Here is a 57,671-nt window from a genome sequence, read left to right on the forward strand (position 1 = left end):
GCGAGGCTGGTTTCGGCTTTAGCCGAAATCAAGCGAAAATGCCTGCGCGAAGCGCATTTAAATGGCATTTTCTCCGATTTCATGTTAAGAGCTTACAGCTCTTTAAGTTCTTCCCGTTCAAAACTTAAGCTTGGCTTTTGTTCTGTCCGTTATTCTTTACTGCGAATAAATTCGCTACGACTTTTGTCGTTTCTGAAAATCTAATTCTTAGAATCTTCAGGGTCTGTGTATTAATCGATCTTTGATTTTCAAGGTTCTGAGCTGTTTCAGAGGAGCTTTTGTTTTGCTCTCGCTGACAGCTTGTACACTATAGCAGTAATAATTTTTGTTGTCAAACAATTTTGAGTATTTATTTTAATACAAAATGCAGTGTCACTTTCTTCCGAATTCCTGCACCCAATAATATGTTCCGTTGTTTTTATATACGCCTATTCCTATTTCAGTGAAATCACCAAGTATATTTCTTCTGTGCCCTGATGAATTAATCCATGTGACAAATGCTTCGCCAGAAGACGTCTGCCCGAAAGCTATATTTTCAGCCGCGACTATATAAGAATATCCATTCTCTTTCATAAGAGTAAAACATCTTGAACCATCCGGCCTTATATGAGAATAATTTCTGCTTAACTCCTCAGCCCTTTTCATCGCCACCCCGGACAGAGTGCCATTCAGTAAAAGAGCGTTTTTACCATTCTCCGCTCTGTAAGCATTGACCATGGCATAAACTTCACCGGAAATCTCTTCATAGCTCTTCCGGTCAGTCTCTGATTCTCCAGACATACCAAAGCCTGCAGCGGTGCCTGCCATGTGGTAGTTGTTTCCATAGCACAGGGGCAATGTCTTCCCAAATCCATTTATTAATGTTTCTGTACTCATATTTGAAGCCCCGCCGGTAAAGCAGTTTATCAAAGCTCCGTCACTTCCGAACAGATACGGTACTCCGCCAATATATTTCCAACCTGTCACCATAAGGTTTGTTGCAGGATCAATATAATAAGTCTTATTTGAGTCACTTATCCATCCGGTTTTTACGGAATATCCATCCTCGATATAGGTCCAGTTGTTTTGTCCCAGCTGAAGCCAGGTACCGGCATATGCAGATACAGACATCACTAAACATGCTGAAATCACTGCCGCACAGGTCAAAATGCTTTTCTTCATCGTTTACCTTTCAGGGTCATATACACTTTCATTCTGCTCAAGTTCTGTCATGACCCGACATACAATTCAAACTCATTCGTATTAATTTCCCGAAGTTTTACTCGGTTTTTAATTTTAAAGTATACTATTATGAAAACATTTTACAAGTTAAAAAGGCGGCGCTGTTACGCAGCACCGCCCATTCTTTTCACTCTTAATATATATGTAAATATTCTTTTATATTATCTATACCATTTGTCTTGAAGAATTATTTCTTCTTCTCATTCTGCTTCTTGTCAGCTTCCTGAACTGCAGGAGCAGCCTTTGGCTCTTCCTTCTTTCCGTTCTTTGCCGCAGCAGCTGCCGCCTTTGCATCCTTACGGGCAACATACTGTAAAAGGTTGATGCACTGGTTTGAATAACCCCATTCATTATCATACCAGGCAATAAGCTTTACAAAATTATCATCGAGCATGATTCCGGCCTTAACATCGAAGATACAAGTCTGGAAATTTCCTCTCAGGTCTGAAGAAACGATTTCATCAGTATTGTACTCGATGATATCCTTCATCTCATGACGGGATGCATGTTCGATTGCTTCACAGATCTCCTCATAGCTTGTCTTTGTCTTAAGCTCTGCTGTAAGATCAACTACTGATACATCATTTGTAGGTACACGGAAGCTGAGACCTGTCATCTTGCCCTTGAGCTCAGGTATAACCATGCCTACTGCCTTTGCTGCACCTGTGGAAGAAGGAATAATGTTGTTGAATACAGAACGTCCTGTTCTCCAGTCACGACCGCCGTTAGAGTCTACAGGCTTCTGCTTTGATGTGGATGCATGAATAGTGGACATAAGCGCACGCTCGATTCCGAACTTTTCATTGAGAACCTTTGCAAGAGGCGCAAGACAGTTTGTTGTACATGAAGCATTGGAAATGATTCTCATTGACGGATCATAGCTCTCATTGTTTACACCAAATACGAATGTAGGGAAATCCGGATCCTTACCGGGTGCAGTAAGGATAACCTTCTTTGCACCGCCCTTGAAATGCTTCTCGCAATCCTCAAGACGAAGGAACTTACCTGTTGATTCAATGATGTACTCAGCTCCAGTTGATGCCCAGTCAATGTTTGCAGGATCATCCTCTGAGAACACATGGATCTTCTTGCCATTGATAACGAGTTCCTTATCTGTACAGCGGACTCTTCCTCTGAATCTGCCAAATACAGAATCATACTCCATCTGATAAGCCATACGTGCAAGATCCGCATTTCGTAAGTTGATGGCACATACCTCGATGTCATTGTCACGCTCTTCAAGAATCCGAAGGATAACTCTTGCGATACGACCGAAACCATTGATACCAACTTTTACTAACATAATTACTCCTCTCTGAATGGAAACATCAGCCCGTTTTTTTCTTTTTGTGATGAGCTGACGTCACATGTCAAATTCAACAAAAATCCGACATGACCTTTCGCAAAATCAACTACGTGCATTGTAGCACTATCAATTTTGCATGAAAACAAATGATATTTTTCGGACATTTATGATTATTTTTTATCATTATTTATAAATTTTTAACAATCGGATGATGCACATTCACTAAGGCTTGAAATTCCGTCGTTTTTCGCGTTTATTGTATACAATTCAAAATAGCATTACGCACGCTAGCCAATGTTTTTCACTGTATTTTGTATTCAAAAAAGTGCAGCTGCCAAAGAGTTTTACCTCTCCGGCAACTGCACTTTTGTTTGAAAATTTATGCTTTATCAGATATTGATCTGAATGTTTCCATACGGAGTTAAATCATTGATCTCCGACTGTACAATCGAAAACACCAGCAGATCCATTCCGAAAATAGAAAGAAGAAGGAACAGAATTCCTCTGTTCTGGTTCTGTCTTCCGCACTTTGAGAAGGTTTCATCCAGCTTTGTACCTGTACGATATAACCAATAGAACTTATAGATACCGCAGGTCACTATTGAAAGCAGAAGAACCATCCCCGCCGATGTATCCTCTCTATGATCTGTCACCTCATTGACATCTCTCGCAATACAGTAATGCCAGTACAGCATATATATTCCGCATGTTACGATAGATAATAAAATAGAAATAACTATATCACGTTTATTTACCTGCATAATTCTCTTTTCCCCTTTTCCATCTCATACTATGACCTGCGTGTCAAAATCGGCATCGAATCGTTCCGCCGGAAGGGCTGCCGCTTTTTGTCAGTTCCTCCTGACCTGCCAGAAAGCCCACGATTCTCGCAAAATCCGCCGAAAGCTTACATCATGAAACTCTTCCTATGTCAATTTCTACACAGACCAGATCCTCAATATCTTCTTCTATACCTCCCATGATCTGGTAGATATAGATTTCACCCTCGGGATTGTAGCCCATGGATCTTATCTCGTCAATGATGCCTTTAATGTCTCTGTATCTCAGCTTGCTCCCCTTCTCATGTTTACGTATGGTTCTATAATACTTATGCTCCGGAATCCGTTCGGTTTCATCTTCAAATTCCTCCATAGGTGTCGTGAACAGCAGTGCATGTTCCTCCGGCCACACATCATTCTCCAGGTTCTCTCTCCTGACTCTGAATACAGACCTGGCAATGCCTCCATTCTCCGCAAGGGAACTATAGACATCTCCGGGACTCTCATCTTTTATTTCATAACAATATGAGCTATGTCGCACGCCGATTTCGTATGGAATCTCATCTCTTACCATACTGAGCAGTTTTGCGGAATCCACGGCGCTGTTTATCTTCGCCCTGATCCACATCTCTTCATTTCTAAGCCTTTGGATGGAATCTTCCAGCTCGCATGTAGCATCTCTTATATCCTGTCCTTTCATCAGACGTAAAATAGTCTTAAGAGACATCCCCATGGTACTGTACTCATGTATCATAACTATCAGATTCAGATCATGGTCATTGTACTCGCGATAATTATTGCCCCTGTTCCTTTGAGGATCAATCATTCCCTTTTTTTCGTAGAACCGTATCATATCCTTTGAAACGCCTGTCATACGGCTGGCCTGATTGATATTCATAATTTCATCCCCTTTTTGATCCTGTCTTTTATTAAAAATCCCCCTATTAGTCTATATTTTATATTGACTTTGGAATTGTTCCAACCTTTATTATTAAATTATGTAAAACCCTCAAACAAATATCTGTATTCTAACGAAAAGACCCATGACTCCCCCTAAAGTCATGGGCCTTTTACGATACTCTGATTTTATATTTCCGGGATTCAATCACATGCAAGACGATATTCAGCCATTGCACAGCTCTCAGTACTATCCTGACAATTCAAACACCCCTCAGCGAATTGTTCAGCCGCCTTATCACAGCTGCCGAGTACACCGTCATACACTCTAATGCCTAATTGTGCAAGTGTCACAAGGGCATCTTCTGTGATGTCTCCGCAAAGCACTGCGTTCACACCGATTCTGCGCAGAACTCCGGCAAGAGCACAATGCCCCTGACCATCTGTACTGACAACCGATGAATCTATGATAACATTCTTCTCTATATTATAGAGCTTAAAGAATCCGGTCTTCTCGAAATGCTGAAATACCTCTTTGTTATCAGGATCATAAGTAATTGCAATAATCATAGTTTCATCACCTTCTTCTATTCAATTTTCTATACTTGTCTCCAAAACCGAAGACTATTTTCGTCCCATGACAACATACGATCGTTTTAAGATCATAGCCCACCGCATGAGCCGAATCATGCTGTCATTATAATTTTTATTTATATAGATTACAAGCCATGCACTTAATTTGCTGACAATAATTTAACTATCCTCTTTTTTGCAATAAAAAGGGCGTACAGAAAATGATGTTTCATCTTCTGCACGCCTATGCCAACGTTTCTTACTTGTGAACTTTGTGCCCATAAGCTTACTTACTATATTATTCCCACCACCATCATGATACCCTATCAATAACAAAAATGCAACAAAAATATTAAATTTTTTTCCTTTTTTGTAATGATTTAGAAAGATTTAATTTTTGTTTTTATCTGCGCAAATTTAATGATTTAAAGTGTCAAATTCATTATTCCGGAAATTTTTTTCAGCAAAAGGGTGGAGGTACAGACCCTTACGACTGCCTCTCAATCTGCTTTGACCCACTTCCAGAACTTTGGAAATCCAGCAAAAAGGACTCCGAAGCTGCCTTCGGAGCCCTATTGCTTTTGGTATGGGATTTTCTTATGCTTTTAACTTTAATATTTTATCATTGAAAACTATGGCTACAGCGCCGATGGAATCTTCGAATTCGCCCAATGTGGATTTATTGATCATATCAATGTCTTCCATATGATAGCGTTCCACGAAAATCCTCTTGAAGTTTTCTCTGATATAAGGCAGTTCAAACAGGCTGCCATAATAAATAATCTTATCCGGAGGCAGAACCATAGAAGCATTGTACAGGGCAAGAGCAAGCTTATCCATAACCTCATAAAGTATCTTTTCAAGACCGGAATCACGAATCCCTCCCCAAAGGGATATCGTTTTTGTCGTTATCTTTTCCCGATCTCCGCCAAGTGCCTCCCAGAGTTCCGGGGTTTCACTCTCCGAAAAACTCTCCCTGAGTTTTTCCGTAATGGTCTTTAATGAGACCATGGATTCAAGTGTACCGCCCTTTTCATCCAGTATGATATGTCCGAGCTCGGGTATCCTTCCGTCCTGATTTCCATATACCTTGTTATTTATGGCTATGGCGGATCCAAGTCCCGGGCCCCATTTGACAAACACAAAGTTTCCTTTTTCCCTGCCTGCGCCGTAGATCAGCTCGGCAATGGCAAAGGCATTGACATTGTTCTCAACAATCACCGGAATGCGGAGACCTCTTTCCAGCTTTCTTCGGACAGGTACAGGTGCATTCCACAGGCTCGGGATATCATCCTCCATCAGTCTGTCCATTGAAACATTACCGGGCACCGATACTCCCGCTCCCAGGATGTCATCCGGCGTAATTGCCAGACTTTCCATCAGCTCATAGGCTGCGTCGATGATCTTCTCAAGAAATATCTCCGGCGGTAATTCAGTATCCGTTGCCAATGTCTTCTTCAGTAAGCATTTGCCTCTCATGTTATTTACGGAAACCACCGTCACATTTCTTTCGATACAGATTCCCAATATCTTCGTGAAATCGTCGTCAAGCCCTATGCGGATCTTTTTACGTCCCACATGAGCCTCTTCCTCCATCTCACCGTTTTCTTTCAGAATGCCTATCTCCAAAAGTTCATTGCTTATCTGTGTTACGGCAGCGGCAGTAAGTCCAAGTGCAGTCGCAATATCCTTCCTCGCCATATCACCCTTATCATTTAACAAACGGATGATCTTACTTCTGTTTTCTGATTTAACATCGTTGCTGTTTATACCTGAGTATTTCATGCCGTCTCCTATACGCTGCAAGAAAAATATAAAAAGGAACTCTGTACATACTTTAATGAAAATGTCCGTATCCTAAGCATTCTTTAACACCATTGTTTGTAATTGTAACATGGGATTTCAAGGCCAACCATGCACAAAACGTTTGAAATCCCGTGTTTTTTTTAGAAAAGCACTGACAATAGCCACATTTCCCAATCGGGATCAGAACCTGTGCACTTCGATACCCAGCATATTTCCAAGCATTTCCAGTTCATCGGCACAGCTTCCGTAAGTCACAACATAGTGCGGTTCCCAGCCATCCTTGACTGCCTTCTCAACGATAGCCTTGGAGTTATTCTCTGTCTTTACTACGATAGATGTTCCAAGGAACTGTTTTGGCTTGTCAAGTACTGCTCCTTCTGCTATGAAGAATCTGAACTTTCCGTTCTCGTCTCTTCCCACACGGAAAATGGTGGCATGCTCTGTGCTCTCGCAGCCGAATTCCATGGTCGGTCCAAGTTTTCTGTTAGGATGTACTCCAACTTCAGCTCCGGTGTCCTTTCTTGCAAGGTCACAGGCTGCCATTCCGCAATGCCAGAAGGTTATGGTATTCTCACCCTCATCAAGAGATACAGGATCCCCGAAGAAACAGGATCTGCCGGTGAGCTTTGAGCCTATATACATTGACAGAGCACCATAGGTATCGGATTCACAGCTTGCGCTTACTCCGAGAGAATTAAGGAGTGACAGTACCGCACATACAGGTGTTCCGAAATCCGTAAAGAAATCCGGCCAGCAGCGTGATGAAATGGCACCGATGTGATTTTCTGTGACATAATCCTTATAGGCCTTATAGAGCTTCGCAAAATCCTTTACGTTCTTCTCAGGAGTTTTATCAAGTCCGACTATCTTTTTCTTCGCATCCTCAAGGTAAGGCGCACACTCTTCATCGGTATATGACTTAGCCTTGTTGATAAGCTCTCTTGATTCGATGGAATCAAGGGTTGCTCCGAAAACAGACGTGATATCTGCATCCAGCGCCCTTCCGAAACCGAAGCCCTGCGGTGTATGTCCGATGGACACAAGCTTCAAGCCCTTTAAATCTGCTTTTATCCTTGCTGCCTTGATAGCGGCCGCAGCCTTTTCGATGATTTCCTTTTCCTCAGGGCCTCCGAACATATACTCGAACTTTGAATCCTTACGGAAGGCCTTTATGCTGTTTGCGGCAGAGAAAGCACCTGTAAGGGAGTTAAGTCTGAGTCTTCCTCCGTCGATAACAGGTTCTCTCAGAGTCCAAAGCAGGATAGGACATGAAAATCTGCGAAGCACTTCTGTAGCATATGCAGCGTTGGCAAAAGTAATGTTCTGTAAAACTATAAGATCCGGGTTGATCTCATCCAGAAACTCATCCAAAAGATCGATAGAGAGAAGCATCTCCTTTGGCACCACAACATCTTCTGTGATATCTCTAAGCATCTTTATTGATTTTTCGAACTGAATCTCAGCACTCTCTAAATGAAATGTTCCTACTCCGATAGGCACATATGCCACCTGAAAACCCATTGTTATTTCCTCTTTTCCAATTACTTTTAGTGTTCGATATCCGTTGTATAAGGTTCCTACATGCTTGGCACATATTTCGTCCGCTTTCTTGATGTATCGAAACTTCAGATATCTTTTTTGTCTGATTTAAGTCTGTTTTTTTCGGAATGATTACCGTGACTCAAGATTCATTTTCCGTCCGGTCATCATTCACTCCCCTTCAACAAGCCTCTACCGAAAGATCCTCATGCATCTTTTCGATTTCTTCAGCCTGTGCATCATTAAGGGCCTCAACCTTCTTGTTGATTCTAATCATTGAAGTAACCAGAACAACAGTGATAAGAAGGATGATGAGAGATATAGGTCTCTTGAAGAAGATAAGATAATCTCTGTCATAGGACATCATGGCTGTAACAAAGTTTGTCTCCATGATCTTCGCAAGGATAAGTCCGAGAAGAAGCGGTATGGCATCTATCTCCATGATCTTAAGAAGATAGCTGAATACCAGAAGTACGGCACAGAAGATCATTTCCTTGAAGTTTCCTGTTCCCGCAAATGCTCCTGCGAAGCAGAAAAGCATGATGGCAGGTGCAAGATAGGTGTACTTGACCTGAACCACCTTTGCAACCGCTCTTGTCATGACTTTACCCAGGGGCCAAAGGAAACAGTTAGCAACAAAACATCCGACGATAATTGTGTAAGCCTGTACAGCCTGCTTTGTGAACATGTTTGGTCCGGGCTGCATGCCGTGGAGGATGAAAGCTCCGAGAAGGAGGGCTGTAACACCGTCTCCCGGGATACCCATGGTCATAAGAGGGATCATTGCAGAACCAACCACAGCATTGTTTGAAGACTCTGCTGCTGCAATTCCTTCGAGAGAACCTTTACCGAACTTCTCGGGGTGCTTTGATAACTGCTTTGCCTGGTTATAGCAAAGGAACTGTGCAACACCGCCGCCTACGCCGGGCATGGCACCGATAAAGGAAGCGATAATTGTAGAAAGTGCTGTTGCAGGAAGTATTGACTTCGCCTCTGAAAGGCTTAATCCCTTCTTATCGATCTTGTTGGCGTCTTCCATCTTTCCGCCGTTTACCTTGAACTCCGCAAGCTTTCCAACAACCTGCTTAAGAGCAACAAGGGCGATCATGGCAGGAAGCATATCGATACCGAACTGAAGTATGGATACTCCGAAAGTGAATCTGGAAACACCTGTTACGGCATCAACACCGATGCAGGCGATAAGTATTCCGAAAAGACCTGAAAGGATTCCCTTTGGAAGTGAATTTCCTGATACACCTGCAAGAAGTGAGATTCCAAGGATTGCCATTGAGAAATACTCAACTGAAGTGAACTTTGAAACAAATGCGGCAATCGGTGCAGCAAGAACAAGCAGTAAAAGTGCTCCTATGATACCACCGAAGGATGATGCAAAAAGTGATGTATCAAGTGCCTGGAGAACTCTTCCCTTCTTAGCCAAAGGATAACCGTCAAAGGTTGTGGCGATAGCTGAGTTTGTACCGGGAGTATTGAGTGTGATGGCACTTATGGAACCGCCGTACATTCCTCCTACGTAAACCGCAAGGAGTGAAATGATAGCTGTACTCGGATCCTTGATTCCGTATGTAAGAGGAAGGAAAAGGATGATTCCCAGGGTAACACTGAGTCCCGGGATACAGCCGATAACCATTCCCATGAGCATTCCGCCGAATATGAATGCCAGATTTCCTAATGTAAATACCGCAGCAAAAGCGGATGAAATATAATCAAAATAACCCATAATCATACCTCTTTAGATTATTCCCTTGAGTATTCCGGCAGGAAGATCCACATGGAACACATTCTGGAAAAGGAAGTAAACTATGACCACCATAGCCAGTGTATAAATGTAGATAAGCGGCTTTCTTTCACCTTCATACCATTGAATGGCGCAAAAGATAAGCATTCCTGCAGGAATAAAACCAAGTGTTTTTGTGAGTGCTACAAACACTACCAGCGCTGCGATAAGAAGCAGCTCTTTTCTTTCATTTTCCCAGACGAATTCATAAATATGCTCTTTATGGAAAACGAGACTTTGTACCAGAAGTATGATGGAACAGATAAGTATGCCAACCAGACATATACCGGGTATGATTCTTGGGCTTGGCGCTCCCGAATCCCACATGGGAAGTCGCACCTGTGTAGGCATTACCAGAAGCATGATGACCGAAAACAGTCCCATTACGATACCCGCCAGAAGGTTGGTTCTGATTTTAATTGTTTTTTTCATAAGAAAATCTCCAAAATAGACCAAAACAGCCCGGCACTGCACAAAGGCAATGCCGGGCAGCTCTTAAGTTTTTAACTTATTAATAATTCAATGAACAACTATTTATACCTGATAACCAGAATCAGTTCTGACCGCTGAGAAGCTTGAATGCCTCAAGTGCTGCCTTACAAGCATCCTCATAATGCTGAACATCATCCTGTCCGTAGATCTCTGTATCGTTAAGCATGATGCTTGCGATGAAATCCTTGTACTCATCTGTTGCCCAAACGTCCTTGGCAACCTGAATAACTGCATCCTGCCACTCCTGTGAAGCGCCCTTACGTGTTGCAAGAGAACCGCCGGCAGGAAGGATTGACTTTGTATAATCCTTAGAAGAATCAAGGTCAGCTGCCATATCGGCACCTGCAAGTGAAGGAACTGTTATATCACCCTGAGGTCCCTTGAAGCCTGTGAATGCCTTATCTGAGAATGCAAGTACAGGGATAAGATTTCCTGCTTCAACATCTTCCTGTGCAGCCTGTGTTGTACCTACGAAACAGTCAACTTCACCATCTGTAAGGCCCTTCTTCTGAGCAGCACCACCGTCATAAGGTACTACCATCACCTTTCCGCCCTCCTGAGCAAGAAGTGAACCTAAAGCAAGATGTGGGTCTGAAAGAGGGTTTCCTCCGGACATCTTAAGTCCGCCTGTTTTTGACTTCTCAAGAAGTCCTGCAAGTGTCTGGTCAGGTGTTGTATAGAGGATCCATGTTCTGTCGTCTACTGTTGCAAGCGGAAGGATCTCACTTCTGTCAAACTCAACAACCTCTGTATTGAACTGCTTTCCGAGATCATGACGATAAGCTACACCGTATCCGTAAACAAGAAGATCTGTTGTGCTTGGATCTTCCTGTGTAAATGCTGTTGCTGCTGCAAATCCGTCACCGCCTGTCTGCTGCTCAACGATGAAGTTGTACTCAGGATGAGTCTTTGTTGCTACTTCTGCGAACTTTCTTGCGATGATATCTGCTGTTCCGCCTACGCCGTAAGGGCAGATAACCTTAACTGTCTCACCGCTTCCTGTAGCCTTATTTTCCTCTGCCTTTGTTTCTGCAGCTGACTCTGTTTTAGCTGCTTCTGTCTTTGCTGCCTCTGTTGCAGGTGCAGCTGTGTTTGAGCTTCCGCATCCGGTAAGTGATGCTGCTGCCATTGCTGTTGCAAGAAATCCTGCCAATAATTGTTTTCTCATAGTAACTTCCTCCTGTTTACTATACCTTTAATAATTTTTATTTTACGCGGTCCTTTCAGGACCCATAATTCTGTTTCAGTCTGACAATGTCGTCTGCCCTCTGTTTGTGCTCCTATATCTCTATAATTCCATCAGATCTATTCACACTTAGCCAATCCCCTCATAAAAGCAGCTTTACGCCCATGACGAGAAGCAATACATAACTCATTATCATGAATGTTCTCTGGCTCATCCTCTTGTAAAGAATGGAACCTATCTTAAGTCCCGAGAACAGGAACGGCGCTGCCACAAGAGCACTTATGATCAGTGATATATTCCAGTAGCCCGATCTTATGTCATCCACAAGTACCATACCGTTCAGAAATATCCAGACCGTTGAAATGGTGGTTCTGAATCTGTTCTTGTCCGGCAGCTTTTTAGTCATATAACTAATGAGAAGCGGTCCTCCGCTGACAAATATGCCATGTACTATTCCTGCTATAGGAAGAAGCAGATACAAAAGCCTGTCTTTGAAACTTTCTCTTCCGGAACTCTCCGAAGCAACATCATCTTCCTTTACATCCCCTGTGAAGGCAGCCTCATTTGTTTTGTCCCCTTCTTTATTCCGTACTCTCCCGGCGATCAGCTCCTTATAAAGGCCGTGAACCGAGACGCATATAACAAAGGCTCCAAGGACGAAATAAAGCATTTTCTCCTTTCCAAGGAGCTGATCCTTGATGAGAATACCAAGAAGTATTCCGCATCCCATGATCACTACTATCTTCCTAAGCTCTTTCCAGTCCACATATTTTCTGTTTCCCAGAAACACATATATGCCGCTTGCCATACCAAGTACATTCAGTATAGGTTTTGCCGACGTATATCCAACCAGCATCAGCCCGAAGGGCATGGCCAGTACCGTTCCCGCAAAGCCTGTGACCCCGTGCATGATATGTGTCACGAATATGGCCAGAAAGAATAAAATGAAATTTGTACTTAACATTAGTTTTTATTTTCCGTATTTAACACGTATACCCTCGAAGAGTTCTCTGTATTTTGATGTCCTACGGTAAAATACAGGAGTATCACCGAGCTCCGCTTCTACGACATTGACACCATGTCCGTAGCTTTGTCCTGTCCAGAGGTGGATCCACTCATCATCCGGAAGATATACTTCTCTTTCTGTCTGCCCTGCTGTATAAACCGGTGCCACCAGAACATCTCTTCCGAGAAGATACTGGAACTGCTCCGTATAACATCGTGGCTCATCATAATGAAGGAACAGCGGTCTCTGAACCGGCATTCCCTTTTCATGATTTTCCCTGACTGCGTCCTTTATGTACGGTGCCATCATGGTGTAAATGTCTACAAGTCTCGCCATCCTGAGGATTCCGTCTTCATCATCGTAGAACTGGTAGCAGTCATCGGGACGGTTTCCTTCATGAGTCCTCATAACCGGTGTGAATGCCGCCATCTCAGCCCATCTCATGAATACTTCCTTGGTTCTGATATTACCGAAAAGTGAAGTATATCCGCCGATGTCGCTGTGGCTGATTCCGCATCCCATCATACCGGTTCCCAGAGCCGCCGAGATAACTGTGCAAAGTCCGTCATGTCTTGAAAAATCCACCGACTGATCCCCTGCCCAGAGAAGTGTGCAGTACTTCTGACTGCCGTTAGCACCTGCTCTCATGAAGTAAACTATCTTTCCGAGATTGCCCGTCTCGGAAACCGCTTCGTAATTGCATTTTGCCCAGAGAAGCGGCCAATGATTATGCTCAACCATAGCCTCTTTTCCGCTGTGAAGCACAATATCGTCAGTTGGAAGGTATTCACCGAAATCCGCCATCCATCCGTCGATTCCTATGTCAATGCTGTACTTCTTGATGATTCCCTTGAACCACTCGAAGGCTTCCGGGTTTGTAAGATCCACCGCACCGCAGTAGAACTCACCGAAATCCACAAGATATGTGGTACCATCGTGGCGCTTTGCGAAATATCCCTTTTCTTCGCCTTCCCTGAAAAGCTCTCCGTCATTCACAAGATAGGGGTTCACATAACCGAGGAACTTGATTCCCTTTTTGTGAAGCTCTGCTATCTTCTCAGGAAGATCCGGATACATCTCTTTGTGATAATGCCAGTCCCACTGAAGTCTCTTGCCGAAGCTTGTGATTCTCTTGCCGCACCAGTCCTGACACCAGATTCCCGAAAGCTTTACGCCTTTCTCACGTATCTTTTCCGCAAGTCCGAAGGACCTTTCATTTCCGCCCTGAACTCCGAAGATAAGTCCGTTATATACCCAGTCGGGAAGTTCAGGCTGCCTTCCGAAGTATGCTGTTTCCTTTAAAAGAAGTTCTTCAAAATCCTTTGCTGCCTCTATGCGTATAGAAGCGGGAACCTCCCAGATCTGAAGCTCATGGAACTCATCATATCTGAAATCAAAATCAGCATAGGCTGTTGAATCAACATGGAGATAATATCTTTTTGATGAAACGAAGGTAGGCTCAGGATAGTTCGTATTGTAGTAGTCCCCTCCGGCCTTGTTCTCAACGTCCGATCTCCAGGTTACATATGTGGTTTTATCTCTGCCGACTCCCGGCTCTGATGTCCAAAGGGGGAAATGTCTCCCTCTCAGGTCAAAATAGGACATCTGCTCACCACAGCCATAGATATGCTCATCCTTGTCGGCTGCGACTCTGAACCAAAACCTGTTTATGGTCGGATCATGATTCTCTAATTTTATTTCCGCACACTCACCCTTTACGGCAACTGCAGCACTTATCTTTCCTTCAAAATCAAGAACAGTGATACCGTCTTTTTCTTCCGCTGAAGTAAGTTTCAAAGGAACCTTATCCTCCACATAATCCTCGATCTTGAAATTTCCTCTGTACATATCCACAGATTCTTTTCCATGACCCACATAAATCAAAGGTCTCTCCGAATCTGCGGAAAGGATGGTTCTGTCACCCTCTGTAAGTTTTAGTGTCTGACCAATAATCTGTAATTCCATACTGCCCTCTTTTGTTTTCTATATTGAAGCGTTTATCTGTCACGAAGGCTGCGCCGCCGCTTCACAGTGACGGCTGCACCCCGTGATCATGGCAAAAGTTTCAATAATGGAGTTCCTTATTTGGTCCGATGACTCCTGTAACCGCTCCCTGTTTTACCAGTGGTTCTCTCTCAGGATGACAGATGACCCATTTGTTTCTCTGAAGAAGCAGCTCGCTTTCTTTATCTACAGGAGTGAGCTTTTCAAGAGGTGTATTGGTTCCCTTTGGCAGAATCACAACTCCCTTGAATCCTTCATCCGTCACTCTGCAGGGTGAAAGGTGAAGAGTTGTCTCATACATCTCTATCACTGTGCCCTTCGGTACGAAGAATACCTGCACATCATTTATGTCATAGGTATTATCCTTTATGTCCCAGACATGTCCGAGACAAAGCATAAAGTCTGTAACGGCAATGTTTATCTCGCTGCCTTTGTGATACTCGAAACCGTTGTATGTTGTGTTTCTTCCGTTGCAGTATCCGATTTCTATAGGCATCCCTCCGTACAGAAGATTCTCAACCTTCTCTTTTACAGCCAGGTTCTCCATTTCGGGAACCGAGGCTACATAGACATTGCCCTGCTCCGGAATAGGAGTTTCTTTTTCCATATAGGCGATAACTTCCGAAAAATCATATCCTGTGACTACACGTCCGTAGGTCTTGAAGGCTTCCGGGTCAAGAACTGACTTTACAGAAACATCATTAACTTCATTTAAATGCTTTAAAAGCTCCATAATTATTCATAGATAAACGGCCATCTCCCCTGTCGTTATTTTCCCCGTGGATCAACCACCGCCATCTTTCATTCCCCTTTTACAGTTACTCTCTTTATGCCTTTTCAGATCTTACAACCTTGATGGTCGCCGAGAAGTCTTCCTTGGCAAATCCCATCTCCATTGCCTTGTCGTAAACTCTAACTACGTTCATCTCACCCGGCATAGGAAGTCCCTTTTCCTCAGCAAGCTTCTTGCAGATGTTCACATCCTTATACATGTTCTCGATGGAGAATGCTGTTGTGAAATCATTCTTCTCAATAACGTCCTTCTTGCTGTCCAGATAGAAGTTCTGTCCGCCGCCGTAGGAAATAGCTGTTGCGAAAGTCTGAATGTCTATGCCGCAGACTGCTGCAAGGTTTGAAACTTCATTTACACCGTTCTGAATCTGTCCGACAAGTGCATTGTGAAGGATCTTCATGGTGATTCCGGTTCCGTTCTCACCCATACGGATGATGTTCTCACCCATGTAGGAAAGGATAGGACGAACTGTATCGTAAAGTTCTTCGTCACAACCAACGTAGATTCCAAGCTTTCCTGCAATTGCTGCAGGCTTTGACTTAACTACGGGAGCATCTGCGAACTGAGCGCCTGTTTCCTTAACCATCTTTGCGATCTCAACTGAAACGCTTGGGTCGATGGTACTCATATCGATGCAGATCTTGCCTTTTCCAAGTTTAGGAAGGATTTCGGTATAAACCGCTCTTGAATGCTCTGACTTGGGAACCATGGAAATGATCACATCCGATTTCTCAGCGAGGTCAACATTGTTCTCAGCAGGAACTGCTCCCAGCTTTGCAAGTTCTTCAACCTTTGCTTTTGCAAGATCGAAACAGTAAACTGTGTCGTCGTGCTTTTTTACTATATTTGCACACATTGACTCGCCCATGATTCCGAGTCCGATAAAACCAATCTTCATTGCTTCCTCCAAAAATGATTACTCTGTCTTTGTGTTGTCCCATGCATCACAGAAGGTTCCGATTCCCTGAGTTGTGTATGCGTGGTGCTGAGCACTCTTGTAAATTGCAAGACCTGCTGTGATGATGTCTGCACCTGCTACTGCGCAGTCAACCATCTGCTTTGGCGAACGAAGTGCTGCACAGATGATCTGTGTCTTTCCGTAGAAGCCGTAGTTCTTATAGATGTCAACGATGTCCTTGATGTACTGTCTGCAGTCTTCGCCGTTGTCCTCTTTCCAGCCGATGAAAGGTGATACAAAAAGTGAACCGTTCTTAGCTGCGAAAATAGCCTGTGCAGGAGCAAATACAAGTGTAAGGTTTGTTCTGATGCCTTCCTTTTCAAGCTGTCTTGCTGCTGCTACACCAGCCTCTGTTGCAGGAATCTTGATAGCAAAGTTTGGAGAAACCTTTGCATACTTTCTTGCCTCAGCCACCATATCCTCTGTCTTGTCAAGATGTGGATTGATCTCGATGGATACAGGGAACTTATCGATACCCTCAAGGCCGTTTTCCTTAATCCAGTTTGCGATATCTGTAATGGCTGTTACAAAAGGCTTTCCGCTGAGCATGATGTGCTTAGGGTTTGTTGTTACACCGTCAATTCCGAATGTCTTGTACGCATAGTCAATCTCATCTAATTTTGCACTGTCTAAAAAGAACTTCATTACTTCCTCCTCTTTGACGAGAATCCTGTCCCCATTAAACCCATTTTCAATGGTCTGATTCCGTCTCGCCTGCTTCTTTATTTGATTTGCATTAATTAGTTAATTCAATTAATTAATTAGTATTATAGTTAGTATTGCACAAATGTAAAGAGCATAATCGCCCATAAATGCATCACTTTATGATTTTTGTGAATTCTATATCAAACGCCAACTTAATTTTATCCAAATTGACAGCTTTTTAAGATTGTATTTTTGTAGCAAATATGCATTGCGATCATCAGCTAAAATCTCACAAAAATACCACCCTTAACTTCCATGACCATAAAGAGCTCATGAAATATCAAGGGTGGTTTTGCTTTCAGACTTCTCACATTAAAAATGGCAGCGCACCATTAATGTTTGAATGTCAGGTATCTTATATTCTCTTTTAAACTATGATATCACGTAAGGACGTTTTTTGCGGCCTGGGCGTGAGGAATATGGGAGGAACGCGTGAGCGCAAGGCGGATTCACTTGTCCAGTTTCCAGAAATCGAGATTCATCACTGCGCTTCCTTTTGCTGAAAAGCTTATTTTTCCTGCATCTTCAGGAGCATATACTGTTGACGAACATGTACTTCCCCCATCATTGACAAAAATTTCAGCGGAAAATCTGTCAAGAAGTATACGAAGCTTAAGCCTGCCGCCATTATATCTCACAGGGAACTCTCTTTTGTTATTTATATCATTCGGGAATCCTGAATAGGTTCTGTCGAAGATGGCTATACCATCCTCCGGTCTGTAAATAAAGTCTGTATGGAAATCAGCATTTGAATGGAATGATATCTTAAATTCCCTAAAACTCTGTCCGTTAGGCACAAGCTCAAGTTCCATATCGCAAACCTTCCCGGAAACCCCCGGAAGAGTTGTCTCATTAAACAGATCCACATCCCTGTAGGAGACATGCTCCTTTCTGTAATTCTCTATCTCTCTCACCGGTCTCTGATAAAGTCTGCCGTCTTTACAGCTCAGCTCTCTCGGAAGAATCATCTGACCGAACCACTTCTGTCCCTCGGGCACCGCCTTACTGGACTCCCAAGACTGCATCCATGCTGTCATGATCCTTCGGCCATCCTCGGATTTTAGAGTCTGCATGGCATAGAAATCAAGGCCGTAATCTATGGCAGATACACTTTCGCGTACAAAGCTGTGATTTTTCCTGTCATAGCTTCCCACAATCACGATATTACCGTTTCCATTGTGAAATTCCAGCGTTCTGGCCTGCATGAACTGAGGAGAGGTAAATATAAAGTGTTTACCGTCAAGTTCAAAAAAGTCAGGACACTCCCACATCTTTCCGTATTCATTTCTGGAGCGGTCAAGTACAGTTACAAACTTCCACTCTTTTCCGTCCTTGCTTTCAAAAAGAAGTATGGCTCCACTGCCATCCTCTGTTCTGTTGCCGGCCACTATGTAGTAACAGTCATCCTCTTCATCAAACCATATCTTAGGATCTCTGAAATCCACGGGACTCCAGCCCTCCGGAATACTTTTATGATCTATTACGGGATTCTGCCGGAATTTTTCATAATCAGCCCCATCTCCGAAAGCAAGACACTGGGTCTGTCGTATGATTTCTTTTCCTTCCTTATGTTCGGATTTCACTCCGGTATAGACCAAAAGCTGCTTTCCGTCCTTTGTTTCAACCGCACCGCCTGAAAAGCATCCGAAATTATCATAGGATTCATCCGGAGCTATAGCCGCAGGTAGATAATCCCACTTCACATAGTCCTTTGATACCGCATGGCCCCAATGCATGGGACCCCACTCTGTTTTGTATGGATAATACTGATAAAACTGATGGATCGTTCCCTTATAAATCGAGAATCCGTTGGGATCGTTCATCCATCCTGCCCGGGGCGAGAGATGATATACGGGTCTTTCATCCTCACCTATATATCTCTCTGTCTCTTTCTCCTGCTCTCTGGCCTTTTTCAGTAATTCACTAATCATACTTTTCCCTTCACTTCCGTCGACATTCCCCTCTTTAATTTTACAGGCAGTGTAATGACTTTTTTCTCCGGACCCTTTCCTTCTATTCTCATCTCAAGCTGTTTGAAGCACTCTCTTGCAAGTTCCTTGATGGGCTGCTCTATAACGGTTATGGTTGGATATGCCATCTCTATGATATCTGTTCCGTCATAGGAAACTATCTTCAGATCCTCAGGTATACGCTTTCCTGACTTCAGGGCTTCCTTTTCGATATTGAGTGCTATAAGGTCTGTACCAAACACTCCGTCTATATCACCATGCCTTGCAAAAAAATCCTTACACAGATTTTTGTTATACTCGTAGCCCAGGCTGTTCCACCTGGTGTAGACATTGACCACCTCAACGCCCCTGTCTCTCAGTACCTTTTCAAAAGTATCATGCCTTATGACAAAAGGTGCCGAGGTATTTTCTTCATTTCTGAATTGAGCCACTTTTCTGCAGCCTGCTGCCAACAGCTCTTCAGCAGCCATCCTTCCTCCGGCTTCATGATCCGATCTCACGCACGGAATCATATCTCCCAGATCTCTGTCAAGTGCTACAACCGGACGTTCAACCGCTGCATACTGCTCAATGTCCAATGTATGCGAGGCCACCACTATCCCATCCACCAGCTTTTCTTTGAGCATCTTCAGGTACTGATACTCATAATTCTCTTTAAACCAGGTGTTGCAGAGCATCATCCTGTATTTATGCTCTGCAAATATCTCCTCCAGTTCATTTACAAAGGCGGAAAAAAACGGATGATCTATCTCAGGGATAATAACCGCAATTATACCGTTTTTATTGCGGTACAGATTTCTGGCTACAGCATTGGGCGTATAGTCAAGCTCCCGAATAGCATTTTCTATGCGTTCTCTCGTCTCTTCCTTTACGTAGCCCGTATCATTAATGACACGCGATACGGTGGCAACTCCAACCCCTGCCAGCTTTGCCACTTCCTGTATGGTTGCCATAGCTCCTTACTCCTTTCCTTCCGTCTTTCCTTAAATCAAAAAACATACACATATTTTTGCATATTCCCTGCGCTTCATCAACCTGCATCTCATCATCCCTTTATTCCGGAGGAAGCTATTCCTTCCACATAGTATTTCTGCATGAATATGAACATGAGGATCATAGGTACCGCAGAGATCACAAGGGCTGCCATGATGGCACTGTAATGAACAGGCTGTGTTCCGAAAAACACCTGAACGGCCAGCTGGATAGTTCTCTTTTCCTCTCCGGTCATAACAAGAAACGGCCACATAAAATCATTCCAGTGTGCCACAAAATCAAGTATGAACACTGTTGCATAAACTGTTTTTGAAATAGGCACCACTATACTGAAAAAGGTTCTGATATGTCCGCTTCCGTCGATATATGCAGCTTCGATCAACTCATCCGGAATATCGGAAAAGAACTGTCTGAACATATATATCGAAAAGCACTTCGGGATGAAAGGGATAACCAAAGCCTGAAGTGTATTGACCCAGCCAAGCTGTGACATCTCTATGTAGAGCGGCAGCATAATGGCCTCCATGGGAAGCACCATAAGTGCTATAACCAGATTAAGTATGAGTCCCTTACCCTTAAAATCAAATTTTGCAAGTGCATACCCGCAAAGTGAATTCAGAAACAGATCTCCCACAAGAATCAAAGCGATATAGCAGAATGTATTTTTCAGAACATTCAGGATATTAAGTCGTGTAAATACCTCTATATAATTGTTGAAGGATGCGTGTGTAGGTATAAATGTCCTGATGGAATTCATATTGGCAAATATCTCCGCCTCAGGTTTCAGTGAAGCACATAACATCCAAAGCAGAGGTGAAACAAAGATTATTCCGATGATAAAATTCCCAAGATAAAATAGAATTTTTCCTATCAATTTTTGTCTTTCAATCGAACTGGTTCTGCTGCTCATGAAATACCCCTTTCAGTCTCTCAGTCTTTCGGCATGGTCAGACGTTTCATAACAAGTGACATCGTTACAACGATGATGAAAAACACAGCTGCCGCAGAGCAGGCATATCCAAAATTACCTTCCTGAAAACCTTCGGTATAGATATAGTAGACCAGTGTTTTTGTAGAGTTCTGCGGTCCGCCCTTAGTCATGACATAAGGCTGCGTGAAGAGCTTCATAGCCTGTATCATAGTTATCATCACAACATATTTTATGGTGGATTTCAGCCCCGGCAATGTTATGTAAACAAGTTTCTGAAATGCTGTCGCACCGTCAACCGAAGCCGCCTCATACTGAGATGCCGGGATAGCCTGAAGTCCTGCGATGAAGATCATCATCTGATACCCTGCCCCCTGCCATGCAGACATGAAAATGATTGAATTCATAGCAGTCTTTTTGTTGCTCAGGAAATTGATGCTCTCCATCCCCAGACTTTTAAGCATTGAATTTATGAGTCCTGTGGAGGGATTTGAATTATAAAGGATTGTCCACAGAATGGATATGACAACCATAGAAGTGAGCTGTGGAGCAAAGTACATGGTTCTGAAAAAAGCCACTCCCCGTGTTCTCGCAGCAACCAGAAGTGCAAGGCCCAGAGCCAGAGCAGTCTGTACAGGAACTACAACTACCGTAAAGTAAATTGTATTTTTAAACGCCTGCCAAAAATCTTTGTCCTGAAAAAGCTTTATGTAGTTTTCAAAATTTATGAAAGTCATGTCCTGCGGCCGCATTATCTGATACCGGAAGACCGAAAAATACACGGTGTATATCATCGGTACAAGAAGAAATGCTATGAGCAGAAAAACCGATGGTGTTACAAGCACTGCGGCTGAAGTACCTTCATTTCTGTTTTTTACATTATTTACCTTTATCATGTTATAGTTCCTCTTATGCAGTCAGCGCATAAGCGCCGACTGCCGTTCTTTACATATATGATGCTTGAACATCATTTTGCATAGTAAGTATTGTAGTCCTCGGCAAAATCCGCTGCCACGCTGTCAAGCTGCTCCTTGATGTAAGCTTCATCAACCTTATGATCTGAAGCTGCTGCGGAGAATATGTTAGACATAGCCTCTGCATACTTTGTAGAGAAGGACGCATAGGACGGAGTACGTGGACGAGGTACTGCAGTATGATTGAGCTGCTCAACCATCAGTGAAAGCGGGTAATCCTTGTAAGCAGCCATTGACTCGGTATCATAAGAAGAGTTTCTGGTGGCAGGCTTTGCAATCGCTGCTGCATATGTAGCAACATTGTCTGTATTCATAAGCCACTGTAAGAACTTTCCTGCAGCGTCAACATTTTTGCAATCCTTTGAAATAGCTGCTGACCAGTCGCCGCAGGGTGAAACTGCCTTCTTTGTATCATCAGAAACCGGATAGTAGGTTACTCCCCAGTCAAAGTCGGCATTCTCTGTTAATGTTGCCACATCCCATGAACCGCCCAGCATGGTCGCACATGCCTTGTTAAGGAACTCATCTGTTATGGGCTCTATGTTCGCATATCCGTCTGCAATAAGCTGTGCAAGGAAGGCACTGGTCTTTACTGCTTCATCACTGTTTACATAGCCCTCTGCCGTATCTCCTGTTTCATTTATATAGTCCTTACCCTGTGAGATATACATTGGTTCCAGTGCATAAGGAATTCCTTCACCATGATCCATGATGATATGTGTTCCCACATGATCCTCCGTTGTACACTTTTCAGCTATATTACGAAGCTCTGACCAAGTAATAGGGTTATCAACAGTTCTTTTATCGATGTCATCCACATCGATGCCTGCTTCTCTGAGCATGTCTTTGTTGTAGTAGAAGGCAACAGATGATTCCGTCGCGGAAATGGCATATGTCTTTCCGTCATATGTGCACTGGGCAACTGTTGAAGGAACAAAATCCTTCAGATCCTCTGCCGTAAAGTATTTATCCAGAGGCACTATGATATCATTCGCTGCATAGTAGGAAACCTGAGGCCCGTCCACGAAGAAAATGTCCGGAAGAGAATTTGATGTGACAGCTGTTGCAACTTTATTGTCATAAGCGTATGAATCAGAACGATCTATAGCATCTCTTTTTACCTGTATATCAGGATTTGCCTTGTTCCACTCATCAATCTTTTCTGCCCACCACTTTTCCACAGATTCCTTGTCTGTAGGGCTCCAGATTGTCAGGCTCGCTGCTCCGTCTGCCGTCTTTGATTCCGCCTGGGTTGACTGATCCTGCACTGTTCCTGTAGTTGAGGCTCCGCCGCATGCTGTAAGTGATACGGCCATAACTGTTGAAAAAATGGTTAATAGGTTCTTTTTCATTGAATCTCCCTTTCTCTGCATTACATATACAGTAGTAACGTCATTTGTGGAACCCGTTCCATATGTTGCCTTTTATAATGCACAACCAGAAAAGTTGTGCATTATCCCCTTCAATTCATTAATGGAACCCGTTCCATATGTTGCTTTTAACTATAAACATCTTTTGAATTTCTGTCAAGCCTTTAATATGCAAAAGACTCTGAATGGATTAAAAAATAAAAAAGTGCAGATGTCAGAGGAAATTAATCTCTGATATCTGCACTTAATCATCATTTTCACGGAAGGTCCTGAAAAATGATCCTTCCTTTCTCCAAAGCTCAAAGACCTGTCACAGTGCCTCTTTATAAAGCATCACGCAGTCCTTGAGAGTGGTCTGTCTTGGATTTGCCATGATGTTAGCCTGTCCCTTCATGGCATCTTCTGCCATAACATCGATCTTATCTTCTGTTACCCCAACATCCGAAAGCTTCTCAGGTATACCGAGCTGCCTGTTAAGCTTTTTAAGTTCATCCACAAGCATCATGGGAACGAAGTTCTCAACAGGTCCCTTCTCTTCCCTGATGTATCTGTAAATCTTCTCATACTTTCCGTCGCGGTCTGCAATGGCGTTGAACTCAGCCACATAAGGCAGGAGGATGGCATTGGCAACACCGTGAGCCACATGGAAATGTCCGCTTACAGGGTGGCTCAATGCGTGAACGTCGCCGAGTCTTGCCCATGCAAATGATATTCCCGCGAAGTTGGAACCCAGCATCATGGCGCTGGCTGCCTCAGTGTCCTTGCGGTTGGCGGTGAATCTGCGGAGATTCTTTCCGATAAGCTCCATAGCCTTCTCTGCCATTGCATCTGAGAATGGTGTGGCATTGTTTGAAACGTATGCCTCCATGGCGTGAATAAGGGCATCGATACCGCAGGAAGCTGCCACAGAAGCAGGTGCGGTCATGATGAGCTCGGGATCAAGAATCGCAAACTTCGGAATCTGCTCATAACTGAAAACAGACATCTTGAAGTTTGTTATCTCGTCAGTAATTACCGCTGAAGCCGTAACTTCACTTCCTGTTCCCGCAGTTGTGGGAACAGCAATGATAGGTGTGATAGGGCCGGGAACCTTGCCTGTTCCCACATACTGCTGTATCTCACCGCCGTATGTTGCAAGAACACCAACGGCCTTGGCAACATCCATAGGGCTTCCGCCGCCGAGAGCAACGATGCAGCCTGCACCGGACTCCTTGTACTTTGCAGTTGCTTCTTTCACACAGGCAACTGTAGGATTCGGAATCACATCAAGAAAACTTTCGCAGCTGATGCCTGCTGCCTCTATAAGGTCAACTACCTTCTTAACTACACCTATGGACTCGAGTCCTCTGTCAGAAACAAGAAAAACTTTATCTGTCTTCATCTCTGACTTCACAAGCTCAGGAATCTCCCTGAGGCTTCCCACTCCGAACTTTATAGTCTGCGGTACTTTAAATTCAAAATCTTTCATCTCATTCTCCATTAATCAATTCCCAAAGCTCCGCGCTTTATCCAATGATACGCGAAAAATCAGGAACCATTCCATAATATTTATTTTTATAATCAGCTATAATCTCTCACCTGAAAGAATCATACATTTGTCATAAGCTTCCGGATGTATCCAGGTAAAAAAGCTTCTGAAAGTCCTATATTTCATAAACTATCCAAAGCTAAGCTCTGTCCTCTGTATCAGATCTTTCTGCAGCGCTTTTCCAAGTTCCACGAAATAAGCGCTGTACCCTGCAACTCTCACCAACATGTCCTTATATTCCTCAGGATGCTTCTGTGCCTCCCTCATGGTTTTGGAACTCATAATGTTAAATTGCACATGCATCGCTCCCAGCTTTACATACTGGTCTATAAATGCTATCAGGTTGTCTCTTCCCGTTATTCCCGCTACTGCGTCCTGGGGAAACTTCATGTTCATGAGAGTTCCGTTTCCTGCCTTGCTGTGGTCAACCTTTACAAGAGAGTTTGTCAATGCTGTCGGCCCCGACACATCATGTGAACCTCCATCCGTATGCACCGGTCCCATGTTGTCGGAAATCGCTTCACCCTTCTTCCGCCCGTCAAGTGTGGCGTTGGTGGCCATTCCCATGGCGACATTGGCATTAACGGAATATACACCGGGATTGAACTGTCCGCCTGTGCGGTAAGTCTTTCTGCCGCTGATATGTCCGGTGTAGCAGTCAAACATGAACTTAAACAGCTCATCTGCATAGTCATCATCATTACCGTAATGATGGACCTTCGAACCGTTCACAAGGGCGTACAGCATTTCATGCCCCTTCCAGTTGTCCTTGACTGCTTTAAGAAGCTCTTCACCTGTATACCTATGCTCATCAAACATAAGCTGCTTTATGACCGAAAGGGAATCTGCGCAGGTTCCGAGACCGCTGGCCTGGGGGCCTATGCCGTTGTACTTTGCGCCGCCCTCTGTGAGATCCTTTCCCGTATCCATACAGTTTTGGAAAAATGCTGACACATAGGGTATGGGCTTTCTGTGTTCATGAGCCCCTTCGATGATGTACAGGCTTGAGCACATCTGGTCACACCAGTAGTCAAACTGCTTATCTATGCTTTCAAGAACCTCCTCAAAACTCTTGTATGTAATGAGGCTTCCTGTATCCGGCCCGAACTGCTCATCTGAATCAAGGAACTTTCCTCCGTTAATTACCATTTCCAGCATCTTGGGTGTGTTAACGTAAGCGGCGTCATGCCAGCCGTACTCAGCTCCCGGAAGATCAGGTTCAACACAGCCCACGACACAGTAGTCCCTTGCTTCTTCAAGAGACATGCCCTTCGAAAGCATGGCTTTTATTGCGGGAGCATCATTGAAAAGCTTTGGGTGACCGAAGCCCGCACGTATACATTCAACTGTTTTTACCTTGAGTTCATAGGGAGTCTTCTCCGATACACGTACACAGATCCAGGGCACCATCATACGGGTTTGCTCCGAGGCTTCAAGAACCAGAAATGTAAGATCGTTTGTGGCATCATCCCCGTCTCTGCCGAGACCTCCGATGGTGAGACTTTCTCCACCGAAACCACGTCCGTTTCTTACGGCAGTTGAGCCCCAGTCTTTTAGCTTTGTGGGATTGTTCAGCTTCACAAACTGGTCTTCAAGTATCTCAAGAGCCTGCATCTTGGTGAGAACTCCGTCATCTATATCCGCCTTGTAATAAGGATAAAGCCACTGATCCATACGTCCGTAGGAGATGGAATGTCCGTTGCTTTCTATAGTTATGAGGGTTGTTGCAAAATTGAAAAGCTGAACCGCCTGCCAGAAGGATCTCGCAGGTCCTCCCGCAATCTGATGACAGTTAAATGCCATCCTTGTAAGCTCATCTTTTCTGACAGGGTCAGTTTCTGCCAGAGCTGTCTCCTCCGCAAGTCGGGCGTATCTCTCGATATATGCGATTGATGCCCGAAGTTCTATGAGCATGGCATCATAAAAATCTCTTTTATCCGAAAACTCAGGGTCCTTTTTGGATAAGGCTTCTCTGTGGGCTCTTGCTTCTTCAATGAGACCCATGAAGCCTACCTTCATGAGCTTTCCGTAATCTATGGCCAGATGCCCGGTTCCCGCATAATGATACAGATTAGTCTGGAAGATTTTCTTCCCGGCTTCAGAACCCTTGATCTGCTCTTCATCGAGTCTTCCTTCTACTTCATCCGCTACAGTTCTTCCCTGCCACCACTTTAAGAGTTCTATGGCTTCCTGTTTTTCCTCTTCGCTCCTCCAGTAAAACTGGTCATGCTCTCTGTCCTCGAAAGGATGGTTAACAGCTTCATCAAGTATCCAGTTAACAGAAAACTCAGGGTATATGGGTGCTGCCTTCGCGGGAGCAGCATTATCACCCAGGATAAGCTCACGGTCATATATATGAAGGGTGACATTTTCGAGAATATTTTTAAATGCGTAAGCACACTGAAGCTTTGCCGGTGCCTTTGGATGCGCTTTGTAGGATTCTGTAACCAGCCTGAGGCGCTCGATATCTATCCAGTAATTCTTCTCAAGAAAATTCTTTCTAAGGAAATTTATCCTCGGAAACGGTGACCAGTCCTTGTGATTGACCTCGTATCCAAGGTGGCACTGATGATCATAAGGCTCAGTGCCTGAGCAGGTAGTGTGAAATTCTGCCATGTGTTTATCCTCCGTTAGTTTTAAACACATTAAATTTTAGTCCGGACAGATAAGATTTAACATTACCCGCATTGCCTATTCCATGTAGGGAATGTTCCCTATATTTTTATCATTCCTTTGTATCATAAGTATATGTAAAACAAATATAACCGAGAGTTCACATAAGACGTAAACTCTCGGTTACTAAATGTCTGCATACCTGTGATTTTAGCCGATTGGATCTGCATCTGTGGGCCGGAAATAAACGACGTAAAAACAGGTTTACCGATAAGGAAATATTTATCTCTTATATATCCCGAATCGGACTAATTTCAAGCTCCGGTTCCAACGATACAGTTAATGCCTCTTTCATTAAAGTATTCTGCTATCTTTTCCACGCGCTTCTGAAAAGAGTGTCTGCTGAACCTCAGAGTCTTCATAGGATATTCACGCCCCAGGGACTCGTACTTCTCCACTCCCAGCCTCATAAAACTAAGAAGCTGCAAAACCTTTATATCGTTGTTCAAGTCCTGAAGAATAAAGTCTGCGGTTTTCTCGATATTCATATCATCGTCATTCACATGAGGTATCACAGGAATACGCAATATGAGTTCCTTATGAAGATTTGCAATCTTTCGGATATTTTCATGTATAAGATGATTGTCAGCCCCTGTGTACGCTCTGTGGATCTCTTCATTCATGATTTTAAGATCTGTAATGATAAGATCAGTGTAAGGCAGTACCTTTTCCACCTCACTCCATGCTGCGCAAAAGGTGGTTTCAAGACAGGTTTGAATCTTTTCTTCCCTGCATCGTTTAAAGAGTTCCGCAACGAAATCCGCCTGCAGAAGAGGTTCTCCTCCCGAAACCGTTACTCCTCCTCCTGACTCCTCGTAGTACCCGCTGTCCCTGCAGATTATCTCCATACATTCATCCACGGACATCTTCTGTCCCCATCTCTTGATGGCATCGGAAGGGCAGTTATCTCCGCAGACCAGGCAGCCTTCGCAAATGTTTCTGTCTACTCTTATAGGCTTGTTCCTCAGGAACTGAATAACATTATCCTTTGGACAGACAGCCTTGCATGCTCCGCATTGTTTAAGTCCTATGCATTTACTTTTATAAAGTCCAGGCTCTATACCTTTCCTCTGACTTTCCGGATTACTGCACCACATGCATTTCAAGGGACACCCCTTCAAAAAAAGTTCTGTCCGCATTCCCGGGCCGTCATGTATGGTAAATCTCTGTATGTTAAAGACAATTCCATTCGTACTCAACTCGTCACCTATCCCTGTGGTATATTAAAAAATATTATATGCAGTCTGATTAATACAACATAACCAACTATTCCTATATTTATAAGGAATTCTCCCTATATTGTCATACTAACATAGATTGTAATACAAATCTTTTTCTTGAATTTAAGTATCAAAAAAAGAACACCGAAGTGTTCTTCCCGGTATGCCGTATTACTGAATCTGCCACAAGTCAGGCATGTCATATCAGGACTTTTTCATCACCTGCATCAACTGATATCTGCTGTTCACATGGCACTTTTCGTAGATATTTTCAACGTGCTTCTTTACGGTGTGGTAACTGATGACCATGGTGGACGCAATCTCCTTATAGGTATACCCCTTAGCCATGAGACGGGCCACCTTCTGTTCTGTTTTTGTGAGTGCGTCGAGACTCTCCGTCCCGACATACAACACCCCATCCGTTTTGGGAAGAGCCTCATGCTCTTCCTTATGTATAGTGATCCAGTGATAGAGATCCACTATTCCGTTTGAGTATCTCTGCCTGTAATCATGTATAGTGTAAATGTAATTCTTAATGGTCCTGTTATGAACCTCACTGTTGTCCAAATCGGAAACTCCCAGCAGGAATGGAAGCCAGTTACAGGGGGTGTCAGAGTCAATGCTTCCGAGATTCACCCCCATCAGTTCTTCAAGTCTCTTTAGCGCTTCACTGCTGTGGTCAAGAATATGCATAAAGTCATCGGTTATCAGATATGCCTTCTCTCCCGATGCGATAATCTCTCCCTGTATCTTCGAGATTATTTTAATCTGCTCATATTTTTTGAAATTCTTGTAGGCAGTTGCTATATATGAATATATATCACGGAGATGCTCCACATCTTTATCGGAAAAATCTCCCTCTGCTTTATCCCTGAGAAAAACAAGCTGAATGTAGGCATTGATACCAAAAGCCATAGTGAGGCTGTAATGTGCAGAAAAATTCTTTTTCAGGAAAGCCGCATGAGAAGAATTCCCGTAATCCTTAACTATATCAGTTCCACGATACAGCCTTGGTTCGATGTCGAAATAGGTCAGATGGTCATTGACAGCTTCTTCATATATTTTTTGTCTCACTATGTCTTCGGACTCAAAATACATATATGGATGGTCTGTCTCATCAGTAATGCTTTGATTATCTCCAGGAGTCAAGAAGGATCCGGATAAGTCTTTAGTCTTATGTGAACCATCATTTATGTTTGAAATATTCCCTTCAACTTTATCTGTCCAGGACAGAAACCTTCCTACCGTGTCAAAATACATAATGATAACTTTTGACAAACCGAAATTTCTCTCTAAAGACTCCAGCATAAACGGATTGAAAAATTCCTGCGCAGAAATCTGGTGGTTCTCCATCTCCAGAAAAAAGTTCCGTATTCCCTTCTCTGTTGCTTTGCCCATGATATAAATACTCCTTTTGAGCCCTTCTACTTCCTTGAATTTTAGCAAAAGGTCAGGAAATACTCAAACGAAGATGAAGCATCAGTTTCTTGTTTATTCCGGATTAAGGGAAACTACGATTCCGATAAAGTAACCTGCCGTGAAACACAGCGCATGGATGATTGTAAGCGGAGCAGTTTTAGCATTAAAATCAAATAAACAAATAACAACGAATACTATCAGGATATATAAAAGCCTTTTCCATTCACCTTTTATAACGCGCATCAGCTCATTAACATCTTCACGCTTCCCTATATATTCTGTCAGCTGGATTACAATCATACTGAAGAAGGCCACCACATAAGGTGTAAACACTTCTTTACCTGAACGGCCATTTATGGTCATTAAATAACCGTCTATCAAGGCAAGAATAAAAGTTGCGATATACAGCCACATTCTTTCGCTTTTTGAAACGATAGATTTTTTTCCTGTCTTACAGTACATATTCTCCAGATATGCAAATAACCTTATGATAATCAGGCATAGGATATTCATACCTGCAGCCAAAAGCATCGCAGACTTTCCTGCCGAAGGAAGAGCCGCATCTTTACTACCGTTCAAGTTATCGGCAACAGCGCCGGGCTGACTGCTGAAAGCAAAGAATAAAACGAAGGACATAAAAATATAAAACAATAGTTTAAAATCCAGGGTTTCTTTCTTCTTTTGCCAATAAGTCAGACAAAAACTAAATGCCATTGAACAGGTAAAAACTATTAGATACATATATGATTCCTCCTTTTCAGAAACTCGTTTTCACAGAATTATGTCGGCCGAAAATTTTCTATTATTATAATATGATATAAGTGTCATGAAATATCTCTCCAACTTGTGCTCGCACAAAAGTGGGAGAGATATTTCATGACGCGCCCCACATGACTGGTGGCAGATTCCGTAGGAATCTGGCATATAGCACCAGCCCTTCGCGAAGCGAATACAAATGGGCTGACGTTCCCAGTGAGAGCGAAGCGGTCCGATATCAGCTTTTAACAGTTTCAGTCAATGCGTTCTGCTTTCATTTCCTTCTTTCTCTGATACATGGCGTCATCTGCACGACGGAATACGTCTTCAACGCCGGTATCTGTGTTCATGTCAAAATATGCTACACCTATTGCCGCAGAAGGTGCTTCCCAAGGCTTGGCATCCTGTCCTGCTGCACGTTCATTTAAGGCTTTTTCAAAGTTCTGAATTAGCTTATCAGCATTTTCCAGATCCCTTTTCTGCAGGATGATGGCGAACTCGTCACCGCCTATCCTGTATATCGGAGAATGTACAAAGCTATCACATACTATGGCGCAGAAGTTCTGGATGAGAATATCACCGTATTTGTGGCCATAGGTATCATTGATTTTCTTTAGATAATTAACGTCCATCATCATGATACCGAATTGATTGATGTGTTTTGCAGTTATCTCCCTATTGAGATGTTTTACTTTCTCATCATAGGCAAGCTTATTTCTTACTCCTGTAAGAGAATCCGTACTTGCCACCTCTTTCATATGCACTGTTTCTTTTTCCGCAGATATGATACGGAACATGTAGTCCTTCATATCTTCAGTCATCTGATTGATGGTATTTCCCAGGGATTCAACCTCGTTTTTTATATTAAACTCGGGTTTTTCAAATTTAAGCTTATCCGGAGAGCTCACCTCCCTGCTCTTTTTAATATACCCGATAGCGCTCTTTTCCAGCATCTCGATAGGATCCGTTATGTTTCTGGATGCCCAGGTCATAAAACCCAGGATAAATACAGCACCGGTCATCAGGATAAGGATCAGGTTAGTGACCGTTCTGTACAGAATATCACGTGACATCTGTGTCAAATCTATATCAACACCAAGAATTGCATAGGGAACTCCTGAAGAATCGCGAAGAGTGTAGTAACCGCAATAGGAATGGCCCCAGTAAGTAGTACTTTCCATGAAAACAATATCTCTTTCCCCCATAATGAGATGGAGCTCGTCCACTTCTTCTTTTGTGTATTCATCCTCTGTTATGTCACCAAGGTACAGATTCCCCTCAGTATCCTCATATCGGTCATAATTGTTTTCTGCTGACACAACAATCAGGACATGATTTCCTCCATCCTCTTTTAAAGGTTTTATGACATAGAGATACTGCGGATTCAGATCTTCTTTGACGTCATCCAGAAAAACCATCATGTCTTTATACTTCTGGCTTTCTGTTTTTGTTTCCATGCAGTTTTTTAAATCATCGTTATCGATATATCCGGTAACATAAGTGATGATCTGCCTTATATGATCCTGGCTTTCTTTAATAAACAGACTTTTGTAATTGAAATATATATTGACGCCAAGTACCAGACACAGTACAAGCACGAATGAAATACATCCGAATCGTATACTCCTTTTTAAAGGTTTCTGAATTCTTTTATTTTCCATAAGCATTACCTTCTAGGTCATTTGCCCTTCACCTTTAACGACTTAAGATATATCTTCTGTTCTTCTGTAATGCGATAACTTTCTACCGCCTTTTGTATAGTCTTATTATGAGTCCATGCATCAAGCCTGTTGTTTTCAATAAACGGCAGTATATCGTCATACTGTTTTGCAAGAGCCGTGGCAAAGTACCAGGCCGTCATCATGTTGACATAGTATTCCTCTGACCTTATTTCAGCTACAAGTCCCGCATAGGACACATCAAACTCCTCATCCAGGAAATGTTCCATAAGCATCCCTATTCCGAACCTCACTGTATAGGTTTCTTCTGATCTCAGCCAGTTCTTAATCTCTGAAAAGAGTTCCCCCCGATGCTTTTTAAACACTTTTGGAGATAACTGATCACAGGTTGCCCAGTTATCAATATATGGAAGAAATCGTTTTAACTCCTGAAGACATTCATCATAGTCTTTTATCTCTGAAATCAAAAAAGCATGGAGCTGGTTTTCATCAAAATATCTATGGGGTAATTCCCCCAAAAAATCCTTAATATCCTCCTTTTTTGAGAGAGCTTTTGCCATTTTACGCAGCGCCGGTGTCCTGACTCCTATCACCGTTTCCGGATCTATATTCGGTATCAGCCTGCTTTGAAAATCTCTGTATTTTATATCCTGTAATTTAAACAACTCGTTCCTGATTTCTTCTCCGAACATAGTACTCTCCCGTTATTCTAAATTCTCACGTACATTCTAATCTGAATTTATTATAACACTTACTACTTCGACAGTTTTTCAAAAAATAAAATAAGCCCGGAGGACTTTTCCTCCAGGCTCTTGAGAAGCGCGAGACGGGGGCGCTGCATGCCCTTTGGCATGCGCTTAGCGCCGACCGAGCCGGCAGGCGAGACTAACCCTTGGGTTCGATCTCCGGCGAACGCGAAAACACCCCGAAAGTCTTTACCTTCGGGGCGTTGAGAAGCGCGAGACGGGGGCGCTACATGCCCTTTGGCATGTGCTTAGCGCCGACCGAGCCGGCAGGCAATAAGCAGGAATCCTATCGGATTCCTATGAACCGCTCAAAGCCGCGCGGCTCCTCCGATCATAGATCGGGGGCAGTGACGAACCGTAGGTTCGATCCTCGGCGAACGCGAAAAGAGCCTCAGGTCACTCCTGAGGCTCTTGAGAAGCGCGAGACGGGGATCGAACCCGCGATCTTCGCCTTGGCAAGGCGACGTAGTACCACTCTACTACTCGCGCACTTCATGTTCGCTTGTTTCTTGCGAACATTGAAGAGTATACAGAAACTATATACTGTTGTCAATAAAAAAATAACATTTTTATGCCCAGTCTTCTCTTGCCAGCATATCCATCTTCATCTCATAGTATGCCGGTGTCATATCGATGTAGTGATAGTGAGGATTCTCGAATCTCTGCTCCTCATCCCAAATCTCATTGGCAAGCTGCTCTTTTACATAAACAGCGATCTCCTTTGCGGAAACGGCTTCTTCTGTTCTCTTTCCGTTTTTAAGTACCTGCTTTTGCATCTTCTTTGCAGTACAGTTTTCGAAGGAACGAACCTTCCATGGCTTTCTTGGATCCACAAATCTGAAGGAATCCGAAAGGTCCACTTCTTCACCCTTCTTTGCGATGAGATCCGCAAGGGCACGGCCTTCACTGTTGTAGATACGGTAAACTTCCTTAAGTCCCGGATTTGTGATCTTTTCAACGGTTTCGGATACCTTGATTCTCGGCTGCATCTCTCCGTTTTCCTCAACGGCACAAAGCTTATATACAGCACCGAATACGGGCTCGGAACGTGATGTGATAAGTCTTTCACCTACGCCGAAAGCATTGACCTGACCACCCTGGGCAAGGATTGAGTTGATGGTATTCTCATCGAGACAGTTGGATATAACGATCTTTGCATCAGGGAAACCGGCATCATCGAGCATCTTTCTTGTCTCCTTTGTGAGGTATGCAAGGTCTCCGCTGTCTATGCGGATACCGAAGCTCTTTGACTTTATTCCCTGTTCCTTCATCTCGTTGAAGACCTTTATGGCGTTAGGGATACCTGAATCCAGAACATCATAAGTATCTACCAGAAGGATGCAGTTATCAGGATAGATCTTTGCAAACTTACGGAAGGCAGTGAGCTCGTCACCATAGTACATCACCCAGCTGTGTGCCATGGTGCCTCCAACCGGGATGTCAAAATACTGGCCCGCTATAACTGTGGCCGTACTTGAAACACCTCCGATTATGGCAGCTCTTGCGCCGTAAATTGCAGCATCGTTGTTATGGGCACGGCGTGCGCCGAAATCAGAAACAGCTCTGCCCTGGGCGGCACGTACAACGCGACGGGCCTTTGTTGCAATGAGGCTCTGATGGTTTATCTGTGTGAGAAGCTCAGTCTCAACAAGCTGCGCCTCAACGATATTGGCAACTACGGTCACGATGGGCTCGTTTGGATATATGACGCTGCCCTCCGGAAATGCATACACATCACCTGTAAAACGGAAATTTGAAAGCCAATCAAGGAACTTTTCATCAAAGAGATTCAGGCTTCTGAGATACTCCACATCCTCGGAATCGAAATGCATGTCCTCAAGATACTGGATTACCTGCTCTAGTCCAGCAAATATGGAAAAACCGCCTTCATCCGGATTTCTTCTGAAGAATACATCAAATGCCACCTTTGTTTCGGTGTTTTCCCCAAGGAAATAGCCATTGGCCATGGTAAGTTCATAAAGATCCATCATCATGGAAATATTTCTTTTGTCATTAATTCGTTTCATCTCTCCACCTGTCCGGATAAAGATCATCCTTTTTTATTATTACATCCTGAGCATCAGCTCTCTGTAAACCACTTCGCCATCAGCGATATAAACTCTGTGAACACGCTTGCTGACGGCACACACTATTTCATATGGTATGGTTCCTGCCATTTCTGCCATATTCTCTATAGGATTGTGTTCTCCGAAAATCTCAACTTCGCTTCCCACAACAACTTCCGGCTTATCCGTGAGGTCGATCATACACATATCCATGCAGATACGTCCCCGTACCGGCGCGGCGCCCTGGCCGGTCATAACGCTGTATCGGTCTGATAAAGACCTCAGGAATCCGTCTGCGTATCCGTAAGGAACAACTCCGATACGGGTCTTTTTATCTGTTGTGTAAAGTCCTCCGTAACTGATCTTTGTACCCTCAGGATAGATCTTAATGGTGCTGACCGTAGTCTTCATGGTCATGATGGGCTTAAGTCCCAAACGCTTTGCAAAGTCCCCATATCCGTAAAGCAGAAGCCCCGGGCGTACCATATCGAGATAGGTCTCAGGATAGTCCACCGTAGCACCTGTATTGGCACAATGTCTAAGTTTGAACTTCTTACCGAGCTTTTCCTCGACGGCGCTCACCACATCTGTAAACAGCTTAAACTGATGCTTTGTATACTCTACGCACTCATCACCCGTTTCGTCAGATACCGCAAAGTGTGTAAATATTCCCTCCGCATCAAGTCCCGGAAGATTGCAGGCATAGCAGATTCCATCAACTCCATGTTCGAAATAATCTCCCTCGCAGATATAACCGAGACGGGACATACCTGAATCAACCTTGATATGTACTTTCAGGGTTCCGCCGTATTTTACTGCCTCTTCGCTGTATTCGATGGCCTTGGCCTCACAGGTAACCGCCTGGGTGATGTTGAAGCAGATAAGTCTGTCCACCTGTTCCCTTGGTGTATGTCCAAGAATGAGGATAGGCATGGTGATGCCGTTGAATCTGAGCTCCATGGCCTCATCTATACTGCTGACAGCGAGATAATCAGCTCCAAGATCCTGAAGATGCCGGGATACCTGAACAGCGCCGTGACCGTAGGCATCCGCCTTTACAACCCCAAGGAACTTAACATCTTTCCCGATGTATTCTCTTATTTTTTTATAGTTAAAGGCAAGATTATCAAGATTGATCTCTGCCCATGTTCTTTTTAATGTTGACTTCATTACCTATAGAAACTCCTCGTATTCATATGAGTATCGCCTGCACACCTATGTGTGTTTCGGCGTTGATCTGCGCGTAGCTGATACTCTTCCACTCACATCATTATCATTCTTTATGTAATGCAGAGTGTCGAAATCACTCCGTAATGGGTTTAATTGTAGCACTTATGGAGTGAAATTGTTCATTAAAATATTTTTAATAGCTTAATCAGGCATTTCCTTCTATTTCTCCTTCAAGCTCTCCACCGGCTGAACCGGCCCCCGACCGGTCCAAATATCACATTCCAGGCGAATCTGACATATACAAGAGCCCCCACTAATCGGGTTATTTATCTTATACTTGCCTTTCCCATAGCCGATTAAAATCTTAAGCTATTTCTCTTAATTTGATGGTTTTACTGGATGAAAGGAGCTGTTTTATGGCCGGATTCTGTCGTTACTGCGGAACGAAGCTTCAGGATAATGCTTCCATTTGTGGCGGATGCGGAAAGCCTGTACCGAATAAAAGTCCTCAGAAGATGGGGATAAACAATAAAAAATTCTGCGGAAACTGCGGCAGTGCATTAACCCCTGAAGCCAGATTCTGCCGTGCATGCGGCTGGAAGGTGCCGACAGATGCAGATAGCCCTGCCTCATCACAAAGAGGCAATAACACTGCACAGAACATTCCATACCGGAACCCTGTTCAGGTGCCTGCTTCCGCACAAAACGCTTCATCCCATAGCTCTGTTCAGGACATCCATTCCGGGCAGACTGTCTCTCAGCATGGCTCCTTTTCGGGACCCGCTTCTGCTGATAATGCAAATTCCACCGGAGCTTTCCAGGGCTTTGTTCCCACGAGTAACAGCTCCTTTCAGGGTTCCTTTATCCCTCCCGGTTCAGGCATTCAGCAGAACCATGCCGGGGAAAAGGAAGGCTTCTCCCTGTTCACCCTTAGTCGGATGAATCTTTTTCTGCTGCTCAGCGTATTCATGTTCAATGCAGGTCCGTCACTTTTCTGCTCAGTCAGAATGACTCAGCTTCAGTCATTTCTCAGCGACTCCCAGGTAAAACTGTGTGGTTTTTCCGCGCGCTTTATGGGAACACTATTTCTGATGGCAGTTTTCCTTTGCATGTCCGGAACCCGGATTTCTCTGCCGGGACGAGCCGCCAAAGTATTGCTCGGATTGACTCCTCTGTACTTTGCCCTGTCATTAAGCATGTTTGTTGCTTCAAATTTTGTATCATCATTTTCCATACTTCCTGTTTTCTTACTGGCGGTTATCATGTCCCTTATCATGGTGGCTGCCGGCTTCAGTGCCACCGTAGATGCTGTTTCCCTAAAAGCACGGGGTTTTATCAGGAACCTTCTTCTGCTTATCAGGCATCCCCTTAACTGTTTTCTATGGCTGATGGCCTTTCTGACCATCACGCTGGTTCAGACGGCAGTGACTTTCGGACTTCTGCTTGTAAGAACCAGCACCACCCTGACCTCTGATTACGTGTCATGGCTTTTGATCAGCGTTGCGGAAACACTGGTAATTTCACTTATTCTAAAATCCATGGCTGCATCTTCTGTGAAATGGATATCCCAAAACAGTATTCCAAAAAACGTCCGCAATCGCATGGCTGCCACTGCCGGGGCAGGTATGCAGTTTGGTATGCATAATCTTTCATCATACTTTGAACCTCAGCCACAACCGGACAACGGAACCCCTGTGCAGGGCAATGTCTCTTCGGAGAAATCCTCATCTCACCCTACCGGACTGCTCTCCTTCCTCACCCCGGTTTCCCGGGAGTCTGCCATCACCGCGCTGGTGCTGACTGTTCTAGGAAGCATAATGTTTCTGATAAGACCATCGGTGCCTGCCTCTGATTGGAAAAGAGAAATAGAAAGCGAGATCAACAGTGATCTTGCCCTCAGCAACTACACTCTTGTTGCCGGAAGTGTGCCTGATGCCATGGTCTATGCAGACCGTGCCACTGAAAAGATCGCTCTCCTTGATGCTTACTTAAGAAATGACGGATGGGCCCTTCTTTCATCAGCAAAACGTACAGGCGATACCAGAACCTGGCTTATGTATCTGGCTCTTCAGGGTTCAGATGAATCAAAAGTAAAAGACGCCGTGGGAAAACTCGAAGAGTCCGTAATTTCCGCCCCCATGAATCTGGACCTTAAAGGGCTGTTGCTGGAATGTTATGAAACAGGCCTTTTAGGTGAAATGGAATCCTATCAGGAAAACTACCGGAAAGAAATCGTCACGGAATATGTTCTTGATGGTATCTATACCCATGTTCTTCCTGAAATACCGGAGAATGGTCCTGAACTTGAGAATACTCTGGAGAAACTGAAAAAACATACTTCTTTTATAAGCGATTATCGTAATGCACTTTCTGATCTTGACCAGATAGGAAAGAAAGGAAAGCTTGAAGGCAACGACATCGACAAATTTATAAAACGTGCAGAAGAAAATCCTGATGAGGTGGGACTCCAGTATATTGCCGCATACGCGGCCTCAGAAGGGGCAAGCGATGATACCAGATACCTTTTTGAACGCGCAAGAGAACGTACCCTTCGCTTCCTTGAACTGGTTAAAAAGGACAATGACCCCGATGCCCTCAGAAAAGCCGGAATTATGGCTGTTCAGATGCTTCTGAAACTAAGAGGCTACAGAGAAGCTGCGGACATACTTTCCGGAATCGATACCCGTGATGTTCCGGAACTCAAGGAGAAACTCACAACCCTCAAGCTCAGTGCATTAAACGGACTCGAGGATCCGGCAGAGGCCTATGTTTTCACTAAGGATCTGCTGGAAAACGGCACCGAGACCCCTGAACTTCTTTTCAAGTACGGTGTAGCGGCCCTTAAGTACGGAAAACGGGAAGAGATGATTGACGCCCTGGAACGCCTCTCAACCTATATGCTGGATGAAGGTATCAAAGGAAAGGAACTTTATCAGATCGAAACCTGGTTTTACGTCATGTGTACCTACATCACCTTCAATGATGACAGTAATTACACAGGTTACAGCTACTCATTTTTCGGTTCCTTGTCAGATGAAGAGAAACAATCCATGTTCTCTCCTTTCCTTCTGCATTACCTTACAGCTATGGACAAAGGATATCGCCGTTATATTGATATCGCGGAAGAAGAGCTTTCCGCTGTTCTTGAAACACGAAGTGATCTCACCTATGCAAAATATCTGAGAGGTGTCATAGCATTTGCAGATCATGATTATGAAACTGCTGCAAAATATTACAAGATGGCATGTGACGTTGATCCCGAAAATACCACCTTCCTCTTTGGTCTGGCCAATGCCTACGACGGACTGGAAGACTATCAGAAGGCCTACGAACTCTGCCTTCGTATCCAAGCCATGGTTCCTACGGTAAATCATGATGAGGACTGGTACGGTATCGGTTACCACAACACTCAGCTTTTAAACAGACTTAAAGACAGATTAAAGGAGGAATGACTATGTTTATGGGAATCTTATGTGTGACCGCTCTTCTGTCACTCCTTTCGTTTTTTGTCTTTTCGGAAATCGGGTTCTCCACCTTCCTGCTGCTCCTTATATCTCTGGGAGGACTCGTGGCGGTACCTCTGTTTTCAAAACTTCACATCCCCGGAAAGAAACTGTGGAAGTTTATTCCGGTGATTTGCGCTGTTCTTGCCATACTGACTGCTTTTATCGTTCCGTCAGCAAAAAAGACCGAAAACAGCACCTACGATTTTGCAAACAGGGTACTTAAGACTGAGGAAATGATACTTAGTCTTGATGAAGCCGCGGAAGAGACATTGGCAAAGCTTGAAGAGGATTACGGAGAAAGCGACCGTACCTATGGACTCAGAGCATATCTTTGTCTGACTTCGGGAGACATAAGTGAAGCCTGGAAATGGCTTAACCTCATATCAGACAGGACATCAAAGGAGTTTTATGTACGGCTTGAGGCTCTCACTCTGTCGGATCCTGAAAAGACTGATGCCGAGGCACTTTACCGCCTTTATAAGGAAGCGGCCCAGAATCATCCGGACTGGGGCTATATGCAGCGCATGGCCGGTATCTCGGAATATGAAAAAGGCAATCTTACATCGGCTCAATACTATCTTAACAATGCCCTCAAACAGGATCCCGGAGACTGCTCAGCACTTTACTATATGGGCGCCATTGCCTGCAAATGGGGTGATTATTCAAATGCTGATGCATATTTCCGTGCCAGCATGGAAAACGGCGCCACGGATCAGATGCGGGCCCGGATGACCATGTACATGAATCAGGCGAAACAGGAAGGAGGATTAAGTCATGAATAAAAACAGGCACTTACTCAGACGTTTTTGTGCAATGCTTATGACCTGTGCTCTTCTTATACAGCAAACGTCTTTTTCTCTTGGTGCGCCTAAGAATGTTTCATCCGGGAAAGATACCGGAAACGATACCGGAAAAGAATCAGAACCCGCCGAAACATACGGTCCTCCGGTTCCATGGGATATGTTGGATTACTATTTATCCGAAGAAGAACTGAAAAAAATCTGTGAGGAAAATGATATAGATTTCTCCGAACCACCCATTGATGACAGTTACATTGAAGAAATACAAAAAGAATACTCTCGTATACAGCGAGAACTTGAACACAAAGATGACATTGTTGCTGCCAGGATCTATAACAAAACGACAACATCAAAAGAAAAAGAGAAAGATCCAAATTATAAAAGGCAGGTAGCCGAAGGAGCTCTTTCCGGATATTTATCCGAGTATGGAACCCAGGAAGCCTTAATGGCATTGAACTCCAGCAGATACGGTTTGGAACTGGATATTCTTAATGATGGAGGGGTTCAGGGGTTCCTGGACAGATATACGGCTTCACCTGGTGATAGTACTTTCTTTAATACAAGCAATATGACCAGAATGGAAATGGAGAGTGCTTCTTTAACCGAAAAATCCAAATCCTTATTTGATTATTTAACTAAAAATGATCAGGCCACAATTAACAGATATTCCGAATTAGGGGCAGAGTATTCCCGATGTGATAGAATTTACGAAGAAATGTCGCAATACAGAGCTCAAAGTGATTGGGAACAGCAGATGATAAATGAAGGGAGATTACACAGTAAATCCTATAAGAACCCAAGCAATGAAGAACTTGGTACTGCCAAGAAACTCCTCGATAATTCCAAAAAAGATTTTAAAGCAGATAAAGCGAAATGGTATAGAACCGGACGCAACCTTCTGATGCGGGGTTTTAACATTTTCATGGGAGGTTATACCATATACCAGGAAATGGAGAATCTCGGAACCCTCACAGGAGAATATGAAAATATGACTGATGATGATCATGCCGCTTCATGGCTCGGAAGGGCCGGTCTGTCAATTACATCTTTAACATCCGGAGCACTTGCCCTCCTCTCCGGTATTTCGGCCGAGATTCCTTCCTTTACCATATATTCCCTGGGAACCGCAACAGGTGGTTTTTGGGGAACTCTAGCAGGCATAGCTGTTCTGGTGGCAGGCACTGTTGGCGCAGGATGGCTTGCCACAACTGATGAATTCAAAGAGCACACCAGTGACTGGACCTGGCGTAACCTGAGAGAAACCTGGCAGGGAGCGAAAGATATCGCTTTCGGAAATATTACTGATGCCAATGCTTTTCTTTTGGATGAAATGCTTACCGAACTGGAGGAATATCCCTGGAAGCAAAACATGGATGAAGGTTTCCAGGAAATGTACTATTTCTTTGATGATCTTATCTACCGTGAAAACAGCGAAAGAAACAAGATAAAGCCTGCACCGGGTATAGGCGCTCTGAAACCTAACATCTATATCTACACAGAGACTGAACAGAACATTTCCGTAACCTTTGGTATGCCTCAGTGGCTCACAAAGTCCATCCCGGACTATACGGGAACCTGGCAGGTCAGAGCAACACCCGGAGGAATTCTGAATGCTGCTGACGGCAGCACTTACGGCTATCTTTTCTACGAATCGGAAACCAGGCCCTACTACTTCCAAAAAGATGAGGGCTGGCTTATTAAATCAGACACCAGAGCTTCACAGTTTGAGAAAATCCTTAAGGCCTACGGTTTCAACAACACTGAAATCCGTGATTTCCTTGAATTCTGGACCGGGAAACTGTCCGAAGATGAGGATTTCATGATGTACCCGCAGCTTACGGATACCATTGATAATGCTATGCCCGTTAAGGTATCACCTGAGCCTGATAATATTTTCCGCCTCTGGTTCACCTTTGAACCATACGCTGATCAGGAAGTATCAAAACCGGTAATCGAACCTATATCCCGTAACGGCTATACTGTAGTTGAATGGGGCGGCGTTATTTTGAACGAATAGTACCGGGCCGGAACATGAGCCCGTTATATCCTACAAAGTAAAAGGTGGAGTGTCATATGCGACACCCCACCTTTATATTGATCAAAGAAGTTATAAGCCTCCTCCCAGTGTCCTGCCATGAACTGATTGTAGATCATAGCCATGTTGTGAGGATAAGCATTGGCACAACCTGAAATTCCGCCTGTGCCGCCTGCCTGAAGTGTCCAGAGGATCAGCTGATCATTGCCGGAGAGTACAGCAAAGTCAGGATCCGCCTTCTTTCCTTCATCGATGTATCCAAGGATGTTGGAGAAGTTTCCTGAAGAATCCTTGGCACCTACGATGTTATCAACTGCTGCAAGCTTTCCTACAGTCTTTGGATCGATCTTGTTTCCTGTTCTTGCAGGAATGTTGTAAAGCACGATAGGCATGTTTGGAACCGCTGCTGCAACTCCAATCACAACTAATACAGATTTTGTCTTTCCAAAAGAAAAACCCCGGAAACACATCGGTTTCTGAGGTTTGTGAATTCTTTTCGATTCTCCGAAGATTCTCTCTTTAAGAACTGTGGGAATGGCAAAAAGCTTGAAATTACGCCATTTTCAGAAGTTTTTGCTTGTTACCTGTTTCTTATCGGGAGAGTCCCAGGGCTCCCGGTGAAAACAGGAAGTAGAACTAACTCTATTAATTACAATATGAATTACAAGCCTTTTCAAGCTTGCTAAAGTCATTAGTCCTTTTAGCTAATGGTGTATTATCACCATTTCTCAGCTTATGCTTATATACAATATCTGCATTTTTCAATATTCTATTTTTTTGCCTGTTGATTTCTCTGCTTTCAGCCTGCAATAAGAACCTGTAATGCGGATCCTTGGTCCCATTAACATCAACAAGATGAAATTTCTCATTCGGCACAGGAATCATATTATTTATATTGATCACCGCATAATCTTTGATCTTAACAAAATCAACACTTTCAGACATTTTCTTATGCTTTGACTTAAATGATGATAATGGTGCAAAGTATTTAAAACCATTTATTTCCAAGACAATACCTATGTATTTCCTGGAGGACTTATCCTCATCAGAAAAAAATATATGTTCCTGAAATGCCGATAAGTATTTAACATATTGGGAATCAACTTCATATAACTTTAAGCTTCTCATATTCCACCTAAACATAAAACAGGGACAAGAAACCTTGTCCCTGCTGCTAACTCGCTCACTTATAAGGCTGTGCATCACCTACTATTAACTCGCTCATTTATAAGGCTGTGCATCACCTACTTAATTAGAGTATACATCAATGATCTTATCTTTCAAGTAGCAAAATCACAAACTCAACTGATTTTACAAAAAATTCACATCAACGTATTCATCATCATAATAGCTTGTTCTTCCGGTGTGGGTTCACGGTCAGGAAGGGAGGACATCTTCTGTTTTGCCTCCGAAAGAAGTGCTTTCACCTTTTCCACTTCTCTTTCGTCGCAGGCATTTTCTTCAAGTCCTGCTTCCACCTCCTGAAGATCCTGTTCCAGCAAGGCGATGATTGCCTGCATATCACCTCTGGTAGCAGCTGCTGCAATCTGTCTCCTTCGCTTTTGCTCGTTGACACCCACAGTTTTACTGGTAGATTCCGTTGTGACTTCTCCATCATCGTCGATTTTTATCTTCATACTTTGAAAGCCTACTTCTCCCCGCTTTTCTTCAAGAGCTTCATCTGCTGCCTTTAAATTTTCGAAAAGAGACTGGCGTTTGTCCGAATCCGTGAGACAATCTCTCAGGTATTTTGATGAAATTTCCGCCATACCCTGTTTTACGATGTTAAAGTTCTCATAAAGGTATTTTGAAAGATCATCAACTGTATCAAATGACAGATTGGATTTTGTATCCTCCACTGCCTGTTTTTCCTTTAAGGCTGTCCTACCCTGTTCGGAAATCTCCAGGGTATCTTTTTGGTTTAGCAATACTTCAACTACTGACTCTCCGGCTCTGTCTCCCATCTCTGTGTCTCGTCTGATTCCGGAGTTCTTTCCTCGTTTTATTATCTTTGGATTTACATTATTGCCGACATATTTTCCATATGTATCATTAATCTCTACTGCCATTTCAAACCTCCTTCATCTAATCTTTACTTCGGAGGTCAGAAACCAGATATAATGCAATTGCAGTGAACACCACTATTCTTGCAGTCAATTCCTTGTGCACTTATTATTCATCATAACTGTCAAACAAAACATCTGTCTTTCTCCTTTATTATAAATCTCAATGTCTACATCCCCCATATATTTTCTTGCGCATTTTTGAATATTCGACATCCCAATCCCATGCAAATGCTTATCCGTTTTACTCGTCACGGGAAGTCCGGTATCCTTATCAAAAGTCACCTGCCCGTCAAATACATTTTCAATCTCAATAAAGAACAGAGTTCCTTTCATATAGGACTTAATGGTGATTTTTCTTACATCATCTACCTCCCGGCAAGCTTCAAAGGCATTGTCTAAAGCATTATCCAAAATGACAGCAATATCATAAATATCTATGTATCCGTAGCCCGACGCAACAAAATCTTCCTCTATGCGCCCGGACCCTGGTGCAACAAAGTCCGACTCAAAGAAAATCCCACTCCTCTTCGCTTCCTGCATCCTTTGATAAATAATGATATCCGTGATGGGATTTCCGCTCTTTGATGAAAAATCCAGTTTATTTACTGCATTCTCCAACTCGCAGAGGTATCCGTCTATCTCCGACCTATCATTTCCAGTGTTCTTAACATACTGCATGATATTATTCAAATGATTCCTCATATCATGCTTCAGTCCCCGCAGGTCAGAATATATATTTTCAACATCCTCAATTTCCCTGTGAAGCTGCTCCATCTGTTTTTCAAGGATAGCCTGCTTCCGTCTCTCTTCATTACGTTCAATAAGATATTGAAACAGCATCATGGCAGCAATGATGGAGCCAAGGAGCAATACGCAAATGACTATGATCCATATGAGAACCTCCGGAACCTTGTCATAAATCAGCAGGGATAATCTTTCGTTGATTTTCAATATGATCACACGCAAAGTCATGGACACCCCAAGGCCGGTAATGCAGGGGAGTATCAAAAATATGCTTTCCCCTGGGCTTGGCTCATAGCCTTTGTGGATATATTTGCTGCTCAAGACTTTCAGATATGTAAACATTAGCCCTACATATATGACTACGGATGCCAGGCTCTGGGCGAAAAGATAGATGTTGAGAAACATATCTGCTTTTTCCGTGGTCAGGTTTTCGGATTCAAGAATTAGGCTTTCAAAAATACTACAAGTGGCGTGGGAGATCAGGTAATAACCGACACTTCCGATATTTCTGATCAACTCTTTTCCGGCGGTAAAGCTTATGGCGGCAAATATCTGCCTTTTGAAATCCTGTTCGAAGAACAAAAGCTCAAGAAGGTACAACAAAACGAAGTCCATCAATGTGCGGAATGCAGCTGTTTGCGTATCCATCACTTTGAAAAGTATGGCTTCAACGAAAAGGTAAATGATTATCCAGAGAATAAGCATTAGCCTCTCAGGGTGTTTCGATTTCAGAAGCCTTGCTACATATAGTTTGTCATTTTCCGGCGATGAGCCCCCGAAGTCATTGTATCTCGGTTTCAGAAGCACAGTTCCGTATCGCCCGCTGAAAACCGCGTCTGCCACATATATCGGAAGTGTCAAGGTGACAGTCAAAAGATCAAACATTCACGATACCTCCGTTCTTGGCGTAGCGAAGGTACGCTTTGACGAAATCCGTATACTTCTTTTCGGCAATGATAATGCTGTCGCCGTTAAGTACTCGAATGGTGTTCACGGAATAAGCCGTCACCTTTTCAAAATTCACAAGATAGCACCTGTGGCACCTAAAGAAAGTCTCCCCCAATTCCTTTTCAAGATCGCACATTCTGGCATAGGTTTCTGCGAGTCCACTGTCTGTATGGAAAACCACCTTCCTGTCATTGCTTTCTATATACTGAATCTCGGAAAACATGATTTTTTTCCTGTTCTCTCCGTCCTTAATGATCACGTATTTTTTTCTTTGTTCATCAGAAGACCGGGCCTCTTTAAGCGCCCGTTGAAACACCTCTGCAAACTTGCTTTCCTTGATAGGTTTCACAAGATAATGAAAAGCATTTACATCGAAGGCTTCTTCCATATACTCTCGGTAAGCGGTAACGAATATAATTATGCTTCGCTTCCCATAATCTTTCTGCCCCGCACGGATATTCTTTGCAAGCTCTATACCGGATACGTTTCCCATTTCAATATCAAGAAAATAAATATTAAAAAAATCTCCGCAGGAAATCAGGTCCTCACTTCCCCTAAAGAAGCTGATTTTCGCATCTGCATATTGTTTCATTATCAGATCAGCTAATTGGTTTCTGACATTTATGTCGTCATCGCATACAGCTATATTCATTTCCGAATTCCTTTCATTATAGAATGAACTATTATTATATAGCCATAATGTGTTCTAATTTTCATTATTATGTAGTGAACTACGGGATTTTTGCGGTGAAATATACGTTTGAACAGAAAAGCCGCAGCTACCTGCTTGTACAGATAACTGCGGTTCTTTACTCATATATTTTCTCCTGACAATTAAATGACCCAACGTGGTCCGCATCCTTGAGAGGCGTGTTGGGTTCTGTTGCTGTCAGTATATTCTATAACCGATACGTTAATCAAGTTCTTTAATACTTGATGTATGCATTCTAATCACCTGAGCTTACTCTCAAAATCCTCTAACCCATGAAATACGTCTGTAATATATACTTTGTCATCATCGCCTATGTAGAACAAAACAAAATAGTTATGCCTCAAAAAATTCATTCTTTTCAAACCGCGTTCTTTTAGCTTCTCGCTATCGGGTTCTTTAATACTTCCCGCTACATTCTTCAAGCTTTTCTTTGTATCCCTAAAATCTTCCAGAACATTCTTAACTGCCTGGGGATTCTTCTTGACATCACGAAGATATGCAACGTATTTCCTTAGATCTTCTTCCGCATCAGGAGTTACAATTACTTTGTACTGTTTCATTGACCGTATTCCTTCATCAGGTCCTCTATTACATCATCTGCATCTCGTCCCTGACCTGCTTTTGCCTGTGTCAGTGAATGATCGATATGATTCCATAGCTCTTCTTCTGTTTTTATCCCTAATGGGCTATGCCATTTCTCCCGTGCGGCTGTCAATTCCACAATAACTGAGTGAATTGCCCTTAGTTGGCTCTCGTCTAATGATTTTAGCAAATCAACGGTATCATCGTATATTGACTGTGCTTGTAAAGTCATATCGAATACCTCCATAACAAATAATAAGCACTATGAAAAAAGGGGATTTACCCCGGAACGCAGAACACCTCGTCTGTTACTCTATATTGTAGCACCAGAGGCCTTTCCTGCTCAAGAAACCCAGCGTTATCAATTATTAAACTTTGCTAAACAAACGTTCACGATATCAATAAAAGGGATATGTCTCTACCGAAGCATTTAACCCCTTTTTAAACCCATCCTTAGGATTGAGTGTTCACTGTCAGCCATGAATATAGGCGATCTGTTAATCAGAATGTTGCATCTATGGTTATAAGACCTGATCTTGCATCCAGAATGACAACTTTGAAAAACTTCATCTAAGCATTGACTTTTTTATCATTTACTTTATACTTGCAAATAGTAATTGGGGTATGCATTTGCGGATGCATACTTGAAGGGAGTCGGATTAGTCCGGCTCCCTTCCTTTTTTAGCATTTATAACTTCTTGTCAAAATTAAAACCAACCATATCATTCTTTAATCCTTTCCTTGCTTCTCCGGAAAGAAAATCCTCCGTGATATCATACATTTCGGATCCTTTGTACTTATCTCCAAGAATCTTCTTATTGTCACTGTCTATCTTTTCCTTCAAGGCAGCCTTTTCTTCCCGAGCCGCTTTTAACTTTTCTTCCAAAGCCTCTTTTTGCTCTGCTTTTTCTTTTTTCTTTTCCGCAACCTTTTCTTCTGTTTTTTTCTTTTCTGCCTTTTGCTGACGGATCTTAGCTCCATATTCATTTGGAGACGTTACCTTTGAACGACTGTCATCATACTTACCTATAGACCAGCAGCTAATGCCTCCGTCCTTATCTATGGCCCATCCCATAGCAACAACAGTACCGCCACCACTCTCTATTCTTTGACGTCTTTGTGCATCCAACGACTGCATATTTGCAATTTCTTTTTCATATTCCTCTTCAAGCTCCGGATCATTTGCCATCTTCTGTAAGAAGTCCGGAGAGATTGCCACATTGGTTGTTTTGTTGGAACCATATCTCATTCCAGGCTGAAAATTCGCCGCGGCAAAAGTGTAGCCATCATATTTTTTACTGAGATATTTCAATTCATCCGCCGCTGTTTTCCTTATGTTGTTAGAACTATTTTCATTCTCAACGGATGATATCTGACCGGTTGAATTCCCGGATTCATTTACAACTTTCGAATTACTTGTTCGATTTGTATTCTTTTGATTGGTATATGCTCCTGCGTAGTTACCATATACACCATTTATATCCATTGCCATATTCCTGCCCTCCTTTGCAGTGAACAACGTCCCCTTGAAAGCATGTTTGTTTCAAACCGGACATTTGGAAAACTCGAATCTATCAATCTTTAATCCTGACATCCATTTCATATGATTATGATTTGATAGTTATACCTCTCTACTCTTTTCTTCGAACATCAGGGCCATATATTAACCCCAATGAAGTGAACGGTAGATTTTCTGATGTAAATGGTAAAGGCTACCACGAAATAATTTTCATCATTTCATGATAGCCTATATTCCGCATGATCATTCGATTTTCTGTTGTTTACAGAAGTTCGCTTTAACCAAGGAAACGTTATTTATCATTTCGGTATCATCAACATGGCTGTAAAAATCACAGTGTCCTCTTTCTGCTCCAGCTGAATGGTTCCGTAATATTTTTCCGTGATCCGTTTTATATTCCTAAGTCCGTATCCATGGCTTTCTATATCATCCTTTGAGGTTTCAGGCAGCCCCGTATCCGGATTCAAGGACAATTCTCCCGAAAAGCTATTCTTTACCTGTATCAGGTAAGCATTGTTGTTCTTCATGGATTTTACTTCTATCGTTGAACCAGAGCATTCTTTTGATGCTGTGACAGCATTTGCCAAAGCATTGTTGAGTATTACAGCTATATCTATAGCTTCAACCTTGCCAGTTGTTGGATAACGGAACTCGTCAATGAACTCAATACCTGATTCCTCAGCTTCTCGTCTTTTTTCAGATATAACAATGTCCGTGACAGGATTGCCCGTCCTGGCATTTATATCCGTAGCCGGAAAGCCATCATGCCATTCATTAAGATATGTTACGGCCGAAGCATTATCACCTTTTTCCAAAAGATTCCCCAAAACCATGATGTGATCATTTATATCGTGCTTTATTCCGCGGATTTCAGCATACAGTTTTTCAATCGAATGCACATGAACCGACAGTTCTTCCACCTGTTTTGATACAAGTGCGCTCTGCAGTTGATCGTCCCGTGACTGCTTTATCTTTTGATATGAGTAAATAACTGAGATAGTTGCCAGGAACGCAATAAATCCGAATAGCCCACGTAGTCCGTCATATATAGGGTATCTGTCGGATACATGTTCTTTAACAGTATTAAAATATGCATCAGATAAAAATGAGAAGATCCAATATCCTGCAATTATTGCAACGTAGGGTGTCACAAACAGAATGAACTCACGCCATGACATATGTTCATTTTTTCTGTAATAGACTTTTTCAGATATTATGATTTCAAGATACCTGAGTGCATTCTGAATAATGTACAACAAAGTTACTGCAATATAATAAAGTATGAACTGTTGCATGCCATCTCTTATTTTGGGATTCATAAACGTTATCCTGCTAATGCCTTTCCACGGCAACAACGACATTTCACTGGATATCCAAAGGAACATATATATGGTCAAAGCCAGAAATATTTTCTGAGGGATATTTTTCTTTTCCGCTAAAATGGATATGGAACAAACTGTTATAACTCCCAAAGGATACGCAATAAGCCCCGACATTGGAACAGGGCATATATAAAGGATAGCCATGATCGCAAAGTAAGCTATTCCTGTAATTACAGCTACTGTTATTTTTTTCACATAAGGATTATAGAATCTGACCACAAGTGATGCACTGACAAGTAAGTTACAGAATACTACTACAGTATCGCCAATTTTTTGCATCATATCTAACGTCATGAATTAATTCCCCCTCGAAAAATCCGGCAGAGATTTCAACTTCTCTTGCGCCTGTATGATAGTTCATAATCCGTTTTGATTTTGAGTCCTTTATAGACGGCTTAACAACAGCTACAGTACTCCATGTAGGCCCTGAGAAATCTGTCATATTCTCTTCTTGCAATGGGGATATTATCTCCGCCATACGTTGTTAATGTTGTCCTGTCATATCTTTCCACATACTTCATATTTACAAGATATGATCTGTGTATACGGTAGAAGTCCCTCCCTACAAGGCTTTCCAACGCAGATAACTGACCATAATATTCTATGTTCTCATCCTTCATATGAAGGATTGTTTTCCGGTCATACACCTCTGCATATAAGAGTTGAGAAAGATTAATTCGTATATGTGAAGTACCTGACTGAATTTCAATATACTTATCATGATCCCCTGACAAATCCCCACATCGTTCCAGTTCTCTCACGGCATCATCCAGCACTTCTTTAAGCTTTTTATCTGCCACGGGTTTCACGAGGAAATGAAACGGATGCAGATCAAATGAATTAAACACCTGATCCTCTTCTCCGGTCACAAAGATCAGTATCTTTCTCCAGTCTCTGTCTTTCAATGTCTTTGCCACATCCATGCCACTGACTTCTGGCATCCTGATATCAAGCAATAGGATATCCGGGAGTTTATCGGCTTCCAACAATTCTTTTCCGGAAGTGTATGTAATAATCTCTGCCTCCGGGCAGATTCTTCCAACTTTCTCAGCAAGGATAGCGCATATTCTTTTTTCATCATCACAAATAGCTATTATCATGGTTGTCTCCGCTTCGCTCCGGTCGGCTCATGGCAGACATCCACTGGATGTCTTGCGCCTTCCCAAAGGGCATACTTTGTATATATTATCAGCTTTATCCCAATATAATCATCTTCTAATGTAGTGAATGGTCGTTTTTTTGCGGTGAACGGTAAGTCACTATATAAAAAAGTCGCAGTTATCTGTCTTTACAGATAACCACGGTCATTTCTGCTAATGTATTTTCTTAATATTAAAATAACCCAACGTGGTCCGCATCGTTGAGAGGCGTGTTGGGTTCTGTTGCTGTCAGTATATTCCAAAGCTTATAAAATCACAATGAGAATCTCATCAAACGCAAATAATTAAGAATTAAGAGTTAAGAATTAAGTTGTTAATAAAATACAACCTTTAACCGAGTAAATTTATATCTTTTACAATTAATTACGGAAGCGTGCCACGCTCCCGTATATGCTACTAGATAATACACTTCTCACCCCCTATCTGTTTGTGAATTCTCTTGGATTCTCCAACGATTATCTTAACTGTAACTGATTATATCGGAGAGACTGCCGCAAAAAAACCTCTGCAAAAAATAAGTGTTTCGTATTTGAACATTGTTGCATTCACACTCATACAAGCAACAATAACTGTTCACTTACGAAACACTCTAGAAATTCAAATAGCAAAAACTAATAATTCATACGGACGTAATCTTATACTTCCTTCATCCAAAAATCCACCAATCCGATTCTTTTCCTGATTTTCCGGATTCTCCTGAGCCAAAGCTTTGTAATTACAGAGTATAAGTTTCAGTCCCTTTATATCCTCCGCCTGTGTACGAGACAGGTCCACTGTGATTTCTTCTTCAGACATATTTCCGTACACAAGCATTTTCCTGTTTCCAAGTGTTCTTTTATAGCATATAACCTCTTCTGGCACCTCAGTATCAAAGCTGATGTCTCCATCTGAAATAATCGGCATTTCCTTACGCATCGAAATAAGCTTTTTATAGAAGTTAAGTATGGAGTCCTCGTCCTGAAGCTGAGCCTCTACAGTCACTTCATCACCGCATGCCGGTACTTTGATCCACGGAGTTCCCTCTGTAAATCCAGAGTTCTCACCTTTGTCCCACTGCATGGGAGTGCGTCCGTTATCTCTGGATCTTTCGTCTATGACCTTAAGGGCATCCTCAGCTGACATACCTCTTAATTTCAGTATCTCATAGTAGTTAAGACTCTCCACATCCCGGTAGTCACCGATACTTCCGTAGTGAGCATTGAGCATCCCTATCTCCTCTCCCTGATAAACATATGGCGTGCCTCTCATGAGATGAAGTATTCCAGCGAACAGCTTTCCGGACTGTTTCCAGTATTTCTTTTCGTCCCCAAAGCGGGAAATGGTTCTCGGCTGATCGTGGTTCGTCCAGAACACTGCATTCCATCCGCCCCCTGAAGCCATCCCCTCCTGCCAGGTCTTAAGAAGCTGCTTCAACTCTATTTTGTCATAGGGCTTCAGAGCCCACTTATCTCCGTTTTTGTAGTCAACCTTCAGGTGATGGAAACTGAAGGCCATGGAAAGCTCCTCTTCCTTCGGATTCGAATATCTTATGCAGTTATCTATGGTCGTAGAGGACATCTCTCCTACTGTTATCATGTCCCTGATTCCGGTATCACGAACCAGTTCCTTAAGATACTCATGCACCAGAGGTCCGTCAGTGTAAAAGCGTCTTCCGTCTCCCTCTGTATCATCCTCCAGAATATCAGGTTTTGAAATCAGATTTATAACATCGAATCTGAAGCCGTTCACACCCTTTTCCTTCCAGAATCTGATGATATCCTTCAGCTCTTCCCGGACCTTTTTGTTATTCCAGTTAAGGTCTGCCTGAGTCACATCAAAAAGGTGAAGATACCATTTTCCCAAAGATTCCACATATTCCCATGCACTTCCTCCGAACTTGGATTCCCAGTTGGTAGGCGGAGCATCCGCTGTTCCCTCAACGAAGATATAGTAGTCCTGATATTCCTTATCACCGGCAAGAGCGCGTTTGAACCACTCATGTTCTGTGGAAGTATGGTTGAACACCATGTCCAGCATGATGCCTATTCCCTTTTCATGTGCCGTCCTTGAAAGCTCTTCAAAATCAGACATGGTACCAAAGCGCTCATCAATCTTCCGGTAATCCGCGATGTCATAGCCATTATCCCGCTGAGGCGAAACAAAAAACGGAGTGATCCATATATAGTCTATACCCAGCTCACTAAGGTAATCCAGACGGGCTGTGATTCCCCTGAGATCCCCTATTCCGTCTCCATCCGTATCATAAAAGGATCTCGGATATATCTGATAAACTACCTTGTCTCCGAATGATGACATTTAATTCCCTCCAACTACTACTGCAATGACCGTATCTTTCTTTCCTGCCGCAGCAGTCTCCTTCTCCTCACCGTAAAGATCCGAAGCCGTAAGCTTTTTCTTTCCTACCACTACTGTGAGGCAGAAAGGAACAGCAATGGCAACCAGCATAGCCAGTGCAAATATGCCCATATATCTTGTCTGGATGGAAAGGATACCCGGTATTCCGCCCACACCTATGGAGTTGGCCATGACTCCGCTTCCCACGGATATAACTGCAGCTATGCAGGAACCGATCATGGCACTGAAGAACGGGAATCCGTACTTCAGGTTAACACCGAACATGGCAGGCTCTGTAACTCCAAGGTAACATGAAATACATGCAGGTATGGAAACCTCCTGGGTCTTTGCATTTTTCTTCTGGAGATAGATCATTCCGAGTACTGCCGAACCCTGTGCGATGTTTGAAAGGGCGATCATAGGCCAGAGGATGGTACCTCCGAAGTCAGCCACAAGCTGAGTGTCAATGGCATTGGTCATATGATGAAGCCCCGTGATAACAAGAGGCGCATAAAGGAAACCGAAGACACCTGCAAAGAGCCAGTTCACTGTACTGGTGAGGCCTGCGTGAACCCCTGCGGATATCCATGAACCTATCTTCCAGCCTATAGGGCCAAGAATGAAGTGGGACGCCATAACAGCAAGCAGTAATGAGAAGAAAGGCACCACTATCATGGAGATGACCTTGGGACAGATTTTATTGAAGAACTTCTCAAGGAATACGAGGCAGAAACCTGCAAGGATAGCAGGAATTACCTGAGCCTGGTATCCTATCATATTTACCTGTGCAAATCCGAAATCCCATTTGGGGATGGCATCTGCCGCAGCTCCCGCAACACCGTAGGCATTAAGCAGCTGACCTGAAACAAGAGTACATCCAAGAATTATACCGAGTATCTGTGTTGTTCCCATTTTCTTGGTTATGGACCAGCAGATACCTACCGGAAGCATATGAAAGATGGCTTCACCTATGAGCCAGAGAAAACTGTGTACCCCGGCCCAGAACACAGATTGGGAAACGATGGTGCCGTTTCCGAAATCAATTTCACCAATTACGTTTCTGAATCCTAAGATGAGACCTCCCACTACCAGTGCGGGGATGATAGGTGCAAATATCTCCGCAATCGACGCCATGATCTGCTGAAGCGGGTTCTGATTCTGTTTAGCCTGCTTTTTTACCTGCTCCTTGCTGACACCTTCAATGCCGGAAACAGCAGTAAAGTCGTTGTAAAACTCCTGTACCTCCTGTCCGATGATGACCTGAAACTGTCCTGCCTGTGTGAATGTTCCTTTCACGCCCTTGATCTTTTCGATCCCTGGAACATCCGCCTTTGATGGATCATTTAATACAAATCGCATTCTTGTTACGCAGTGAGATACAGCCGCAATATTACTTTTTCCGCCCACAAGCTTCAAAAGCTGCTCACTTTCTTCTGTGAATTTTCCCATGACTTCCTCCTATAAAAACATAACTCGTTATAGCTGTTTAAACAGCTCCTGTATTTTTTATATCATACCTGTTTAAACAGGTCAATGTTTTTGGGAAATAAAAATATATTTCTTAAAATCATGTCTACGGTCTTTTGTGCAAGCACAACGCCCAGTTGACCGTTTGACGGGTTTATCGCGAAAAAAGCGACTAAAATTCTTATTCACCGAATTTTAGTCGCTTTGAAATAACTATTTATTTTTTCGTACTGCCGTATCCATGAAGCAAAAATACTCAGGTACATGCCTTGACTGGGTGTATTCAAACATAAGTCCCATGCCGTTAAAAGTCTGGCTGGTAACTACCGCAAGACAATTATAATCTCCGAGGCTGAGGCACTTTTCATCCACCTGTGTAACTCTCTCAACAGTCATCCTTCTTTTACTCATGGCGATATCCATATGGAGCTCATTTTCTATGTACTCATATACGGATTTTCCGGCTATTTCCCTGGTGATACCCGGAACCAGGGACCTGTCGAACATATTTATATCCAAAATGCAAGGTTTGCCGTCAAGTTTTCTTAAACGCTGTATGTAATACAGTTCCGTCCCCTCAGGAAATCCCGTTCTTCTTGCCACTCTTTTGTCTGCGGTTATTTCCGCAAACATCACAACTTCCGTTGTGGCATTGAGCCTGTTCCTGAATGCGGTTTCCTGAAAAGTTTCGATGCCGCCTATGATGAAGCTGGCTTTTCCCACAGGCTGATATATAACCCTTACACCGACTCCGTTGATGGCCTGTACATAACCTATATCACCTAACTGCTTCAGGGCCCTTCGAACTGTATTTCTGGAACAGTCATATGTAACAACCAGCGAGCTCTCCGGAGGAAGTATGCTCTGATACGGATACTCCTCCGATTCTATCCTGTCTTTTAAATCTCTGTATATGCTCTCGTACTTTGCTTTAGCCATTATCTTACTTCCATAATTTCATCCTGGTAAAACCGGACTTACCTGCAGGACTCCTTCCTGCGATTCAGTACCGAAAAAGCAGCTTACTTTCCGATGCTTCCCGGTTTCCAGTATATTTTAGCATATCATCCCCTTAATGTAATAACATGATGCAATGATGGAAATAACCAAATCATTTGTTTTCAAGATGATCTGATTCTATATTCCTTCCACATAAATCGTATGCACAAAAATGCCTATACTCGATTTAACCAAGACACCCCTTATACCTATTTCCGGCTGCAAAGCTCCGTATCAAGCCAGGTGGCTTCATCGTCGATTTCAGCACTGAAAATCCTTGACTTATCCTCCGGATACTTGTTCTGATGGAACTTGAAAAGCATTTTGCCTTCCTCCGATTCCCCAAGTATCTCTATCTTTCCAAGAGGGTGGCTCATGGCATATCTCACACTTTTTCCTATACCGTTCTGCAGAGCCTTTGCCTCATCAACTATCCTTACTCCCTGTCGCAGCGGAACCTGAAAATGTCCCTTTACACCGGTAACCGGACGACACTGGAAGATATAATAGGGCACCACTTCAATTCTGGTGAGTCCCCTGAGAAGTTCACCAAGAACCTCCGGATCATCATTGACCCCGCGAAGAAGAACCGTCTGATTTCTTACCTGTATGCCCCGGCACTGCAGAGCCTTAACAGCACGGATGGATTCTTCAGTGATTTCCCGTGGATGGTTAAACTGAGTAACAACATATAAAGGCTTAACCCCCGCATACTCAGACAAAAGTGAAAGAAGCTCTTCATCCTCATATATCCTCTTTGGAAAGGTCACAGGTACTCTGGAGCCGAATCTGATAAAATCAAGATTTTCAATGGCCGAAAACTCTTTCAGGTAGCGGGCAATGATGGCATTGGGATTCATCAGTG

45 protein-coding genes, 1 tRNA gene and 1 pseudogene (1 of these 47 running past the window's edge) are annotated in these 57,671 nt (G+C 43.2%); 3 read left to right on the forward strand and 44 right to left on the reverse strand.

What is annotated here, in order from left to right; genetic code table 11:
* Positions 1–372: 372 nt before the first annotated feature.
* From T515_RS16710 to alr, 30 genes are all read right to left on the reverse strand, one after another.
* Positions 373–1,161, reverse strand: a complete 789-nt coding sequence (locus T515_RS16710) for a CAP domain-containing protein (RefSeq protein ID WP_051671664.1) — start codon at positions 1,159–1,161, stop codon at positions 373–375.
* 247 nt (positions 1,162–1,408) lie between these two features.
* Entirely contained in the window at positions 1,409–2,524 is a 1,116-nt protein-coding gene (gene gap / locus T515_RS11130) for a type I glyceraldehyde-3-phosphate dehydrogenase (protein WP_081832789.1), read from the reverse strand.
* A 392-nt stretch (positions 2,525–2,916) separates the two neighbouring features.
* Positions 2,917–3,288: a DUF4234 domain-containing protein gene (locus T515_RS11135; protein ID WP_036611087.1), complete on the reverse strand. Its 372-nt coding sequence runs from the start codon at positions 3,286–3,288 to the stop codon at positions 2,917–2,919.
* 151 nt (positions 3,289–3,439) lie between these two features.
* A complete protein-coding gene (locus tag T515_RS16715) occupies positions 3,440–4,204 on the reverse strand; it encodes a MerR family transcriptional regulator (protein ID WP_051671665.1) in 765 nt (254 codons plus the stop codon).
* A 203-nt stretch (positions 4,205–4,407) separates the two neighbouring features.
* On the reverse strand, positions 4,408–4,773 hold the full coding sequence (locus T515_RS11145) for a NifB/NifX family molybdenum-iron cluster-binding protein (RefSeq protein ID WP_051671666.1): 366 nt from the start codon (positions 4,771–4,773) through the stop codon (positions 4,408–4,410).
* Positions 4,774–5,373: 600 nt separating this feature from the next.
* A complete protein-coding gene (locus tag T515_RS11150) occupies positions 5,374–6,561 on the reverse strand; it encodes an ROK family protein (RefSeq protein ID WP_036611089.1) in 1,188 nt (395 codons plus the stop codon).
* A 201-nt stretch (positions 6,562–6,762) separates the two neighbouring features.
* Positions 6,763–8,103 carry a fucose isomerase gene (locus T515_RS11155; protein ID WP_036611091.1) on the reverse strand — a complete coding sequence of 447 codons (1,341 nt, stop codon included), beginning with the start codon at positions 8,101–8,103 and terminating at the stop codon, positions 6,763–6,765.
* 199 nt (positions 8,104–8,302) lie between these two features.
* Complete coding sequence (locus tag T515_RS11160; protein ID WP_036611093.1) at positions 8,303–9,859, reverse strand: tripartite tricarboxylate transporter permease; 1,557 nt, start codon at positions 9,857–9,859, stop codon at positions 8,303–8,305.
* Between the two features lie 12 nt (positions 9,860–9,871).
* Positions 9,872–10,348: a tripartite tricarboxylate transporter TctB family protein gene (locus T515_RS11165; RefSeq protein ID WP_036611096.1), complete on the reverse strand. Its 477-nt coding sequence runs from the start codon at positions 10,346–10,348 to the stop codon at positions 9,872–9,874.
* Positions 10,349–10,469: 121 nt separating this feature from the next.
* A complete protein-coding gene (locus T515_RS11170; protein WP_036611100.1) occupies positions 10,470–11,576 on the reverse strand; it encodes a tripartite tricarboxylate transporter substrate-binding protein in 1,107 nt (368 codons plus the stop codon).
* A gap of 160 nt (positions 11,577–11,736) precedes the next feature.
* Positions 11,737–12,558 (reverse strand): sulfite exporter TauE/SafE family protein, encoded by an 822-nt coding sequence (locus T515_RS11175; protein ID WP_036611102.1) that lies wholly within the window; start codon positions 12,556–12,558, stop codon positions 11,737–11,739.
* A 6-nt stretch (positions 12,559–12,564) separates the two neighbouring features.
* Positions 12,565–14,565 carry an alpha-glucosidase gene (locus tag T515_RS11180; protein ID WP_036611106.1) on the reverse strand — a complete coding sequence of 667 codons (2,001 nt, stop codon included), beginning with the start codon at positions 14,563–14,565 and terminating at the stop codon, positions 12,565–12,567.
* A gap of 100 nt (positions 14,566–14,665) precedes the next feature.
* The gene (locus T515_RS11185; protein ID WP_036611109.1) at positions 14,666–15,337 is read right to left on the reverse strand and encodes a DUF4867 family protein; all 672 of its coding nucleotides are present in this window, start codon (positions 15,335–15,337) and stop codon (positions 14,666–14,668) included.
* A 94-nt stretch (positions 15,338–15,431) separates the two neighbouring features.
* Positions 15,432–16,295 (reverse strand): NAD(P)-dependent oxidoreductase, encoded by an 864-nt coding sequence (locus tag T515_RS11190; protein WP_036611110.1) that lies wholly within the window; start codon positions 16,293–16,295, stop codon positions 15,432–15,434.
* A gap of 18 nt (positions 16,296–16,313) precedes the next feature.
* Positions 16,314–17,000: a transaldolase family protein gene (locus tag T515_RS11195; RefSeq protein ID WP_036611113.1), complete on the reverse strand. Its 687-nt coding sequence runs from the start codon at positions 16,998–17,000 to the stop codon at positions 16,314–16,316.
* Between the two features lie 509 nt (positions 17,001–17,509).
* Positions 17,510–18,991 carry a glycoside hydrolase family 32 protein gene (locus T515_RS11200; protein WP_036611115.1) on the reverse strand — a complete coding sequence of 494 codons (1,482 nt, stop codon included), beginning with the start codon at positions 18,989–18,991 and terminating at the stop codon, positions 17,510–17,512.
* On the reverse strand, positions 18,988–19,983 hold the full coding sequence (locus T515_RS11205; RefSeq protein ID WP_036611118.1) for a LacI family DNA-binding transcriptional regulator: 996 nt from the start codon (positions 19,981–19,983) through the stop codon (positions 18,988–18,990). Before T515_RS11205 ends, T515_RS11200 begins: the two co-directional genes overlap by 4 nt.
* A gap of 92 nt (positions 19,984–20,075) precedes the next feature.
* On the reverse strand, positions 20,076–20,933 hold the full coding sequence (locus T515_RS11210) for a carbohydrate ABC transporter permease (RefSeq protein ID WP_036611121.1): 858 nt from the start codon (positions 20,931–20,933) through the stop codon (positions 20,076–20,078).
* Between the two features lie 20 nt (positions 20,934–20,953).
* Positions 20,954–21,847: a carbohydrate ABC transporter permease gene (locus T515_RS11215; protein ID WP_036611123.1), complete on the reverse strand. Its 894-nt coding sequence runs from the start codon at positions 21,845–21,847 to the stop codon at positions 20,954–20,956.
* Positions 21,848–21,918: 71 nt separating this feature from the next.
* Positions 21,919–23,277 (reverse strand): ABC transporter substrate-binding protein, encoded by a 1,359-nt coding sequence (locus T515_RS11220; RefSeq protein ID WP_036611126.1) that lies wholly within the window; start codon positions 23,275–23,277, stop codon positions 21,919–21,921.
* A gap of 328 nt (positions 23,278–23,605) precedes the next feature.
* Positions 23,606–24,763, reverse strand: coding sequence for an iron-containing alcohol dehydrogenase (locus tag T515_RS11225; protein ID WP_036611128.1), 1,158 nt, complete (start codon positions 24,761–24,763; stop codon positions 23,606–23,608).
* 189 nt (positions 24,764–24,952) lie between these two features.
* Positions 24,953–27,439: a (2S)-3-sulfopropanediol dehydratase gene (hpfG, locus tag T515_RS11230; protein WP_036611130.1), complete on the reverse strand. Its 2,487-nt coding sequence runs from the start codon at positions 27,437–27,439 to the stop codon at positions 24,953–24,955.
* A gap of 311 nt (positions 27,440–27,750) precedes the next feature.
* On the reverse strand, positions 27,751–28,695 hold the full coding sequence (gene hpfH / locus T515_RS11235) for a (2S)-3-sulfopropanediol dehydratase activating enzyme (RefSeq protein ID WP_036611133.1): 945 nt from the start codon (positions 28,693–28,695) through the stop codon (positions 27,751–27,753).
* A gap of 225 nt (positions 28,696–28,920) precedes the next feature.
* Positions 28,921–30,114, reverse strand: a complete 1,194-nt coding sequence (locus T515_RS11240; protein WP_036611134.1) for a response regulator transcription factor — start codon at positions 30,112–30,114, stop codon at positions 28,921–28,923.
* 93 nt (positions 30,115–30,207) lie between these two features.
* Positions 30,208–30,876, reverse strand: coding sequence for a hypothetical protein (locus T515_RS11245; protein ID WP_036611135.1), 669 nt, complete (start codon positions 30,874–30,876; stop codon positions 30,208–30,210).
* A 269-nt stretch (positions 30,877–31,145) separates the two neighbouring features.
* Positions 31,146–32,552, reverse strand: a complete 1,407-nt coding sequence (locus T515_RS11250) for a GGDEF domain-containing protein (protein ID WP_036611136.1) — start codon at positions 32,550–32,552, stop codon at positions 31,146–31,148.
* Between the two features lie 17 nt (positions 32,553–32,569).
* Complete coding sequence (locus T515_RS11255; RefSeq protein ID WP_036611137.1) at positions 32,570–33,262, reverse strand: DNA alkylation repair protein; 693 nt, start codon at positions 33,260–33,262, stop codon at positions 32,570–32,572.
* A gap of 471 nt (positions 33,263–33,733) precedes the next feature.
* Positions 33,734–33,805: transfer RNA gene (locus tag T515_RS11260), tRNA-Gly, on the reverse strand.
* Between the two features lie 80 nt (positions 33,806–33,885).
* Positions 33,886–35,343, reverse strand: a complete 1,458-nt coding sequence (locus T515_RS11265; RefSeq protein WP_036611164.1) for a nicotinate phosphoribosyltransferase — start codon at positions 35,341–35,343, stop codon at positions 33,886–33,888.
* Between the two features lie 39 nt (positions 35,344–35,382).
* On the reverse strand, positions 35,383–36,552 hold the full coding sequence (alr, locus tag T515_RS11270; RefSeq protein WP_036611139.1) for an alanine racemase: 1,170 nt from the start codon (positions 36,550–36,552) through the stop codon (positions 35,383–35,385).
* 416 nt (positions 36,553–36,968) lie between these two features.
* Here alr and T515_RS16720 point away from each other — a divergent pair, with 416 nt between their 5' ends.
* The 3 genes from T515_RS16720 to T515_RS11285 are packed head-to-tail and all read left to right on the forward strand — an operon-like array spanning position 36,969 to position 42,875.
* Positions 36,969–40,004: a double zinc ribbon domain-containing protein gene (locus tag T515_RS16720; RefSeq protein ID WP_051671668.1), complete on the forward strand. Its 3,036-nt coding sequence runs from the start codon at positions 36,969–36,971 to the stop codon at positions 40,002–40,004.
* A 2-nt stretch (positions 40,005–40,006) separates the two neighbouring features.
* Entirely contained in the window at positions 40,007–40,840 is an 834-nt protein-coding gene (locus T515_RS11280; RefSeq protein ID WP_036611140.1) for a tetratricopeptide repeat protein, read from the forward strand.
* A complete protein-coding gene (locus T515_RS11285) occupies positions 40,833–42,875 on the forward strand; it encodes a hypothetical protein (RefSeq protein ID WP_036611142.1) in 2,043 nt (680 codons plus the stop codon). The genes T515_RS11280 and T515_RS11285 overlap by 8 nt, the downstream gene beginning before the upstream one ends.
* 23 nt (positions 42,876–42,898) lie before the next feature.
* Here T515_RS11285 and T515_RS11290 read toward each other — a convergent pair whose 3' ends face one another.
* The 14 genes and pseudogenes from T515_RS11290 to T515_RS11355 form a co-directional block, all read right to left on the reverse strand.
* A complete protein-coding gene (locus T515_RS11290) occupies positions 42,899–43,315 on the reverse strand; it encodes a dihydrodipicolinate synthase family protein (RefSeq protein WP_330372665.1) in 417 nt (138 codons plus the stop codon).
* Positions 43,316–43,538: 223 nt separating this feature from the next.
* Entirely contained in the window at positions 43,539–44,021 is a 483-nt protein-coding gene (locus T515_RS11295) for a type III toxin-antitoxin system ToxN/AbiQ family toxin (RefSeq protein ID WP_036611167.1), read from the reverse strand.
* Positions 44,022–44,215: 194 nt separating this feature from the next.
* Positions 44,216–44,962: a hypothetical protein gene (locus T515_RS16725; protein WP_051671669.1), complete on the reverse strand. Its 747-nt coding sequence runs from the start codon at positions 44,960–44,962 to the stop codon at positions 44,216–44,218.
* A gap of 84 nt (positions 44,963–45,046) precedes the next feature.
* On the reverse strand, positions 45,047–46,588 hold the full coding sequence (locus T515_RS11305) for a GHKL domain-containing protein (protein ID WP_051671670.1): 1,542 nt from the start codon (positions 46,586–46,588) through the stop codon (positions 45,047–45,049).
* Positions 46,581–47,303: a LytR/AlgR family response regulator transcription factor gene (locus T515_RS11310; RefSeq protein ID WP_036611144.1), complete on the reverse strand. Its 723-nt coding sequence runs from the start codon at positions 47,301–47,303 to the stop codon at positions 46,581–46,583. The genes T515_RS11305 and T515_RS11310 overlap by 8 nt, the downstream gene beginning before the upstream one ends.
* A 299-nt stretch (positions 47,304–47,602) precedes the next feature.
* Entirely contained in the window at positions 47,603–47,923 is a 321-nt protein-coding gene (locus T515_RS11315) for a type II toxin-antitoxin system RelE/ParE family toxin (protein WP_036611145.1), read from the reverse strand.
* Positions 47,920–48,177: a hypothetical protein gene (locus T515_RS11320; RefSeq protein WP_036611146.1), complete on the reverse strand. Its 258-nt coding sequence runs from the start codon at positions 48,175–48,177 to the stop codon at positions 47,920–47,922. The genes T515_RS11315 and T515_RS11320 overlap by 4 nt, the downstream gene beginning before the upstream one ends.
* A gap of 456 nt (positions 48,178–48,633) precedes the next feature.
* On the reverse strand, positions 48,634–49,437 hold the full coding sequence (locus tag T515_RS17645) for a DUF6033 family protein (protein ID WP_197026437.1): 804 nt from the start codon (positions 49,435–49,437) through the stop codon (positions 48,634–48,636).
* Positions 49,438–49,763: 326 nt separating this feature from the next.
* The gene (locus T515_RS11330; protein ID WP_036611148.1) at positions 49,764–51,140 is read right to left on the reverse strand and encodes a sensor histidine kinase; all 1,377 of its coding nucleotides are present in this window, start codon (positions 51,138–51,140) and stop codon (positions 49,764–49,766) included.
* 101 nt (positions 51,141–51,241) lie between these two features.
* Entirely contained in the window at positions 51,242–51,946 is a 705-nt protein-coding gene (locus T515_RS11335) for a LytR/AlgR family response regulator transcription factor (RefSeq protein ID WP_036611150.1), read from the reverse strand.
* A gap of 657 nt (positions 51,947–52,603) precedes the next feature.
* A complete protein-coding gene (treC, locus tag T515_RS11340) occupies positions 52,604–54,301 on the reverse strand; it encodes an alpha,alpha-phosphotrehalase (RefSeq protein ID WP_036611152.1) in 1,698 nt (565 codons plus the stop codon).
* 93 nt (positions 54,302–54,394) lie between these two features.
* Positions 54,395–55,789, reverse strand: a pseudogene (gene treP / locus T515_RS11345) (PTS system trehalose-specific EIIBC component); the annotation flags it as partial.
* A 231-nt stretch (positions 55,790–56,020) separates the two neighbouring features.
* Positions 56,021–56,746, reverse strand: a complete 726-nt coding sequence (locus tag T515_RS11350) for a UTRA domain-containing protein (RefSeq protein WP_036611153.1) — start codon at positions 56,744–56,746, stop codon at positions 56,021–56,023.
* A gap of 269 nt (positions 56,747–57,015) precedes the next feature.
* Positions 57,016–57,671, reverse strand: partial view of a KamA family radical SAM protein gene (locus T515_RS11355; protein ID WP_036611155.1) — the 3' portion only. 457 nt of this gene lie beyond the right edge of the window; 656 of the gene's 1,113 nt are visible here — the last part of the coding sequence; its start codon lies off the right edge, out of view; its stop codon occupies positions 57,016–57,018.

Origin of the sequence: Oribacterium sp. P6A1, assembly GCF_000702885.1 — a bacterium.
Taxonomy (GTDB): Bacteria; Bacillota; Clostridia; order Lachnospirales; family Lachnospiraceae; genus Oribacterium.

What these genes read in the sequence shown, in the direction of transcription:
- gap (WP_081832789.1), bottom strand. Translation starts at nt 2,524, where the DNA reads ATGTTAGTAAAAGTTGGTATCAATGGTTTCGGTCGTATCGCAAGAGTT.
- T515_RS11335 (WP_036611150.1), bottom strand. Translation starts at nt 51,946, where the DNA reads ATGATAATAGCTATTTGTGATGATGAAAAAAGAATATGCGCTATCCTT.
- T515_RS11190 (WP_036611110.1), bottom strand. Translation starts at nt 16,295, where the DNA reads ATGAAGATTGGTTTTATCGGACTCGGAATCATGGGCGAGTCAATGTGT.
- T515_RS16710 (WP_051671664.1), bottom strand. Translation starts at nt 1,161, where the DNA reads ATGAAGAAAAGCATTTTGACCTGTGCGGCAGTGATTTCAGCATGTTTA.
- T515_RS11165 (WP_036611096.1), bottom strand. Translation starts at nt 10,348, where the DNA reads ATGAAAAAAACAATTAAAATCAGAACCAACCTTCTGGCGGGTATCGTA.
- T515_RS11330 (WP_036611148.1), bottom strand. Translation starts at nt 51,140, where the DNA reads ATGACGTTAGATATGATGCAAAAAATTGGCGATACTGTAGTAGTATTC.
- T515_RS11265 (WP_036611164.1), bottom strand. Translation starts at nt 35,343, where the DNA reads ATGAAACGAATTAATGACAAAAGAAATATTTCCATGATGATGGATCTT.
- T515_RS16715 (WP_051671665.1), bottom strand. Translation starts at nt 4,204, where the DNA reads ATGAATATCAATCAGGCCAGCCGTATGACAGGCGTTTCAAAGGATATG.
- T515_RS11185 (WP_036611109.1), bottom strand. Translation starts at nt 15,337, where the DNA reads ATGGAGCTTTTAAAGCATTTAAATGAAGTTAATGATGTTTCTGTAAAG.
- T515_RS11280 (WP_036611140.1), top strand. Translation starts at nt 40,007, where the DNA reads ATGTTTATGGGAATCTTATGTGTGACCGCTCTTCTGTCACTCCTTTCG.
- T515_RS11150 (WP_036611089.1), bottom strand. Translation starts at nt 6,561, where the DNA reads ATGAAATACTCAGGTATAAACAGCAACGATGTTAAATCAGAAAACAGA.
- T515_RS11305 (WP_051671670.1), bottom strand. Translation starts at nt 46,588, where the DNA reads ATGTTTGATCTTTTGACTGTCACCTTGACACTTCCGATATATGTGGCA.
- T515_RS11250 (WP_036611136.1), bottom strand. Translation starts at nt 32,552, where the DNA reads ATGGAAAATAAAAGAATTCAGAAACCTTTAAAAAGGAGTATACGATTC.
- T515_RS11180 (WP_036611106.1), bottom strand. Translation starts at nt 14,565, where the DNA reads ATGGAATTACAGATTATTGGTCAGACACTAAAACTTACAGAGGGTGAC.
- T515_RS11145 (WP_051671666.1), bottom strand. Translation starts at nt 4,773, where the DNA reads ATGATTATTGCAATTACTTATGATCCTGATAACAAAGAGGTATTTCAG.
- alr (WP_036611139.1), bottom strand. Translation starts at nt 36,552, where the DNA reads ATGAAGTCAACATTAAAAAGAACATGGGCAGAGATCAATCTTGATAAT.
- T515_RS11315 (WP_036611145.1), bottom strand. Translation starts at nt 47,923, where the DNA reads ATGAAACAGTACAAAGTAATTGTAACTCCTGATGCGGAAGAAGATCTA.
- T515_RS11195 (WP_036611113.1), bottom strand. Translation starts at nt 17,000, where the DNA reads ATGAAGTTCTTTTTAGACAGTGCAAAATTAGATGAGATTGACTATGCG.
- T515_RS11240 (WP_036611134.1), bottom strand. Translation starts at nt 30,114, where the DNA reads ATGGGCAAAGCAACAGAGAAGGGAATACGGAACTTTTTTCTGGAGATG.
- T515_RS11220 (WP_036611126.1), bottom strand. Translation starts at nt 23,277, where the DNA reads ATGAAAAAGAACCTATTAACCATTTTTTCAACAGTTATGGCCGTATCA.
- T515_RS11295 (WP_036611167.1), bottom strand. Translation starts at nt 44,021, where the DNA reads ATGAGAAGCTTAAAGTTATATGAAGTTGATTCCCAATATGTTAAATAC.
- T515_RS11160 (WP_036611093.1), bottom strand. Translation starts at nt 9,859, where the DNA reads ATGGGTTATTTTGATTATATTTCATCCGCTTTTGCTGCGGTATTTACA.
- T515_RS11170 (WP_036611100.1), bottom strand. Translation starts at nt 11,576, where the DNA reads ATGAGAAAACAATTATTGGCAGGATTTCTTGCAACAGCAATGGCAGCA.
- T515_RS11135 (WP_036611087.1), bottom strand. Translation starts at nt 3,288, where the DNA reads ATGCAGGTAAATAAACGTGATATAGTTATTTCTATTTTATTATCTATC.
- hpfG (WP_036611130.1), bottom strand. Translation starts at nt 27,439, where the DNA reads ATGGCAGAATTTCACACTACCTGCTCAGGCACTGAGCCTTATGATCAT.
- T515_RS11350 (WP_036611153.1), bottom strand. Translation starts at nt 56,746, where the DNA reads ATGGCTAAAGCAAAGTACGAGAGCATATACAGAGATTTAAAAGACAGG.
- T515_RS16720 (WP_051671668.1), top strand. Translation starts at nt 36,969, where the DNA reads ATGGCCGGATTCTGTCGTTACTGCGGAACGAAGCTTCAGGATAATGCT.
- T515_RS11205 (WP_036611118.1), bottom strand. Translation starts at nt 19,983, where the DNA reads ATGGCAACCATACAGGAAGTGGCAAAGCTGGCAGGGGTTGGAGTTGCC.
- T515_RS11210 (WP_036611121.1), bottom strand. Translation starts at nt 20,933, where the DNA reads ATGAGCAGCAGAACCAGTTCGATTGAAAGACAAAAATTGATAGGAAAA.
- T515_RS11200 (WP_036611115.1), bottom strand. Translation starts at nt 18,991, where the DNA reads ATGATTAGTGAATTACTGAAAAAGGCCAGAGAGCAGGAGAAAGAGACA.
- T515_RS11155 (WP_036611091.1), bottom strand. Translation starts at nt 8,103, where the DNA reads ATGGGTTTTCAGGTGGCATATGTGCCTATCGGAGTAGGAACATTTCAT.
- T515_RS16725 (WP_051671669.1), bottom strand. Translation starts at nt 44,962, where the DNA reads ATGGCAGTAGAGATTAATGATACATATGGAAAATATGTCGGCAATAAT.
- treC (WP_036611152.1), bottom strand. Translation starts at nt 54,301, where the DNA reads ATGTCATCATTCGGAGACAAGGTAGTTTATCAGATATATCCGAGATCC.
- T515_RS11225 (WP_036611128.1), bottom strand. Translation starts at nt 24,763, where the DNA reads ATGAAAGATTTTGAATTTAAAGTACCGCAGACTATAAAGTTCGGAGTG.
- T515_RS11285 (WP_036611142.1), top strand. Translation starts at nt 40,833, where the DNA reads ATGAATAAAAACAGGCACTTACTCAGACGTTTTTGTGCAATGCTTATG.
- T515_RS11215 (WP_036611123.1), bottom strand. Translation starts at nt 21,847, where the DNA reads ATGATAAAGGTAAATAATGTAAAAAACAGAAATGAAGGTACTTCAGCC.
- T515_RS11245 (WP_036611135.1), bottom strand. Translation starts at nt 30,876, where the DNA reads ATGTATCTAATAGTTTTTACCTGTTCAATGGCATTTAGTTTTTGTCTG.
- T515_RS11310 (WP_036611144.1), bottom strand. Translation starts at nt 47,303, where the DNA reads ATGAATATAGCTGTATGCGATGACGACATAAATGTCAGAAACCAATTA.
- T515_RS11175 (WP_036611102.1), bottom strand. Translation starts at nt 12,558, where the DNA reads ATGTTAAGTACAAATTTCATTTTATTCTTTCTGGCCATATTCGTGACA.
- T515_RS11255 (WP_036611137.1), bottom strand. Translation starts at nt 33,262, where the DNA reads ATGTTCGGAGAAGAAATCAGGAACGAGTTGTTTAAATTACAGGATATA.
- T515_RS17645 (WP_197026437.1), bottom strand. Translation starts at nt 49,437, where the DNA reads ATGGCAATGGATATAAATGGTGTATATGGTAACTACGCAGGAGCATAT.
- T515_RS11320 (WP_036611146.1), bottom strand. Translation starts at nt 48,177, where the DNA reads ATGACTTTACAAGCACAGTCAATATACGATGATACCGTTGATTTGCTA.